Annotated in this window: 53 protein-coding genes; 15 read left to right on the top strand and 38 right to left on the bottom strand. The window is 64.8% G+C overall.

Annotation, left to right across the window (positions count from 1 at the left end):
- Window positions 1–545 precede the first annotated feature (545 nt).
- The 20 genes from AC3WJM_RS17650 to dacB form a co-directional block, all read right to left on the bottom strand.
- The gene (locus AC3WJM_RS17650) at window positions 546–1994 is read right to left on the bottom strand and encodes a DHA2 family efflux MFS transporter permease subunit (RefSeq protein ID WP_476910126.1); all 1449 of its coding nucleotides are present in this window, start codon (window positions 1992–1994) and stop codon (window positions 546–548) included.
- 138 nt (window positions 1995–2132) lie between these two features.
- On the bottom strand, window positions 2133–3035 hold the full coding sequence (panC, locus tag AC3WJM_RS17645; protein ID WP_492272511.1) for a pantoate--beta-alanine ligase: 903 nt from the start codon (window positions 3033–3035) through the stop codon (window positions 2133–2135).
- 2 nt (window positions 3036–3037) lie between these two features.
- The gene (locus AC3WJM_RS17640; RefSeq protein ID WP_492272510.1) at window positions 3038–3988 is read right to left on the bottom strand and encodes a Rossmann-like and DUF2520 domain-containing protein; all 951 of its coding nucleotides are present in this window, start codon (window positions 3986–3988) and stop codon (window positions 3038–3040) included.
- Window positions 3981–5474, bottom strand: a complete 1494-nt coding sequence (locus AC3WJM_RS17635; protein ID WP_492272509.1) for a PH domain-containing protein — start codon at window positions 5472–5474, stop codon at window positions 3981–3983. Before AC3WJM_RS17635 ends, AC3WJM_RS17640 begins: the two co-directional genes overlap by 8 nt.
- Complete coding sequence (locus tag AC3WJM_RS17630; protein ID WP_284990226.1) at window positions 5471–5983, bottom strand: PH domain-containing protein; 513 nt, start codon at window positions 5981–5983, stop codon at window positions 5471–5473. Before AC3WJM_RS17630 ends, AC3WJM_RS17635 begins: the two co-directional genes overlap by 4 nt.
- Window positions 5964–6485 (bottom strand): DUF3180 domain-containing protein, encoded by a 522-nt coding sequence (locus AC3WJM_RS17625; protein WP_059388929.1) that lies wholly within the window; start codon window positions 6483–6485, stop codon window positions 5964–5966. Before AC3WJM_RS17625 ends, AC3WJM_RS17630 begins: the two co-directional genes overlap by 20 nt.
- Before the next feature lie 3 nt (window positions 6486–6488).
- Window positions 6489–7028 (bottom strand): 2-amino-4-hydroxy-6-hydroxymethyldihydropteridine diphosphokinase, encoded by a 540-nt coding sequence (folK, locus tag AC3WJM_RS17620; protein ID WP_492272508.1) that lies wholly within the window; start codon window positions 7026–7028, stop codon window positions 6489–6491.
- A complete protein-coding gene (gene folB / locus AC3WJM_RS17615) occupies window positions 7025–7384 on the bottom strand; it encodes a dihydroneopterin aldolase (protein ID WP_059388928.1) in 360 nt (119 codons plus the stop codon). Before folB ends, folK begins: the two co-directional genes overlap by 4 nt.
- A gap of 29 nt (window positions 7385–7413) precedes the next feature.
- Window positions 7414–8319: a dihydropteroate synthase gene (folP, locus tag AC3WJM_RS17610; RefSeq protein ID WP_284990224.1), complete on the bottom strand. Its 906-nt coding sequence runs from the start codon at window positions 8317–8319 to the stop codon at window positions 7414–7416.
- Between the two features lie 8 nt (window positions 8320–8327).
- Window positions 8328–8996 carry a GTP cyclohydrolase I FolE gene (gene folE, locus AC3WJM_RS17605; RefSeq protein ID WP_284990223.1) on the bottom strand — a complete coding sequence of 223 codons (669 nt, stop codon included), beginning with the start codon at window positions 8994–8996 and terminating at the stop codon, window positions 8328–8330.
- A 10-nt stretch (window positions 8997–9006) separates the two neighbouring features.
- Complete coding sequence (gene ftsH, locus AC3WJM_RS17600) at window positions 9007–11076, bottom strand: ATP-dependent zinc metalloprotease FtsH (protein WP_284990222.1); 2070 nt, start codon at window positions 11074–11076, stop codon at window positions 9007–9009.
- A 238-nt stretch (window positions 11077–11314) separates the two neighbouring features.
- Window positions 11315–11845: a hypothetical protein gene (locus AC3WJM_RS17595; protein WP_492259909.1), complete on the bottom strand. Its 531-nt coding sequence runs from the start codon at window positions 11843–11845 to the stop codon at window positions 11315–11317.
- The gene (locus AC3WJM_RS17590) at window positions 11845–12546 is read right to left on the bottom strand and encodes a hypothetical protein (protein ID WP_492272507.1); all 702 of its coding nucleotides are present in this window, start codon (window positions 12544–12546) and stop codon (window positions 11845–11847) included. Before AC3WJM_RS17590 ends, AC3WJM_RS17595 begins: the two co-directional genes overlap by 1 nt.
- Window positions 12543–13112 carry a signal peptidase I gene (locus AC3WJM_RS17585; RefSeq protein ID WP_492272506.1) on the bottom strand — a complete coding sequence of 190 codons (570 nt, stop codon included), beginning with the start codon at window positions 13110–13112 and terminating at the stop codon, window positions 12543–12545. Before AC3WJM_RS17585 ends, AC3WJM_RS17590 begins: the two co-directional genes overlap by 4 nt.
- Window positions 13109–13684: a SipW-dependent-type signal peptide-containing protein gene (locus AC3WJM_RS17580; protein WP_492272505.1), complete on the bottom strand. Its 576-nt coding sequence runs from the start codon at window positions 13682–13684 to the stop codon at window positions 13109–13111. The genes AC3WJM_RS17585 and AC3WJM_RS17580 overlap by 4 nt, the downstream gene beginning before the upstream one ends.
- Window positions 13685–13750: 66 nt before the next feature.
- The gene (locus AC3WJM_RS17575; RefSeq protein ID WP_059388925.1) at window positions 13751–14335 is read right to left on the bottom strand and encodes a SipW-dependent-type signal peptide-containing protein; all 585 of its coding nucleotides are present in this window, start codon (window positions 14333–14335) and stop codon (window positions 13751–13753) included.
- 187 nt (window positions 14336–14522) lie between these two features.
- Window positions 14523–15074: a hypoxanthine phosphoribosyltransferase gene (gene hpt / locus AC3WJM_RS17570; protein WP_059388924.1), complete on the bottom strand. Its 552-nt coding sequence runs from the start codon at window positions 15072–15074 to the stop codon at window positions 14523–14525.
- A 31-nt stretch (window positions 15075–15105) separates the two neighbouring features.
- Window positions 15106–16143 carry a tRNA lysidine(34) synthetase TilS gene (gene tilS, locus AC3WJM_RS17565; protein ID WP_492272504.1) on the bottom strand — a complete coding sequence of 346 codons (1038 nt, stop codon included), beginning with the start codon at window positions 16141–16143 and terminating at the stop codon, window positions 15106–15108.
- Between the two features lie 122 nt (window positions 16144–16265).
- Window positions 16266–17369 (bottom strand): zinc-dependent metalloprotease, encoded by a 1104-nt coding sequence (locus AC3WJM_RS17560; protein ID WP_253257327.1) that lies wholly within the window; start codon window positions 17367–17369, stop codon window positions 16266–16268.
- 77 nt (window positions 17370–17446) lie between these two features.
- Window positions 17447–18811 (bottom strand): D-alanyl-D-alanine carboxypeptidase/D-alanyl-D-alanine endopeptidase, encoded by a 1365-nt coding sequence (gene dacB / locus AC3WJM_RS17555; protein ID WP_492272513.1) that lies wholly within the window; start codon window positions 18809–18811, stop codon window positions 17447–17449.
- Between the two features lie 313 nt (window positions 18812–19124).
- Here dacB and AC3WJM_RS17550 point away from each other — a divergent pair, with 313 nt between their 5' ends.
- The 3 genes from AC3WJM_RS17550 to AC3WJM_RS17540 all read left to right on the top strand — a co-directional run bounded on the left by AC3WJM_RS17550 (window position 19125) and on the right by AC3WJM_RS17540 (window position 21444).
- Window positions 19125–19652, top strand: a complete 528-nt coding sequence (locus AC3WJM_RS17550) for an inorganic diphosphatase (RefSeq protein ID WP_492272503.1) — start codon at window positions 19125–19127, stop codon at window positions 19650–19652.
- Between the two features lie 42 nt (window positions 19653–19694).
- Window positions 19695–20294, top strand: a complete 600-nt coding sequence (locus AC3WJM_RS17545; RefSeq protein ID WP_441432797.1) for a hypothetical protein — start codon at window positions 19695–19697, stop codon at window positions 20292–20294.
- A gap of 67 nt (window positions 20295–20361) precedes the next feature.
- The gene (locus tag AC3WJM_RS17540) at window positions 20362–21444 is read left to right on the top strand and encodes an FUSC family protein (protein WP_284990217.1); all 1083 of its coding nucleotides are present in this window, start codon (window positions 20362–20364) and stop codon (window positions 21442–21444) included.
- A gap of 77 nt (window positions 21445–21521) precedes the next feature.
- Here AC3WJM_RS17540 and AC3WJM_RS17535 read toward each other — a convergent pair whose 3' ends face one another.
- Both AC3WJM_RS17535 and serS read right to left on the bottom strand, forming a co-directional pair.
- Entirely contained in the window at window positions 21522–22367 is an 846-nt protein-coding gene (locus AC3WJM_RS17535) for an HAD family hydrolase (RefSeq protein WP_059388920.1), read from the bottom strand.
- A 302-nt stretch (window positions 22368–22669) separates the two neighbouring features.
- Window positions 22670–23950, bottom strand: coding sequence for a serine--tRNA ligase (gene serS / locus AC3WJM_RS17530; protein WP_492272502.1), 1281 nt, complete (start codon window positions 23948–23950; stop codon window positions 22670–22672).
- A 111-nt stretch (window positions 23951–24061) separates the two neighbouring features.
- Here serS and AC3WJM_RS17525 point away from each other — a divergent pair, with 111 nt between their 5' ends.
- Complete coding sequence (locus tag AC3WJM_RS17525; protein WP_059388918.1) at window positions 24062–25108, top strand: diacylglycerol/lipid kinase family protein; 1047 nt, start codon at window positions 24062–24064, stop codon at window positions 25106–25108.
- Between the two features lie 45 nt (window positions 25109–25153).
- Here AC3WJM_RS17525 and AC3WJM_RS17520 read toward each other — a convergent pair whose 3' ends face one another.
- The 3 genes from AC3WJM_RS17520 to AC3WJM_RS17510 form a co-directional block, all read right to left on the bottom strand.
- Window positions 25154–25372: a hypothetical protein gene (locus tag AC3WJM_RS17520; RefSeq protein WP_078107002.1), complete on the bottom strand. Its 219-nt coding sequence runs from the start codon at window positions 25370–25372 to the stop codon at window positions 25154–25156.
- Between the two features lie 129 nt (window positions 25373–25501).
- Complete coding sequence (gene pheA / locus AC3WJM_RS17515; protein WP_306964385.1) at window positions 25502–26449, bottom strand: prephenate dehydratase; 948 nt, start codon at window positions 26447–26449, stop codon at window positions 25502–25504.
- 31 nt (window positions 26450–26480) lie between these two features.
- Window positions 26481–26807 (bottom strand): rhodanese-like domain-containing protein, encoded by a 327-nt coding sequence (locus AC3WJM_RS17510; RefSeq protein ID WP_492272501.1) that lies wholly within the window; start codon window positions 26805–26807, stop codon window positions 26481–26483.
- A gap of 83 nt (window positions 26808–26890) precedes the next feature.
- Between AC3WJM_RS17510 and AC3WJM_RS17505 the strand changes: the two genes are divergently transcribed.
- From AC3WJM_RS17505 to AC3WJM_RS17495, 3 genes are read left to right on the top strand one after another with little or no spacing between them, the layout of a single operon-like run.
- Window positions 26891–27634, top strand: a complete 744-nt coding sequence (locus AC3WJM_RS17505; protein ID WP_284990213.1) for a Type 1 glutamine amidotransferase-like domain-containing protein — start codon at window positions 26891–26893, stop codon at window positions 27632–27634.
- Entirely contained in the window at window positions 27627–29084 is a 1458-nt protein-coding gene (locus AC3WJM_RS17500) for an amidase (protein ID WP_492272500.1), read from the top strand. Before AC3WJM_RS17505 ends, AC3WJM_RS17500 begins: the two co-directional genes overlap by 8 nt.
- A 50-nt stretch (window positions 29085–29134) precedes the next feature.
- Window positions 29135–30613 (top strand): peptide MFS transporter, encoded by a 1479-nt coding sequence (locus AC3WJM_RS17495; protein ID WP_492272512.1) that lies wholly within the window; start codon window positions 29135–29137, stop codon window positions 30611–30613.
- An 80-nt stretch (window positions 30614–30693) separates the two neighbouring features.
- On the opposite strand, the gene AC3WJM_RS17490 is transcribed toward AC3WJM_RS17495, so the two are convergent.
- Window positions 30694–31290 (bottom strand): DUF4190 domain-containing protein, encoded by a 597-nt coding sequence (locus AC3WJM_RS17490; RefSeq protein ID WP_307054125.1) that lies wholly within the window; start codon window positions 31288–31290, stop codon window positions 30694–30696.
- Window positions 31291–31498: 208 nt separating this feature from the next.
- Here AC3WJM_RS17490 and pgm point away from each other — a divergent pair, with 208 nt between their 5' ends.
- Window positions 31499–33163: a phosphoglucomutase (alpha-D-glucose-1,6-bisphosphate-dependent) gene (gene pgm / locus AC3WJM_RS17485; RefSeq protein ID WP_284990210.1), complete on the top strand. Its 1665-nt coding sequence runs from the start codon at window positions 31499–31501 to the stop codon at window positions 33161–33163.
- 6 nt (window positions 33164–33169) lie between these two features.
- Here pgm and AC3WJM_RS17480 read toward each other — a convergent pair whose 3' ends face one another.
- The gene (locus tag AC3WJM_RS17480; RefSeq protein ID WP_059388912.1) at window positions 33170–33670 is read right to left on the bottom strand and encodes a 2'-5' RNA ligase family protein; all 501 of its coding nucleotides are present in this window, start codon (window positions 33668–33670) and stop codon (window positions 33170–33172) included.
- 168 nt (window positions 33671–33838) lie between these two features.
- Window positions 33839–34444 (bottom strand): malonic semialdehyde reductase, encoded by a 606-nt coding sequence (locus tag AC3WJM_RS17475; RefSeq protein ID WP_059388911.1) that lies wholly within the window; start codon window positions 34442–34444, stop codon window positions 33839–33841.
- 188 nt (window positions 34445–34632) lie between these two features.
- On the opposite strand from AC3WJM_RS17475, the gene AC3WJM_RS17470 reads away from it, so the two are divergent.
- Window positions 34633–35985 carry a uracil-xanthine permease family protein gene (locus AC3WJM_RS17470; RefSeq protein WP_492272499.1) on the top strand — a complete coding sequence of 451 codons (1353 nt, stop codon included), beginning with the start codon at window positions 34633–34635 and terminating at the stop codon, window positions 35983–35985.
- 83 nt (window positions 35986–36068) lie between these two features.
- Here the strand turns inward: AC3WJM_RS17470 and AC3WJM_RS17465 are convergent, their stop codons facing one another.
- Window positions 36069–36533, bottom strand: a complete 465-nt coding sequence (locus tag AC3WJM_RS17465; protein ID WP_284990207.1) for a GatB/YqeY domain-containing protein — start codon at window positions 36531–36533, stop codon at window positions 36069–36071.
- A gap of 187 nt (window positions 36534–36720) precedes the next feature.
- Window positions 36721–37863: a glycerate kinase gene (locus tag AC3WJM_RS17460; RefSeq protein ID WP_492272498.1), complete on the bottom strand. Its 1143-nt coding sequence runs from the start codon at window positions 37861–37863 to the stop codon at window positions 36721–36723.
- Window positions 37864–37995: 132 nt separating this feature from the next.
- On the opposite strand from AC3WJM_RS17460, the gene AC3WJM_RS17455 reads away from it, so the two are divergent.
- Together AC3WJM_RS17455 and AC3WJM_RS17450 are read left to right on the top strand one after the other, a co-directional pair.
- Window positions 37996–38346, top strand: coding sequence for a YciI family protein (locus tag AC3WJM_RS17455; protein ID WP_492272497.1), 351 nt, complete (start codon window positions 37996–37998; stop codon window positions 38344–38346).
- A gap of 7 nt (window positions 38347–38353) precedes the next feature.
- On the top strand, window positions 38354–39625 hold the full coding sequence (locus tag AC3WJM_RS17450; RefSeq protein WP_492272496.1) for an RNA polymerase sigma factor: 1272 nt from the start codon (window positions 38354–38356) through the stop codon (window positions 39623–39625).
- Here the strand turns inward: AC3WJM_RS17450 and AC3WJM_RS17445 are convergent.
- The 4 genes from AC3WJM_RS17445 to hxlB all read right to left on the bottom strand — a co-directional run bounded on the left by AC3WJM_RS17445 (window position 39567) and on the right by hxlB (window position 42231).
- The gene (locus tag AC3WJM_RS17445) at window positions 39567–40352 is read right to left on the bottom strand and encodes a glycerophosphodiester phosphodiesterase family protein (RefSeq protein ID WP_492272495.1); all 786 of its coding nucleotides are present in this window, start codon (window positions 40350–40352) and stop codon (window positions 39567–39569) included. The two genes, AC3WJM_RS17450 and AC3WJM_RS17445, sit on opposite strands and share 59 nt — an antisense overlap.
- 38 nt (window positions 40353–40390) lie before the next feature.
- On the bottom strand, window positions 40391–40639 hold the full coding sequence (locus AC3WJM_RS17440; RefSeq protein ID WP_284990232.1) for a hypothetical protein: 249 nt from the start codon (window positions 40637–40639) through the stop codon (window positions 40391–40393).
- Between the two features lie 293 nt (window positions 40640–40932).
- Window positions 40933–41556 carry a 3-hexulose-6-phosphate synthase gene (gene hxlA, locus AC3WJM_RS17435; RefSeq protein ID WP_059388908.1) on the bottom strand — a complete coding sequence of 208 codons (624 nt, stop codon included), beginning with the start codon at window positions 41554–41556 and terminating at the stop codon, window positions 40933–40935.
- A gap of 54 nt (window positions 41557–41610) precedes the next feature.
- Window positions 41611–42231, bottom strand: a complete 621-nt coding sequence (hxlB, locus tag AC3WJM_RS17430) for a 6-phospho-3-hexuloisomerase (RefSeq protein WP_307054132.1) — start codon at window positions 42229–42231, stop codon at window positions 41611–41613.
- A 139-nt stretch (window positions 42232–42370) separates the two neighbouring features.
- Between hxlB and AC3WJM_RS17425 the strand changes: the two genes are divergently transcribed.
- Window positions 42371–43645, top strand: a complete 1275-nt coding sequence (locus tag AC3WJM_RS17425; RefSeq protein ID WP_492272494.1) for a helix-turn-helix transcriptional regulator — start codon at window positions 42371–42373, stop codon at window positions 43643–43645.
- Between the two features lie 29 nt (window positions 43646–43674).
- On the opposite strand, the gene AC3WJM_RS17420 is transcribed toward AC3WJM_RS17425, so the two are convergent.
- From AC3WJM_RS17420 to AC3WJM_RS17405, 4 genes are all read right to left on the bottom strand, one after another.
- Window positions 43675–44484, bottom strand: a complete 810-nt coding sequence (locus AC3WJM_RS17420) for an HAD family hydrolase (protein ID WP_307054134.1) — start codon at window positions 44482–44484, stop codon at window positions 43675–43677.
- 48 nt (window positions 44485–44532) lie between these two features.
- Window positions 44533–45057 (bottom strand): YbhB/YbcL family Raf kinase inhibitor-like protein, encoded by a 525-nt coding sequence (locus AC3WJM_RS17415; RefSeq protein ID WP_492272493.1) that lies wholly within the window; start codon window positions 45055–45057, stop codon window positions 44533–44535.
- On the bottom strand, window positions 45054–46022 hold the full coding sequence (locus tag AC3WJM_RS17410; RefSeq protein ID WP_492272492.1) for a carbohydrate kinase family protein: 969 nt from the start codon (window positions 46020–46022) through the stop codon (window positions 45054–45056). Before AC3WJM_RS17410 ends, AC3WJM_RS17415 begins: the two co-directional genes overlap by 4 nt.
- A 69-nt stretch (window positions 46023–46091) precedes the next feature.
- Window positions 46092–46901, bottom strand: a complete 810-nt coding sequence (locus tag AC3WJM_RS17405) for an alpha/beta hydrolase (protein WP_059388903.1) — start codon at window positions 46899–46901, stop codon at window positions 46092–46094.
- Window positions 46902–47083: 182 nt separating this feature from the next.
- Between AC3WJM_RS17405 and AC3WJM_RS17400 the strand changes: the two genes are divergently transcribed.
- From AC3WJM_RS17400 to AC3WJM_RS17390, 3 genes are read left to right on the top strand one after another with little or no spacing between them, the layout of a single operon-like run.
- Window positions 47084–47359 (top strand): hypothetical protein, encoded by a 276-nt coding sequence (locus tag AC3WJM_RS17400; RefSeq protein WP_148667558.1) that lies wholly within the window; start codon window positions 47084–47086, stop codon window positions 47357–47359.
- A gap of 54 nt (window positions 47360–47413) precedes the next feature.
- Window positions 47414–48517 carry a GTP pyrophosphokinase gene (locus AC3WJM_RS17395; RefSeq protein ID WP_059388901.1) on the top strand — a complete coding sequence of 368 codons (1104 nt, stop codon included), beginning with the start codon at window positions 47414–47416 and terminating at the stop codon, window positions 48515–48517.
- Between the two features lie 6 nt (window positions 48518–48523).
- Entirely contained in the window at window positions 48524–50023 is a 1500-nt protein-coding gene (locus AC3WJM_RS17390) for a SulP family inorganic anion transporter (protein ID WP_492272491.1), read from the top strand.
- Window positions 50024–50071: the final 48 nt, after the last annotated feature.

The following is a 50071-nucleotide window of genomic DNA, read 5'->3' as shown; positions in this document are numbered from 1 at the left end:
AAATTTGAAACCAGCTGAAAACCAGACCCCACCCACAGGGGCGGACAAGGCCCGGCAAAATCAACCAATTCATAAAAACAAATCGGTATCAACAAACTTGGCACACTATTGAGTTCTCAAACAACAGACACACCCGGCACCACCCACACCCACCAAAGGGCCCAGACTCGCTCCGGAGCAACTTTCCAAACTTACCAGACCCGCCCTCTCCGCACAACTCCCGAATCCGGGAACCGCATCGGACAAAACACCATCCGTGACACCCGGAAACCACACCGGAACGCAAGAAAGCGAACCAAGAATTTGGTTTCCATTTGAAAGGGGGTCGGTCGCAATTTTTCCGCATCAGCGGCGGCGACTCGATCTACTTTACACACCCCCAAGACCCCACGCAAATCACCCCCACAGCACCATCCTGCGCTTCAAAACCCGCTACAACACGGCAATTCCGCGCCCAGTGCCACCTGAGTGAAAGCCTTTAGGGCCGCCAGCCAAAAACATGCCGTGCGTCACAGACAACGCGCCGCACCAGCAAACAAAGCGGACTAGTGCGCGGCTGCGCCCTCGGTTTTGCGCATCATGGTGGACAGCACTACGGCAACCACCGCAATCAAAGTGGCCGTCAGGAATGCGGCCTGCATCCCGGCAACAAAGCCGGACGCAGCCGAGACCACCGCGAAGATCGAAACCAGGAGCGCAGTCCCCGCGGCACCCGCCACCTGCTGCAGTGTGCTCATGATGGCCGAGCCGTGCGAATAGAGGTGCGGCGGAAGCGGGTTGAGGCCAGTGGTGAACGCCGGCGTGAACAGCAAAGCCAACCCCAGGCTAAGCACTGCGTAAAGGACCACGACCCACCACAGGGGGCTGCTCGCGTTGAGCATTGAGAACTGCCACAGCGTGAGCACCAGCAGGATGGAACCCGTGACAGTCAGTGGAAGCGGGCCTATCCTGTCGAACAACCTGCCGACCACCGGACCGAGCAGGCCCATCGCCAAGCCGCCCGGAAGGAGCGCAAGGCCGGTCTCCATTGGCTGCAGGTGGAGAACGTTTTGCAGGTAGAGCGGTAGCAGGATCACTCCGCCGAACAGGGCCATCATGGCAACCACCATGAGCAGGACCGAGACCGTGAACATGCGGAAGTTGAATGCCCTGAGGTCCAGCAGGGGCGCGTCGGACTTCTGCAATTTGAGCTGGCGGAAGACGAACGCCACCATGCACAGGACGCCGATCACGAGTGCAGCGATCGGAACGGCGGTTGCTCCGGAGTGGCCGCCGATCTGGCTCAGTCCATAGACCAGCCCGCCGAAGGCAGGAACGGTCAGGACCACCGAGACGAAGTCCAACCTGACGTTGCCGCGTTCACCGACGTTGGTCAGGAACTTGGCGCCAATGCCCATCGCCAACAAGGCCACCGGCAGTACGAAGACGAACATGAATCGCCACGAGAAGTGGTCGAGGATGATCCCGGAAACCGTGGGGCCCAAGGCCGGCGCAACCGAGATGGCAATGGTCACGTTGCCCATCACGGCACCGCGTCGGGACAGAGGCACCAAGGTCAAGATGGTCGTCATCAGCAGCGGCAGCATAATTGCCGTGCCTCCCGCTTGGACGATGCGCGCCAACAAGAGCACTCCAAAACCCGGGGCCAGCGCCGCGAGCAGGGTACCGCCGCTGAACAGTCCGATGGCCAGAAGGAACGCAGCTCGAGTGGTGAGCCTCTGGAGGATGAAGCCGGTGGTGGGGATGACCACGGCCATGGTCAGCATGAATCCAGTGGAGAGCCACTGGACAGTAGGCGCGTCGACATTGAGGTCCGTCATGAGCCGCTGCAAGGCGACGTTCATGATGGTCTCGTTGAGGATCACTACGAAGGTGGCCACAAGGAGCGTGACGATGACGGTGACAGACTCGCGCGACATCCTGTCGCTGGCTTGCTGTGTCCCTGTTTCCGGCATGGGGTTGCCGTGCGCGTCGGATGTGACGTCGGTAGACATGAGGATCCCTCAGCTTTGGGTGCGATGGTTTCCGGCGCTCGTCACCGGTGAAGATTGCAACAGTCTAAGCCTCAACGGCATTCCCGTCAGCAGCTTAATCCAAACGTTTGCGTACTGGCATCCGGAAGTTAAGAGAGTTCAGGAACTCAGCGGCACGTTGTCGATCAAGCGCACGGGCCCGACCTTCGCCGCAATGAGTGCAAGCCCTTCGCCCCGGAAGGGAGTTTCCCTGCAGTTTTCGGCGAGCGGTTCCAGCGTGCGGGGATCGACGACGTCGAAATAGTCCAGCTTCACGAGGGGCTGCGATTCAACGAGCGCGACGGCGGAGTCCAGCTCGAGCGGCTCGTTCGCCAGGGCGCGGGACTCGAGCAGGCGGAGGGCGCGGGACAGAACCAGCGCCGCTTCCCGCTCTTCATCGGAAAGGAAACGATTCCTGCTGGAAAGGGCCAGCCCGTCCGCGTCGCGCACAGTAGGTACGGCCACGATGTCCACCGGAAAGCTGAGATCTGCCACCATCCGCTTCACGAGCGCCAACTGCTGGGCATCCTTCTGGCCGAAGTACGCGCGGTACGCGGCAGCACCGCCGTCGGCTGCTGGACCGCCCGGCAGTCCGTAGTGCAACAGTTTGGCGACCACCGTTAGGGCGCCGTCGAAGTGGCCGGGGCGCGAGGCGCCCTCCCATTTCTCGCCCAACGGTCCCGAAGTCACCCGGACCAGCGGCTCCCCACCGGGGTAAACCTCTTCTACGGAAGGGGCGAAGACGAGATCCACGCCCTCGGCGTCCAGGAGGGCCATATCGGCATCAAGCGTGCGCGGGTAGCGTTCGAGGTCCGCGGCCTCGCCGAATTGCAGAGGGTTCACGAAGATGGAGGCCACCACTACGTCGTTCTGTTCGACGGCGGTGCGGGCCAGCGTCGCGTGACCCGTGTGCAGCGCTCCCATCGTCGGGACGAGGCCCTGCGAGCTCCCGCGCTTTTCCGCGAGCAACCGCGTGCTTTCTGCCCGCAATTCCGCTGCAGTGGTCACAAGTTTGATGGCCATTCTCAGTTTCCTTCCTGCGTCCCGGCAGCGTCGTTGCCTGGACGGTCTTCACCGTTGTCCGGCGTACCCGAGGTGTCCAAGGCGTTGTTGATGTCGCCAAGCTGGCCCTCTTTGAGCAGTCCGCGATTGACAGCCCGGCGGGCCGTGGCGCGGGCCATGGCCCGGTAGGCGGCGAGGACATCGCCGCCGGCACCGCCGTCGTACTCCTTGAGGGCCTCCGCGTGGGCGGCGACGGTCCCCACATCCCCGCGGGCCACGGGCCCGGTCAGTGCCGATTCGCCTGAGGCCAGGGCGTTCTCCAAGGTGGCGCGGAGCAAGGGGCCGAGCATGCGTTCCGGCGCGTCGACGCCGATATCCCGGAGCAATTGGGAGGACTGGGCCACAAGGGTGACCATATGGTTCGAGCTGTGCGCGAGGGCCGCGTGGTAAAGCGTGCGATCGGCCTCGGCAATGGCCACCGGTTCAGCGCCCATCTCCACCACGAGGGCTTGGGCGATGGGCAGCATCGCGGCGTCGGCAGTGACCCCGAACGTGCAGTCCATGAGCCGGGTGAGGTCCAGGCTCATGCCCGTGAACGTCATGGCCGGGTGGAGGGCGAGCGGAATGGCGCCTGCGGCGCGGACCGGTTTCAGTATTCCGACGCCGAAGCGGCCGGACGTGTGCGCCACGAGCTGTCCTGGCTGCCATGCGCCGAACTTGGCCAGTCCTGAGACGAGTTCGCCGAGCGCATCGTCCGGAACGGCAAGGAGCACCAACTCGGACCGCTCCACGATCTCCTGGATTTCGAGGATCGGGACCCCCGGCAGCAGCGACTCCGCCCGCTCCCGGCTCGCCTCCGACACTGCGGAAACCCCGACGACGGCGTGCTCGGCCCCGCGCAGGGCCGCACCCAGTACGGCACCCACCTTGCCGGCGCCAATGATTCCTACGCCGAGTCGTCCTGGCCTAGCCATGGTCGGGTTCCTCCTGGGTTGATGCACGCCGCATGGCAGGCGTGGCGGGCGGGGCCGGCATGGCGGCGGACGGAAGTTGTGCCAGCCATTGCTCGGAACTCTGCAGTTTGCGGGCTTTGCGGGCCCGGGCCGCCTGCTGGTCGAACAAGCCGACTGCTTCCTCGGTGGCTGCCTGGATGAGCCGGGGCGCTACCGGTCCCGGAGTCGTATGCAACACGAGGTCGGCGACGCCGAAGAGCCGGGCCAACGGACCTTGGTGGAGGGCGATCGACTGCGTTCGTTGATGCGGGACCATCACCAACTTCCGCCACAAGCGGCCGGAGCGCAGCAGCAGGGCCGTGTCCGTTGAAAGGAAGCCGTTGCGTCGCCAGCCCAACGGGGAAAGAATCCAGGCACGCTTGGGGGTAGTGACAAAGCCGGCGCCTGAATCCAGTCCGGTCAACCCGGCGGTGAACACCCGTTCAGGATCGGCGGTACCAGGATCGGGCAAGACGAGCGAGAGCATCATCATCACTTCAGGCTTCCGGCCGACCGGAAGCAACAGGGTCCGGTGCTCGCCTTCGCTGCGGTGGTGTTCACCGTAGCCGGCAACGTTCACATGGATCCTGTACCAGCCGAGAATCCGCCACAGCGGCGGCTGCGTGACCTTGAGGGCCTGGATGCGGCCGGGAGGCACGGTTTGGGCCCGGGTGTCCAGGAGCCCGTAGCGCAGGCGGATGCCGTCCGGGGAAACTGCCGCCGTAAAGTTGTAGCCCGTGTTGAACGATCGCCAGTAGGCGGTTCCCAAGCCGAGGATTGCCGGAATCAAGTAGAGGATGAAGGCCCGGGACTCGGTCAGCACTGACACCAACACGGACGCGATGGCGCTGAGCACAATGAAGAGGCTCTGCTCGCTCAGGATCAGCGAACCGACAAGCCGTCCAGGCGGCACGTAGAGCACCACCTGCTCGGGGGCCTCGGGCACGTCGACCGTTTCGCTCCCGTCAGCAATGCCGGCGGCCCGGCCCAGGATCGTGGCACGGAGCTGTTTGGCCTGGGCGAGCCTGAGGTAAGAGAGCCGCACGGCCGAATGGCCGGCGTCGGCCACCTCGAACTTCAGCTCCGCGAGCCCGAAAATACGGGCAAGCAGGGGCTGCACGATGTCGATGGCCTGGACCCGGTCAAGCCGCGCCTGGCGCTGCTGCTTGAACAGGAAGCCGGTGTTGACCCTTACGTAGCCTTCGGCAAGCTGGTACCTGGTGAAGTACCAGCTGAGGACGAAAGAACCCAAAGCCAGTAACAGCACGACGCCGCCCCCGGCCAGGAGCCAGAGCGTCCGTTCGTTGAAGTTGTCGCCTATGGTCCCGCGGCCTTGGAGGGCCCGTTCGAAGGTATCGCGGCCGAAGAAATAGACGATCGCCGCCAGTGCCACCCATCCCCGCACGAAGGGCGACGCCGGGTGGACGCGGTGCCAGTCGCCGTCGACGACGGTGTGTTCCTGGGTCACAGCCCGGCCAGCCTCGCTTCGCCGCGGGCCGAAAGCTGCTCGCGCAGCCGTGCGCCTTCCGCGGCGGGAAGTCCGGGAAGGTGGGCGTTGGTTCCGGCTGAAGCGGTGTGGAGTTTGAGGGTGCACAGCCCGAGGACCCGCTCGACAGGTCCAACCGCAACGTCGACGTATTGCATCCGGCCGTAGGGAACCACCATGGTCCGCTGGAAGAAGATGCCGCGGCGGATCAGCAGGTCGTCGTCACGTTCCGCATAGCCGATGGCCCTCACTTGCCTCGGAATCAACACAAGCCGCCACAGGCCAACCAGCAGAAAGGCCGCGGGAACGGAGACGGCGAGCCACAGCGGCGGCCACTTCCACCATCCCAGTTCCACGAAAAGCAAGGGCAAGCTGAACAGGCCGATCGTGATCACGTTGCCAATGGCCCACTCGACAACCCGCACGGTCACGTATTTCCGCGAAACGCGCAGCCACTGGATGCCAGGAGGATCAATCGCCGCGGTATGCATATTCGCCTTCGCCCTTGGCCTCGCCACGACGTGGATCCCTGACGCCGGGGCCGCCTTCCAGGTCTTCCGGAGGGATTCGGCAGAACCGCTCCACCACGAGGCCCACGATGGCCATGATGAGCCCGCCGCCGCCCATGATGAGCGCGAGCCACAAGATGCCTTGGTCGCTCCGGAAGCTCCAGAGCCGGAGTTGCTCAATCACGATTCCCACATGCCAGCCCAGCAGCACCGCGCCGGCATAGGCGCAGGCCTGGGCCAGGATCAGGGTTCGCGCCGCCAAGATGGGGTTGAGCATGGTCTTTTTCTTGCCGTTGCGCCACCGCAGGACGCGGATGCCCATGATCAAGGTCAGCACGGCGATGAAGCCCATGGTTATCAACGCGGAAGGAGGAAGAACCGGCGTCGCCATGCTGTAGCGCGTAGTGAGCACGGTGGTCAGCCAGCCGATGGCGGCAAGAACGACGGCGATGATCGCCAACAAGAGCGGTCGCATGGCCTTCATGGACTATTCCACCGCTCCCGCGGCAGCGACGCTGCCGGATCCATCGAAACCGTCGAAAGGCCGAAGCCCGGGAAAGTCCTCGGCTTTGGCGGCCAGCTCGGCGACGCTCTCACCGTTGAGCCGCGCAGCAGGGTCCAGGAGGGCCCACGGATAGAGCACGAAGGCGCGCTCCGCAGCCCGCGGATGCGGCAGGGTCAGTGTTTCGTCGTCGCTTCTGAACTCGCCATAGACGATGATGTCCACGTCCAATGTGCGGGGGCCCCAGCGGACCTCGCGGACCCGGTGGTGCATTTGTTCGACGTCGTGGCAGTGTTGTAACAGTTCCAGCGGCGTAAGCGTGGTCTCAATGGCGATCACCATGTTGAGGAAATCCGGTTGCCCCACAGGCCCGCCCACGGCTTTCGTCTGTACCACCGGGGAGACTCCGAGCAGGCGGATTTCCGGGCGGTCAACGATGTCGGCGACCGCGGTGGAGAGGGTGTCGTTCCGCTCACCCAGGTTGCTGCCCAAGGCCAGGATGGCTTTCGTGAAACGGGAGGTCATGCACGCTCCCTGTGGACACTGACGGTGACGTCACCGAAGGGTACCTCGATGGGGGCCTTGGGTTTGTGGACCGTGACATCGACGGCGGCAACGTTGAAGCCAGCCAGGATCCCCTCGGCGATCCGTACGGCGAGGGCCTCGATCAGGTTGAGGGGTTCGCCCGTAATGAGGGATGTGATGTACTCGGCCACTTCGCCGTAGTGCGCCGTGAACTGCAGGTCATCGGTTTCCGCTGCCTTGCTGAAATCGGTGTACAGCACCGCGTCGACGACGAACGGCTGTCCGTCCCGGCGCTCGAAGTCGAAGACGCCGTGATGCCCGACGGCGGTCACGCCGGTCAGTGTGATCCTGTCCAAACCGGTTCCTCCCCCTTTGTCCACGAAGCTTAGTGTCTGATGCGTGCGGCAACCTTGACGGCGTCAAGGCTGGGGCCGACGTCGTGGACGCGCACGGCCCAGGCGCCGTTCGCGGCACTGATAGCCGTGATGGCAGCGGTTGCATGATCGCGCTCCTCCGGTGCCGCCGCCTTGCCGGCCACCGTCAGGAGCGTCCCGAGGAAACGCTTGCGGGAAGCTCCAATCAGGACCTTGTGGCCAAGTTCATCCAGCTTGCCGATGTACTTGAGGAGTTGCCAGTTCTGGTCCTCGTCCTTGGAGAAGCCCAGGCCTGGATCCACAATGATTTGCTCCGGTGTGACGCCTGCCGCGTAGAGCTTGTCGCGGACGCCCTTGAGCTCTTCGATGACTTCCTCAACCACATTGCCGTAGTCGGCAAGGCTGTTCATGGTCTCGGCGTCGCCCCGGCGATGGGTCAGGACATAGGGCACTTTGGTGCGTGCAACGAGTTCGGCCATCTCAGGTTCGAGGCTCAGCCCTGAGACATCGTTGATGATCGCGGCTCCTGCCTCCACGGCCGCGGCGGCCGTCGACGCGTGCGTCGTGTCGATGCTGACGAGCGCTCCCGCCTTCACGAGTGCCTGAATCACCGGCAAGACCCGGCGCTGTTCTTCTTCCGGGGAGACGGGCTCGGCGCCCGGGCGGGTCGATTCGCCGCCGACGTCGATGATGTCCGCTCCCGCGTACAACATGCGCAATGCGTGGGCGATGGCGGTGTCCGCCGTGGGGTGCTTTCCGCCGTCGCTGAATGAATCCGGCGTGACGTTCAGAATTCCCATGACGAGCGTGCGGTCGGCCGGCAGGTCCGCGAAGCGGGCAGCTGGACGGGGTTTGCGGAGAATGGGCAGGGGGCTGGTAGCCGGGCCCGTTCCTGGTGCTGCTGCGAGGGAATCCATGGTCTTTGTTACCTTCCGAGTATGAGGCTCATGGCTTCGGCGCGGGTGGCCGGGTCATGAAGTTGCCCGCGCACTGCGCTGGTGACGGTCTTGGCGCCGGGCTTGCGGATGCCACGCATGGACATGCACATGTGTTCGCATTCGACGACGACGATCGCGCCCCTGGGCTTGAGGTGGGTCACGAGCGCTTCGACGATCTGGGTGGTCAGGCGTTCCTGCACTTGGGGGCGGCGGGCATAAATGTCGACGAGGCGGGCCAGCTTGCTCAGCCCCGTCACTTTGCCGTCGTGGGAAGGGATGTATCCAACGTGCGCGACGCCGTGGAACGGCACCAAATGGTGCTCGCACGTGGAATAGAACGGGATGTCCTTGACCAGCACGAGTTCCTCATGGTCGAGGTCGAACGTGGTGGACAGGACATGTTCGGGATCCTGGTGCAGGCCCGCGAACACCTCGGCGTAAGCCTTGGCTACGCGCTTCGGCGTATCCACCAGTCCGCCACGGTCCGGGTCCTCGCCCACCGCAATGAGGATCTCGCGGACGGCCGCCTCGATGCGGGGGCGGTCGACCTTATATGAGTGGTGGCCGTGGCCGTGGCCACCTGATTTTCCCCCGGAGGCGTCGCCAAAGTCGTCACTGGCGGCACCGCTGAAGTCGTCGTCGTCGATGTGAGTCACAGCAGAAAGCTTAGCCTTGATGCGAAACGTCGGTGCCCGCGTCAGGTCCTTGACCAGTGAATGACTCCTGGCTGCCGACTCCCTGCGGGTGCGGGGGCTGGGCGTCCAAAGGCTCTTCGAGACGAGCTGCCTTGGCTTGTTCCTGGGCTTCGCGCTCGGCCTTCTCCGCACGGGATTCCACCGGAGGGATGGTCTGGACCGGACGGGACTCCTTGGAGAGCCATACCTCGCGGAAATCACGCTTGCGGATGTCGCGGAAGATGTGGGCGATCTCGGCCTGGTTCAGCGTTTCGCGCTCAAGCAGCTCAAGGGCCAACTGGTCCAGGACGTCGCGGTTCTCGGTCAGGATGGCATAGGCCTCGTCGTGGGCCTGATCGATCAGGCGGCGCACTTCCTCGTCAACGATGTACGCCACCGAGTCCGAGTAGTTGCGTTCCTGTGCCATGTCCCGGCCGAGGAACGGCTCGCCGCCGCCGGCGCCAAGCTTCACGGCGCCGATGCGCTCGCTCATGCCGAACTGGGTGACCATCTTGCGCGCAGTTCCAGTGGCCTTTTCGATATCGTTCGAGGCGCCCGTGGAGGGGTCGTGGAAGACGATCTCCTCTGCAACGCGGCCACCCATGGCATAGGCCATCTGGTCGAGGAGTTCGTTGCGCGTGATCGAATATTTGTCGTCCTCGGGAACGACCATCGTGTAGCCGAGTGCGCGGCCTCGGGGCAGGATGGTGATCTTCGTGACAGGGGCTGAATTGCGCAATGCCGCTGCCACCAGGGCGTGGCCGCCTTCGTGGTAGGCGGTGATCTTCCGCTCCATTTCCTTCATGACGCGGCTGCGCTTCTGCGGGCCGGCCATGACGCGGTCGATTGCCTCGTCCAGGGCGCGGTCGTCAATCAGGTTGGCATTGGACCTGGCCGTCAGGAGTGCGGCCTCGTTGAGCACGTTGGCAAGGTCGGCACCCGTGTAGCCCGGGGTCTTCTTCGCGACGCCTTTGAGGTCGACGCCGTGGGCCATCGGCTTGCCCTTGGCGTGGACATTCAGGATCTGTTCACGACCAATCAGGTCCGGTGCCTCAACAGTGATCTGGCGATCGAAGCGGCCCGGACGGAGCAGGGCAGGGTCCAGGACGTCCGGACGGTTGGTTGCCGCGATCAGGATGACGTTGGTCTTGACGTCGAAGCCGTCCATTTCGACGAGGAGCTGGTTAAGGGTCTGCTCGCGCTCGTCGTTGCCGCCGCCGATACCGGCGCCACGGTGGCGTCCGACGGCGTCGATCTCGTCAACGAAAATGATGGCGGGCGCATTGGACTTGGCTTGCTCGAAAAGGTCGCGGACGCGCGAAGCACCGACGCCTACGAACATTTCGACGAAGTCCGAGCCCGAGATGGAGAAGAACGGGACGCCGGCCTCGCCTGCGACGGCGCGGGCCAGGAGGGTCTTGCCGGTGCCCGGAGGGCCGTACAACAGCACGCCCTTGGGGATCTTCGCGCCGACGGCCTGGAACTTCGCCGGTTCTGCGAGGAATTCCTTGATCTCCTGGAGCTCTTCGACGGCTTCGTCCGCACCGGCAACGTCAGAGAAGGTAACCTGCGGCATGTCCTTGTTGACCAGCTTGGCCTTCGACTTCCCGAACTGCATCACCTTGGAACCGCCGCCTTGCATGCGGGAGAGCAGGAACCAGAAAAGCACACCCAGCAGGAGGACGGGGATGAGGAGGGAGAACAGTCCGGAGAACCAGTTGTTCTCGACGGGCTGGTCCGTGAAGCCACCGGACGGCTGGGCGTTGGTGACGGCCTTGACGACATCCCCGGCTCGCGCGGTGACGTAGAAGAACTGGACGTTCTTGCCTTTGTCCTGGCCATCGATGACGAGGTTGTCTTTCAGCGTCAGGTCAACGCGGTTCTCGGCATCGTAGATTTTGGCCTGGTCCACCTTGCCGCTCTGCGAGAGGATTGCGAGGCCCTTGTCGGTGTCGATACGAGTGGATCCGCCGGGGGCAAGGGTTGCAAATGCCACCAGGAGCAAGCCGACTACGACAACAATCCAGATGCCCGGGCCCTTGAAGAAACTCTTAGCTTTCATCTGTTCGGGGGCTCCGCCCCGTCCCTCCTGGTAGTGCTGCACGGCGCAGCTTCTGCGCGCGTGTGGTGCTGCGTCAGTTTCTAGCTTTACACCGTTCGGAGTGATTCACGCACAGTGAGAGGCAAAAGTTCCCTCTAGGCGTACATGAACACGGAATTCCGGAAGTTCCCGGGGGAAATCCACCGTTCTTTCAGGATCCCCGCGCAGCGGGTCGAACGCAATCGTCGAACGGTTGCAACTACTGCACGGTACAGGCCGGGTTGGCGCCCGCCAGTCCCATGGATGCGTTTGCCGTGGCCAAGGAGGAGACCCACCCCGAGCCGTCCTTCGTCTGCAGATAGACACCGTAGGAGCCCCCCAGCAAACCGCCGAGCACGCCCGACTTGAATTGCGTCGTGTACACGCCTCCGACAGGGCCCGTCGTGGAGAGGTTGGTTCCCAGCACCACGCCTGTCAGATTCGGGAGAAGTCCCCCGTTGGCTACGTAGTAGTTCACGTTGGCGGGCGCCGCATACGCGGTTCCCGCCGGGAATCGCCAGTTGACGGTGATCACGGGGCTGGTCCCGGCGACCCCGGGGCTGAGCGTACACGGGCCGATCATGACCGGCGGGGGAATCGTGAGCGCGTTCAATGTACCGGAGCCAACTTCGGAGGCGGACCAGCTCGCGTCCGTGGTCCCCGTTCCGCCCGGGACCACAAACAGTGCGGCCGCGACCCCGGCCACCGTGAGCAGCGATCGCAGGCGATGCGACTTCGAAGGTGTTGCCATCAGTCCCCACCCGGATCACGGGCGGGCGCGATTCCGTCGGCAGCCGCACGGGCGCCGGCGAGCTTGGACGCGAGAGCCCCGGCCAGGACAGTCCCAAGGCCCAGAAGGGCAAAGATGCCCAGGCGGAAGCCGGTATCCGCGAGAGCGGTGCCGGGAAAGTCGTGCGGCCCGGCTGGCTCGCCGGCGGCGTCCACCCTGGCCGTAATTCTGGTTGAAAGCCCCTGCACGCTGTTACCCGCCGACGGCGAAAGCGTCACCTCAAGCAGCAGTTCGACGCCGGCCGGAATTCCGCCGTCGGGATTTGCAAGACTGGTCGCACCACCCAAGGAGGAAAGCGTCGTTGTCGGGATGACGGTGTTTTCACCGGACGGGCAGACCGCCGCCGCCCAGGCGGTGGTGCAGCTGCGGACACCTACCGTGACGACTCGTGCCGACTCATCCGATGCGGCAAGCTCCATAAGTGGGCCGTCCGCAAGCAGCCGCATCCTCAAATCGTGCAGGGTCACGGCCCTGGCGGTCACCCCGATACTCCATCGGCTGGTAGATCCGGGCGCAAGGACGGCAGGCGGATTGCTCCCCCCGTGTGTCAGGATCAGGTCCGGCCCGTCTGTCGCCGCCGACGCCGGAGCGGAGCAGAGCAGACCCAGCGATACCAAGGCGACCGTCGCCGCGTAACGCCTGAGGCTCCCGTGTCCGATCATCGCCTCGCCTTGATTCGGGCCCGCGGGGCCCTCTCGGGGCGGGGCCACAGCGCCCAGGTCACCAACGCGGACACGGCAACCGTAGTGCCGCCAAGCACCCAGGGGCTCGATGCTCCCGCAACAACGTAGGCAATACCCGGCACCGAATAGAGCACCGTGCGGACTTTGGAGACGGTGTACGGTGCGGGATCCTCCACGGGATTGGCGTCGCCTTTGAGCGTGAGGACGGCCGCGGCGCCGTCGACCATCCGGGAGGATGTGACACGGTGGGTGACGGGCAATTGTCCTGGCCGGTCCACGGTGACAACGTCCCCTGTCCGCACTTCCGACGCCGGGACCTCGCGGACTATGGCCAAGGATCCAGCAGAGATCCCGGGAGACATCGAGCCGGTCTTGAACATGATGAGCGTGATGTGGAAAAAGACGGCGGCCAACGTCAGGAGGATGCAGATGGCGCCGCCGATCGCCGCGAGGTTAAGCAACGTCTCGCGCACGACGTCGGCGAGGCGCCTGCGGTTGTCGGCCGTCCGTCGTCGGGACCCCACCGGCTCAAGCACCGTCCTCATGAGTCGGACGTTCCCTTGATTTCCCAGGTTGCCGTCACGCTGGCCCCCTGCAGGGAGTTGTCCGCGGAGGCAAGCATCGTGACCTCGAAGCACATCTGGGTGGGGCTCAGCGAGTTCGCAGCCACCGCTGTGGCGGCACCGGCCGTGGTGAGTGGCACCGTCGACGCCGAGGTCCCGACAAGGTAGCTCGCCCCGGCCGTGAACTGGCTCGAGTCGCACGATCCGGACGAGTACCTGACCACGCGATAGGCCAGGGCAGCGGCCAGGGCGGCGTTGTTGTTGCTGGCTCCTTGGAGCGTCAAGGTTCCGGAAAGCGACCCCGCAGTAGTCCGGATCCAGATGGGAGCGTAGTTGACGGTGCTTGGTGACATTCCTGCAGCACTGAATGCCATGGTGGCAGCGGATCCCGACGTGGGATGTGCCAGCCATGCACCTCCTGAGTTGACGGAGGATTCGATCTGGAACGAGCTGGCGGTGAATGTTCCTGCCGCGAACTCGGAATCGTTCCAGGCAGCGAGGGTCAGCCTGCATCCGGCACCGAGGACAAGGCCCCCGGCCAAGATGGCGCGCACACGGAGGAAGCGCTGGCGGCCCCGCTCAGGCCGACGAGTCGCCCTGCGTCCGGTCATCGCGGCTGGTCAGGAGGTGGATGCCGCAGCGAACTGCCACGTGGCCGTGCCGTTTTGCCCTTGGACCAAGCCGGCGGCCGCAGTCACTTTGAAGCAGAGGAAGACCGCGTCACCGGGATCGCTCGCGGGGCTGCCGGGGCTGAGGGTGAACGTGACTCCGCTCAGCGCTCCATTGAGAGCGGTACCCGCCTGCACCAATTCGGTTCCCGTGGTGCTGCTGGAGCATCCGAAGGACGTGGGCTGGACAAGTTCATAACTCAGGTTCGCGACCGACCCGGTGGCGGTGGCTGTATTCACCGTGACAGTGGAGCCTGTAGTGGTGTTGGCCGCCAGCCGCACCGCGAAGGGCGCGTAGACGGTGTCCCCCGGCGCCAGATTGGTCGGGTTGAGGGTGAATGGCAAGGTGGCGCCAGGGGAGGCAGCGTGGTCCGTGTACGACGCGCCGTCTGTGCTTCCTTGAAGATTGAAAGTGCCCGCCGTGAATGTTCCGGTGGCGAACTCGGAATCGTTCCACGCGGCCAACACAACCGCCGCGCCGACCCCCAGGACCAATCCGCCGGCCAAAAGCGCCCGCATCTTTCCGCGCTTTGACATTGAAACTGAACTTGTACTCAAAATGCCCCCCACAGGTCAAGTCAAACGACTAATGAGCTGAACGCTAACACGCAAATCGCCCATTATCGGCAGCCCTCCCCTAATGAGTTAAAAAGAGAAGTCGGCCTCCCAATGGGGCGGCCGACTTCTCTGGCTTTCATTTGCGTCTAGGACGCGAAATGAAAGGCTATTCGTAAACGTGCGGGGCGAGGGTTCCCACAAAGTCCAGGTTGCGGTATTTCTCGGCGTAATCGAGACCGTATCCGACGACGAATTCGTTGGGAATGTCATAGCCGACGTACTTGACGTCGATCTCGACCTTGGCGGCCGTGGGCTTGCGGAAAGCGGTGCAGATTTCCACCGAGGCGGTGCCTCGCGATTCGAGGTTGGTCTTGAGCCAGGAGAGGGTCAGGCCGGAATCGATAATGTCTTCGACAATCAGGACATCCTTGCCCATGAGGTCGGTATCAAGGTCCTTGAGGATGCGCACGACGCCGGAGGACTGGGTACCGGAGCCGTACGAGGACACCGCCATCCAGTCCATGCTGACATGGCTGTGCAGCGCACGCGCGAGGTCTGCCATGACCATGACGGCACCCTTGAGCACGCCGACGATCAGCAGCTCGCGGCCCTCGTAGTCCTTGTCAATCTGTGCAGCAAGTTCGGCGATCCGTTGCTGGATCTGCTCCTTGGTGTAGAGAACGTGTTTGAGGTCTGCCTGGACGTCGTTTGAATCCACCAATGGCTCCTGTGTTGATGCGTGGGTGCGGCTACTTTTGGGGCGATCTTTGATGCCGGAATACTAGCTTCCCACAGCCGCCGCCTTCGCGGGGAACGGCAGTTCCTCCGGCTGCGGCCTCCCGCTCCAATTCGCTCAGGGATACGCGGTACACGCTGACGCTACCGGGAAGCTGCACGGGGCCCGCGGATCCCTGGCGACGCAGCAAGCCTTCGGCGGCCTGAAGCCGCCCGTAGCCGGGCTGTTGGCCCCCGACGTCGGCCGCCGCCTTGGCGATCACGCGGAACCTCAGCGCGGGGGACAATTCCCTCAAGCGGTCTTCCGGGAGCCAGACCCCGTCGTCGCTCCGGTTCACGAGGCCCGCATAGCTCTCAGCGGCAAGGTGCTCCAGGAAGTCGGCATCCTGTTGCAGGATCGCTGCGGTGCGGGCGAGTGATTCGGCCACCCCGGGCCCCAGCTTGTCCTCAAGCAAGGGCATCACCTCAACCCTGGTCCGCGAGCGGGCGAAGGCGGGGTCAGCGTTACTGGGATCGTGCCAGGTTTCGAGTTCCTCGACCTCGCAGATTTCGAGCGTTTCGGCGCGGCGAAGCCCGAGGAAGGGACGAAGGAGCTTGCCGCGGGCGGGCCGCATCCCGGCGAGGGAACGCGTTCCCGAGCCCCGGGCCAGGCCCAGCAGCACCTGTTCGGCCTGGTCGTCCAGCGTGTGCCCGAGCAGGATTGCTCCGCAATCAAGTTCGGTGGCGGCCGCTTCGAGGGCCGCGTGCCGGGCGTCCCGGGCTGCCGCCTCGGGACCGAACCCGGTAGCTGCCACTTCCACGGTCCGCAGCTGGACGGGCGAGAGTCCCAGCCCTTCAAGGATCGCCACGGTCCGTGCCGCGACCTCAGCCGAGCCTTCCTGCAGTTGATGGTCAACCACGACGGCGGCTACGCTCACGGGGCGGCCGTGAACGTGGCCACGCCGGGCAAAATAGGCTGCCACTGAGGCAAGCGCCAAGGAATCCGGCCCCCCGCTGCAAGCCACCAGGATTCGCTCGGGGTAGCCCGCGGAGGCCAGCGCGTCCTGCAACATATTCCGTGCTTTGCCGACGACCGGCGCCAAACGCCCGGGACGCCGTCGTCCACTGCTTGGAGCGCTTTCAGTGCTTGGCGGGTTTCTACTGCTTCCGCCCTGGCCCGATGTGGTGCCTGCGGTCACAGCCCCATCCGCTCAAGCCACAGCTTGGAGTCGTGGATCTCGGTCTCCGTAGGCAGTTTGTCGGCCGATTCCCAGACCCGGTTGAGGCCCTCCATGCCCGCCACCGCAACCACTTCGCGGACAAACTTGGCTCCGTCGCTGTACTGGCGCATCTTGGCATCCAGGCCGAGGATGTTGCGGATGAACTTCTCGATCACGCCCCGGTCCTTGCCCCGTGCGTTGAAGCGCTGCCTGATGGTCTTCACTGAAGGGACAAGGGTGGAATCGACGGCGTCCATCACCACGTTGGCGTGGCCTTCAAGCAAGCTCATGACAGCTGTGAGATGCGAGAGCGAGGCCTTTTCCTCAGGGTTCTGGAGCAGGTCCAAGATGGCCCCGCGGCCGGGTGTGGCGCCGGTGGAGCGATCGCGCAGGGAGCGCGCGGCGGCAGTAGCGCGATCCATGATGGAGTCCACATTGCCGATGAGATTGGCGCTGAGGCGCTCGATTTCCTCGAGCATGTGGGTCCGGAGCCAGGGAGCCGCGGCGAACTGCACCCGGTGGGTCTGCTCGTGAAGGCAGACCCAGAGCCGGAAATCGTCTGGATCGACGTTGAGCTCGCGCTCCACGGAGATGATGTTCGGAGCCACCAGCAGGAGCCGGCCCGCAGGCGGTGCTTTCGAGTCCGGGGCGAGCGCGGCGAAGGGATCGTATTGGCCCAGGACTTTGCTCGACAAGAAGGCAAGCACAGCCCCGAGCTGGCTGCCGGTGATGGCGCCGCTCGCGGCCGCCGCTGCCGGTGTCATCGCCGGACCCCGCCGGGAATCCAGCATTTGTTTAAGGGCCGGCTGGAGCATCACCGCAAAACTCTGGGTATTGGCCTTCGCCCACGACGCCCGGTCAACCACGAGCACATGGGAATCGCGGAGATCGCGCGCGGCTTCCAAACCGGTGATGTCATGCACATGCGGTACCGAAATGTCCGCACTGAAGCGCAGGCTGTCCACGGCTTTGCCGATCTGGGCCGGACTCAGTACGGGACCGGGGGGAGCGAGCCGGGCGGCCGTGGAGGCGGCCAGCTCCCAGTTGATGAGGGACTGGGCTTGCTGCTGAGACTCCATACGAACCATCAGAACACAACAGTCTGAATCTGCACCCTTAAGTTCGCTCAGCGGCGAACGCCAGGCAGCGGCAAAGGTCAGCCGGCGCGGCAACCGCATGACGCGAGGGCCGTCGCGGACCTGTCCAGCGCCACTTTGTTCCCCGCCGCGCCCGGCGTCAGCCCGTTGCCGATAAAGGAAAAGACCAGGAGGCGGCCGTTCGCGTCCACCACATAGCCGCTCAGAGCGATCACCGAATTCAAGGTGCCGGTCTTGGCCCGCACCAATCCAGCCCCTTGGGAGGTGGTGGCGTCTGCGTAGCGGTCGCCGAGCGTCCCGGTCAGCCCGGCAACGGGGAACCCGGCGAGGGCGGCACGGAGGCGAGTGTCCGGTCCGGAGGTAATCGCCCGCACCACATCCGCGAACTGCCGCGCGGACACCTGGTTGCCCAAGGCAAGGCCGGACACGTCCGCCAAGTGCATGGAGTCCGTCGCGATCCCCAGTTCCGCCACCTGGGCGCTCACGGCCGCCGTCGCGCCGTCGTTGGATCGCGGCTTTCCAGCGGACAGCGCGGCCATCCGGCCGAATACCTCGGCGAGGTAGTTGTCCGAGGTTTCCAGCATCAAGTCCACCTGCTCGCGGACGGTCGCAGAAGCCACGCTGGCAAGGACGTCCTGCTTCCCTGCCGGAGCGGCGGCGCGTTCCACACCGGGGACCACCGTGAATCCGGCAGCGGCGCCCGCGGCTTGGAGTTTCCCGGCGAAAGCCTGGGCGGCGGTGAGCGCGGCGTCCTGCGGACGCGGACCGGTGGTTGCCCCCGGGCTTGTCCGGGCCGAGTTCAGGGCGAGCGGAAAGATCGGCGCGGTTTCACCGGCAGCGACGTCGTCGAGGCTCCACGCCGGATTCAAAGCCGGACCGGTGAACAGTCCATCGTCCAACTGGACTGTGACCGGACCCTTCACACCGCGATCCTGAAGCGCTTTCGCCGCATCCGCCGCGAGGGTCTCCAGGCCGGCATGGCCAAGCACTTCGCTTGGCTGGGACGGGCCGTCGCCGAGCAGGACGTCACCCCCGGCGCTCAAGATGATCGTCGACGGCGAAGGTCCCGTCAGGACCCGCGTGTTGAAGCGGGTCTCCGGGCCGATCGCCCGCAGCGCCGCGACCGCCGTCAGCAGCTTCATGTTGGACGCCGGCACCCGGTTCTTGGCGCCGTCGCGATCGTAAAGCGGAAGTCCGGTCAACGCATCCTCAACGACGCCGGTGAAGTCTCCCCCGCCGTCGGGCGTCAGGAGGGCGTTGAGCTGGCTGGTGACATCGGCCGGCAGCGGGACCGGGGCGGAAGCGTCCAAGGGCGCAACGATCTGGGTGCGGCTCAGTTGCTTGGGGACCTGTTGCCAGGCCGGCACCTGGGGCGCGGGCGCAGCGGCTACCCCGAAGAAGCCGGGTGCGACTCCGAGGCCCATCGGCACGGCCAAGGCCGCGATGACCGCGGCCAACAAAACCAGTGGCAGAAAGCCGGCGACACCCTTCGGTTCCGGCCTCGCGGGCGTCCCGGGTCTGGGCTTCCGGGGCCTGAGAACGGGATTTTCCTGCTGTTCCGGAGAGTGGTTGTCAGCCCCCGCCTCGTTAACGCCCTTCATGCAGCTTTAGTCCTCAAAGTCTTGAATGTCCCCACCGTTTCAAGAAACTTGGGCCTCTCGCTATATCCTCAATAGTAGTCGGCGGCGTCGGCTGCTCTGTTGCCGCGCCCATGCCAATACCGTCAAGGAGCATTCCATGAAGCACGACGTCACGATCGAGATCCCCAAGGGGTCGCGCGTCAAGTACGAAGTTGACCACGAGACCGGCCGCGTCCGCCTGGACCGCGTCCTGTTCACCTCCATGCAGTACCCCACGCACTACGGGTTCTTCGAGAACACCCTTGGCGAGGACGGCGACCCGCTGGACGCACTGGTCCTCCTGCAGGACTTCGACCTTTACCCCGGCGTCATCGTTGAATCCCGCCCCATCGGCGTTTTCAACATGACCGACGACGGCGGCGGAGACGCAAAGGTCCTCTGCGTTCCGGCCGACCCGCGCTTCGACCACATCCAGGAAATCTCCGATGTCAGCGAATTCCTGATCAAGGAAATCGAGCACTTCTTCACCCGTTACAAGGACCTTGAGCCGGGTAAGTGGGTCAAGGCTGAAGGCTGGGCCGACCGCGCCGCCGCCGTCGTTAATGGGTGGGGACCCGACACGGAACGGATCGGCCCACAATCGCCGGGCACCCGCCGTCGTAACGAGAAGTTGGCTCTGGATTAACCGCTTGAAAGTCAGCTACCTGCCGGTAATGTTTGATCCACAATGTTCACCCTGACCATCAACCAACGCGACAGCCGCGGCGACGGAGACCTCGTACCGCAGCTGCTCAAAGACCTGCGCCACGTCCCGGCGTGCTTGGACTTTGACCGCTCGGTGGAGGACGAAGTCCAGGGCATCGTGGAACTCCCCCATCAGGCCGTGGATTCAGCGCTCATCGCCTTGAGGAGCGGACAGTGGTACGTGGGAATCGGCGTGGGACCGGTCAACGAACCCCTGCCGCAGCAAATCAAAGACGCCTCCGGACACGGCCTGGTCTACGCACGCCGCGCCGTGGACCGCTTGCGGAACGGCAAAGAGCGGGTCCCTGTGGCAGTCGAGGGACCGATCGCTGCCCTCGCTGCCGAATCGGAGGCCGTGCTGCGGCTCCTGGGGCACATTGTGCAGCATCGGAGCGTTGCCGAGTGGCGCGTCCTGGACCTGCTGACGCCCGGCGTGCGTGGGCAGCAGAAGGCCGTGGCCCAGGAACTGGGGATCAGCACCCAAGCCGTGAGCAAGGCCCTGGCACGCGCCCAATGGGTGGAGGAGCACGCCGCCCGGCCGGCCGCGGCGCGCTTGCTGCAGTTGATCCTCGACGTTTACTGATTGCGTCAGCCCGCGTTCATCCATATTGTCCTCGACACGTCCGTTCTTCCCGGCCTACCTTGAGTCCATGATCTCCAAGCCAAAGCTTGGGCGGCTTCTTCCCGCTCTCAGGCAGGCCGTCACAGGCCACCGACTCCTGTTTGCCGCAAAGACGGCCGTCGCGGCGGGGGTGGCTTGGTACCTCGCGCCGCTCATGCCTGGGACAGCCGCCGCCTATCCCTATTACGCTCCCTTGGGCGTCCTGGTCAGCATGCACCCCACTGTTGCGGCTTCCGCCAAGCATGGGCTGCAAAGCCTGCTGGGACTCGGATTGGGCATTGCCATGGCCTTCGCCGTGACCACGGTCACCACCCCAAACGCGCTGGCGGTGGCCGTCGTCGTCGGCCTGGGCGTGGTTATCGGCGGCCTGCCAAGGCTTGGAAGCGCCTCCGAATGGGTTCCCATGGCGGCGCTGTTCGTGCTGGTCCTGGGTTATTCGAATGCGCAGGGATTCTCTTTCGCGTACGTCCTGCAAATGGCTATGGGCGTGGCCGTCGGATTCGCGGTGAACTGGCTGGTCTTCCCTCCCCTTCATCTTGAAGGCATCGATCCCGCCATCGACGGACACCAACGGGCATTGTCCAAGCAACTCAAGGACATGGCCAGCGCCATGACGGAATCCTGGCCACCGGACCATGAGGAATGGGCGAGCCGCAGCGGCGAGCTCGCACGTACCGCGACCGACGTGCGGGCAGCTGTCCAAGCGGCGAAGTTGAGCGCAAAAGCGAACCCGCGGTCCCGCCGTCGAGCCCGCCGGCTGCCCGCCGACCTGGCCGGTTTGCGAACGCTGGAACGGCTGACCTTTCACGTACAGGACATCACGGACGTCCTGGCAAGCGTCATCTGGGAAGAGGACGCGGGAACGGTCATTCCGGAGGGTGTCCCGCCAAACCTGGCTGAGGCGCTCGACGACGTAGCAACAGCGATCCGGCAATGGAGGCACGGAGATTCCGGAGACTTCCGGGATGCCCTGGACGAAGCCCGGGACAGTGTGGCAGCACTAAGTGACACCGTTACGGAAGCAGCCGCCGGCCAGGAGTCCGTGAACGCCACCGCATCGGTCGCCATGAGCCTCCGCCGGATCATCACTGTGGTCTCCGACGACGCCTGAGCTAGCGATGGGGTGAACTGGCGTAGCCCCGCAGCGCGGGGCCACTTCAGTTGCGCAGGTTCAGTTGAGCAGGGCTATTACAGCAGGCGACGCAGGATGAGGGCCGCACCGTCGTCGTACACCGAAGCGGTGACCTCGTCCGCGACGGCGATGACTTCCTCAGGCGCCTGGCCCATGGCGACACCGCGCCCGGCCCAGCTGAGCATTTCGATATCATTGCGGCCGTCCCCCACTGCCACCGTGTGGCGCGGGTGCGTGCCAAGCCGCCGGCGCAACTGCTCCAAAGCGCTGGCCTTGGTGACCCCGGCGGCGGCGATATCCAGCCAGGCCGTCCAGCCCACCGAATAGGTGACCCCGGACAGCCCGATCTTGCGAATGGCTGTGGAAAATTCTTCGGCCGTGTTTTCGCTGCTGAACACCACGACACGCACCGCAGTGGCATCGAGCATGGTCTGGAAATCGACGCCGATGGCCTCAACGCCGAAGCTGGCGTCCTGGAACCGCTCCGTGGAGAGGAAGTTCCCGTCCTCGTCCTCAAGCGCGTATTTGGCGGACGGAAGCTGCTCGCGAAGAGCCATCAACGCCGGGGCGGGATCGAACGTGGCCTTGTGAATGATCTCGTAGCCTGCGTCCAGCTGGGGGTCGAGCCGCAATGTGACACCACCGTTGCAGCACACGGCATATCCCCGTTCCAGCCCTATCTGCTCAATAATGGGCAACGTGGCGTTCAACGAACGGCCCGTGGCGATCAGGACGTCGTGGCCGTGGGCTACAACCGCCCTTGCGGCGTCGCGGACACCAGGTGACATGTGCCCATCGTGATCCACGAGGGTTCCGTCGACGTCCAACGCCACCATGAGTTTGTGATTCACATTCCGCTGGTCATCGATGCCAGCGACTGAGGTACCAGTCAAAATAGTCATGCCTCCAGTGAAGCAGACCCCACCCACGCCAGCTAGGACGCAGGCCACAGCAAGGGATTAACACGCGGTGAATACTCCCACGTTGTCCACAGTGTGAATATTAACTTGAGGCCTTGCCGCGAGGCCGTAGTCCGGCGCGCAGGAGCTTCTGCCGAAGACGGCCCGGCTGTACGACTCCCCCACTGATTCGGCCTTCGTGTGGGCCAAGCTCGCGATGCGGAGTGCTCTGTGTTTGGTGGCATCAGCCACGATCCCGTCCAGTGCCCCCGGTTGTGGAGGACCGCTCCACCCCGCCCACTGAGCTACAGAACGGGCAGGACCTCAAGGCCTCCGATGTACTTCTGGAGGGCCTTGGGGACGTTGACCGAGCCATCCGGGTTCTGGTGGTGCTCCAGGATGGCCACGATCCAGCGGGTCGTGGCCAGCGTGCCGTTCAGGGTGGCCACGGCGCGCGTGCCCTTCACTACGCCGTCCTCGTTGACCGCGCGCTCACGGATGTTCAGGCGGCGGGCCTGGAAGGTGGTGCAGTTGGACGTCGACGTGAGCTCGCGGTACGCGTTCTGCGTGGGAACCCAGGCTTCGCAGTCGAACTTCCGGGCCGCGGACATGCCGAGATCGCCCGCCGCGGTGTCGATCACGCGGTACGGGAGCTCAACCTTGGCCAGCATTTCCTCTTCCCAAGCCAGGAGCCGCTCGTGCTCGGCGGCGGCCTCTTCAACCGTGGTGTAGATGAACATCTCCACTTTGTTGAACTGGTGGACGCGGATGATGCCGCGGGTGTCCTTGCCGTGCGAACCCGCTTCGCGGCGGTAGCAGGAACTCTGCCCCGCGTAGCGGATAGGCCCGGCCGACAGGTCCAGGATCTCGTCCGCGTGGTAACCCGCGAGGGCCACTTCCGAGGTTCCCACGAGGTAAAGGTCGTCTTCGGCGAGACGGTAGATCTCGGCGTCGTGCTTTACATCGAACCCGGTGCCCTGCATGGTCTCCGGACGCACCAAAGTGGGGGTGATCATCGGGACGAAGCCGGCCTCGATGGCTTGGTCCATGGCCATCTGCAGCAAGGCCATCTCCAAGCGGGCGCCGACGCCGCGGAGGAAGTAGAAGCGCGCGCCGGAGACCTTGGCGCCACGTTCCATGTCGATCGCGCCGATCAGTTCGCCGATTTCCAGGTGGTCCTTCGGCTCGAAGTCCGGAAATTCGCGCGGGGTGCCGACCGTCTTGACCACGACGAAGTCGTCCTCGCCGCCCTCAGGCACGCCGTCCGCAATCAAGTTGGGAATGACCCGCAGCAGCTCTTCCTGCTTGGCCTGGGCTGCGTCGGCTTCGGCGGAGGCAGCCTTGACCGAATTGGCCAGTTCCTTGACCTCGGCCAGCAGCGCCTGTTTTTCCTCGCCCTTGGCCTGTGCCACCTTCTTGCCGAAGGCGTTCTGCTCCGCACGGAGGTTTTCGTAGCGGATCAGGGCCGCGCGGCGGTCCGAATCGGCGGAAATGATCGCGTCCACCACGGACTCGTCGGCGCCGCGGGCGCGCTGGCTGGCACGGAACTTGTCCGGGTTTTCGCTGAGGTCTTTTACGTCGATCACCAGACAAGAGTATCGAATGAGCGCGCAGCTCCGCGGCCAATGCCCGACGGCGGCCGGCACCCCCTTCCGCCGTGCACCGCCGCGCCTGCAGCGGGATAGGGTTGAAGCACCATGAGCAACTGGATCCTGTACGTGATTCTGGCTGGGGGCGTGGTCTTCGCCGTCTCCAGTTGGTGGGGCGTGCGCCGGCTCAGGGCCAGGCATACCCGCAGCGCTGTGCATGAAGACGCACACAAGCCGGAAGCCGGCCTGCAAAGGGTGGCCGTGGTCCTTAACCCGGTCAAGGCGAAAGCCGAGGACGCGCGGAGGATCATCCGGGAAGCCTGCCATCTTGCGGGCTGGGACGAACCCCGTTTCTTCGAAACCACCGCAGACGATCCCGGCCATTCGCAAACCAAGGCGGCACTCGCGTATAAGCCCGACGTCATACTCGTCGGCGGCGGCGACGGCACCGTGCGCGTCGTGGCTGAGGCCCTCGCGCACACCAACGTCGCGATGGGCTTGATTCCCCTGGGAACCGGAAACCTGCTGGCACGCAACGTGAACCTGGATGTCAACGATCTGCGGGGCAGCGTCCACACAGCGCTCTTCGGCCACCAGCGCTACATCGACACCGCCCGAATGGCGATCCACAACGAGCTGACAGGCGCCTCTTCCGAGCATGCATTCCTGGTGATCGCCGGCATGGGACTCGATGCCGAGGTTGTGGGCGATACCAACGACGGGCTCAAGAAGGCAGTCGGCTGGCTGGCCTACACCGAGGCGGGCGTCCGCCACCTGCCCGGCCGGCGCAAAAAGGTCACCATTGCCATGGACGACGAGCCCGAGCAATCCCGGAAAATCCGAAGCGTCTTGTTCGCCAACTGCGGCCTGATTCCGGGCGGCATCGACTTCATCCCCGGTGCGATGATCGACGACGGCGTGCTGGACGTTGTGGTCATGAGCCCCCGTAGTGCCATCGGCTGGCTCGCGGTGTACGCCAAGATCCTGTTCAAGCACAACCGGAACCTGCCGGTCATGAATTACTACCGTTCGGGCAAAGTGGTCATCAGCAGCAGCGAACCGATGGCCACGCAACTTGACGGTGATCCCTCGGGCGAGGCCACGAAGGTCACCGTCAAGGTGGAGCCGCGTTCTCTCCTCGTGCGCGTCCAATAACCGGTACTCGTGCAACTACCGGTGCGCGCGCGACGGCGCAACGCGCTATTTGGCGTTCTTCGCCGCTTCCGTTGCTTTGTGTTCTGCCAAGGCTTTGGCGGCTGCGCGCGCTTCCGATTGCTCGCGAATCATCGCCTGTTCTTCCTCAAAGCGCAGCCGATCGGCCCGGTCGGCGTCGTCGCCGTCCCAGTCCTGGTTGTCCGCCTTGGGCTTGGGATTGACGATCATTCCCTGGCCGCTGGTGTCATTGCTATTTCCTGACATGGCCCGCTCCCTCCGTTAGGGGCATGCGTCCATCAATTGTGGATCAAGCAAGCATACGCACAGTTTTATCCACGCGATAGGGGTTGAAGAGTCAATTATCCAACGCTTTGCGAAGCGGATTCGGGCCGGTCAAGCGCCCGGTTCCCCACCCAAAATGGCCCGGACCCAGGCATGCGCGGATGCGAACGCGGCGTCGGAGGTATGCGGAGCCACGAAGGCTTTCTGCTCGTCCGCCCGCGCATAAGACCCCAGGAAGCGGGTGGCCGGGCTGATCCGGTGCAGGCCTGCCAAGGCGTCGGCTACCCGGGCGTCCGACGCGTGGCCGTCGGCGTCGATACTGAAGAAATAGTGACCCAGATACTGGCCTGTGGGCCGGGACTCGATACGGCTGAGGTTGACTCCGCGGGTGGCAAACTGGTCCAGGATTTCCATCAGGGCGCCCGGGCGGTCTTCGGGCAGGGGCACGACGACGGTGGTCTTGTCGGCACCCGTGCGCTCAGTCAGTGCGCCGGGACGGCTGACCAGGACGAAGCGCGTAACCGCGCCGGGGTTGTCTCCAATGTTCTCCGCAAGGATATTCAGTCCCGGCCGCTCGGCCGCGACAAGGGGTGCGCAGATGGCGGCGTCATAGTGCACATCACCCTCGAGAAGCCCGACGGCGGCCGCTGCCGTAGAGGATCCCGGCACATATTCCGCATTTGGGATATTTTCGTCGACCCACAGCCGGCACTGGGCCCAGGCATGGCCATGGGTGGAGACCCGGCGGATGTCCGAGATCTTCACGCCGGGCCGGGCAACCAGCACGAACGTGATGGGAACGAGGGCTTCGCGGATGATCCGCAGCTCGGTTCCGGTGGCAATAGCATCTAGGGTGGCGGTCACTCCACCTTCCACCGAGTTCTCGATCGGCACCATGGCCGCATCCGCCTCGCCTTGGCGAACCCTCTCCAAAGCCGTGTTCACATTGGTGCAAGGGACCCTGTTGGCATCGGCCGCTCCGGGGACCTGCAAGAGGGCAGCCTCGGTAAAGGTGCCTTCAGGACCGAGGAACGTGTAGGTGAGCACGGATCCCGACATGTATATATTCCTTAGGTGTTATGCGTTGGGGCTACAGGACGACCGGCTTGAGGCCGTTCTCAGATACCATCGGGCGGCCGGTCTCGAACCACATGTCCATGCCTCCGGCTATATTGGTGGCGGTGTAACCCTGCCCCACCAGCCACTGGACCGCCCGGTAGGACCGTCCGCCCGTACGGCAGATGACATACAAGTCATCGTCAGGATCAAGCTCGTCAAGGCGCGCCGGGATCTGGTCAAGCGGAATATGCAGCGCACCCTCGGCGTGGCCCGCTACCCATTCGTAATCCTCCCGGACATCCAGGATTATCGCGTCGGCCGGAACATGGCCGACAGGCACGGTCTCGAAATCGCTCACGTGGGTCCCTTCCAGTTGATTCAGATCTCCAATCCAGCCTACCGTTGCAGGGACCGAGACCGCTCAAGGCAAAAGGAGGCGCCATGGCTGCCGACGGGCCCACCATCCTGGCAACCTCCGGTGGCTATAAGTCCGGGCATCGCACCAGGATGGAGTTCGACCTCCTGGTTCACCACGCCGTCGAACTCTCCGGGGTCAGCGGACGCGCGCCGCGAGTGGCGCATATTGGGACGGCCTCCGGAGACCAGCGTTGGTTCGCCGCGGAATTGGACCAGGCCGCCCGGGTTTCGGGCTTCGATTTCAGCCACCTGAACCTTTTCACGATGCCCAACTACGGCGATCCCGAGGCCTACCTTTTGGAACAGGACGTGGTGTGGGTCAACGGTGGTTCCGTGGTCAATCTTCTGGCCGTATGGCGCGCCCACGGACTGGACAGCATCTTGAGGCGCGTCTGGGAACACGGTGTGGTGCTGGCAGGGGTGTCCGCGGGCTCGATTTGTTGGTTCCAGGGCGGCACTACGGATTCGTACGGCCCTGAATTGCGCGCTGTGACCAACGGACTGGACTTCCTCCCCTACGCCAACGGCGTCCATTATGACTCCGAGCCGGGCCGCCGCCCCCTGGTCCACCAGTTGGTGGCGGAGGGCGTGCTGGGCGAAACGCACTGCACCGACGACGGCGTCGGGCTCGTTTACAGGGGCACGGAACTTGTGGACGTGGTTGCCGAGGTCAGGGGCAAGGCTGCATATCGCGTCACCGCGACTTCCAGCGATCCGGCCGACAGCGTTGCCGTGGAAGAGCGCTTGGAGGCCCGCTTCCTTGGCTGACATCCACGAGCTCGGCGCGGCCGGGTTGCGCCAAGCCTTGGCCGCCGGCGAGCTCTCGGCAACCGAGGTGGCGGAGCACTTCCTCGCGAGGATTGGACAGCTGAACCATACGCTGGGCGCCTTCGTCACGGTGACGGCGGACCAGGCCATGCTCGACGCCGGGGCCGCGGACGCAGCCTACGTCCGCCGACGCAGCGGTGGCCCCGGGCTTCCCCTCCTGCACGGCGTGCCGCTGGCTTTCAAAGACCTCACGGATGTTGCCGGAGTAGTGACCACCCATGGCAGCGGTGCCCTGGACCGGAAGCCCGCCCCGGAGGACGGAGCCCTTGCCGCAACGCTCAAAGGCGCGGGTGCCATCTCGCTGGGCAAGACTCAGGTTCCGGAATTCGGACTTACGGCCTACAGCGAAAACCGCATCGCACCGCCGTCGCGCAATCCATATGCACTGAGCCGCAGCTCCGGCGGCTCTTCCGGAGGCAGTGCTGCCGCGGTTGCGGCGGGCTTGGTTCCCTTCGCGCCCGGGAGCGACGGCGGCGGCTCCATACGTATTCCCGCTGCGGCATGTGGACTCCTGGGGTTGAAGCCGGGCCGCGGCTTGGTGCCGGCCGGCGAGAGCGTCGGGGACGCGGCACGCCTGGTGGTGGCCGGTCCCTTGGCTCGCTCCGCGGAGGATGCCGCTCTCATGATGGATGCCCTGGTGCCACCCGGAATCCGTCCGGAAGGGGGCTACCTTGCGGGCCTCGAGGAGGCTCCCGGCGCATTGCGCATCGGCGCGAGCCTGGACAGCCCGTGGTCCACCACTTTCCCGTTCACCCCGGAGCGGGAAGCCCTTGATGCCTTCGCCAAAGGCATCGCACTGCTGACGGACGCGGGCCATTCAGTGCTGGATGCCGAGGTCCGTTATGACAATCGCTATCCGGAAGCGTTCACCACCGCCTGGACTGCCGGCGTTGGGAGCGCCCGGATCCTGCCGCAGCGCGAAGCCCTGCTGACCCCGCTGACCCGGACCTTCCGGCGAAGGGCGCAACAGCGGAGCGCAGCGAAGGTCAACGAGGCCATCGGCTTCCTGCGGCAGTTCACCCACGACACCATCGCCCAGTACGGGCAGTGGGACCTCGTCCTGACGCCGTCGCTGGCACAGACGCCACGGCCCGTGGGCTGGTTCACCGGCACAATGCCCGGAGGCGAGCAATGGCCGGCCCCCGACTGGCCAGGCGACGCGGACGACGACTACCGCAAGCAATGCGAGTTTGCGCCCTGGTCCTCCATGGTGAACGTGTGCGGCCTGCCGGCGATCACCGTACCCGTTCATTGGACCGGCCCGACGCCTGGAACGGGGCTTCCGATGGGCATCCAACTCATCGGAAAACCGGGATCCGAGCTGCTGCTCCTGCGGCTCGCGAGGCAGCTTGAGAGGCAGCAAAAAGTGGCGCCCCACCCCGGCAAATAGTTGCTCTAGGCATCTAAATGATGTGACAAATGCGCTCAGTCAATGTCACCATGGATCAGATGAGCACAACTCTAGACACGCGGACGCCCGCCAAAAACGCGGGCGATACGTCATTTTTCGGCCACCCAAAGATGCTGGCCAGCCTCTTCTCCGTAGAAATGTGGGAACGATTCTCCTTCTACGGCATGCAGGGCATCCTGCTTTACTACATGTACTTCACCGCGGACCATGGCGGACTCTCGATCGACAAATCGCTCGCCGCCGGACTGGTTGGCGCGTATGGCGGAGGCGTGTACCTCTCGACGATCCTGGGCGCCTGGTTGGCGGACCGGCTTTTCGGCTCCGAACGGGTACTTTTCGGTTCCGCCATCATGATCATGACCGGCCACATCGCACTTGCCCTCCTGCCCGGGATCCCGGGCCTGGTGGCGGGCCTCGTGCTGGTGGGTATCGGATCCGGCGGCCTCAAGGCGAACGCAACAGCGCTGGTCGGCACCCTCTATGGGGAGAAGGACGAACGCCGTGACGCCGGCTTCTCCATCTTCTACATGGGCATCAACCTCGGCGCCCTCATCGGACCGCTCGTGACCGGCTGGCTGCAGGAAAGCAACGGCTTCCACTGGGGCTTCGGCGCAGCCGCAATCGGCATGGCGATCGGCCTGGTCATCTACGCACTGGGCCGCAACAAGCTCCCGGAAGAAGCACACCGCGTTCCAAACGCCCTTCCGTCAGCACAGCGGAGCCGTTACGGGCTCATCTTCCTCAGCATCGCCGTCGTGATCGCCGTGCTGCTGATAACCGGCGTGGTGAATCCCGGCAACCTGGCCAAGAGCATGGCATACGCCGCCATTGTCGCCTCGGTCATCTATTTCACGCTGATCTTCAGAAGCAAGAAGGTCACGCCGTTTGAGCGCAAGCGTGTTGTCGCATTCATTCCGCTGTACATCGCGTCTGCAGCGTTCTGGGCACTCTTCCAGCAGCAGTTCACGTTCATTGCCGTGTACTCGGAGGAAAAACTGGACCGCAACCTCTTCGGATGGGAAATGCCGGCGGCCTGGGTACAGTCCATCAACCCTGTATTCATCATCGTCTTCGCAGGCGTCATGGCTGCCCTCTGGACAAAACTTGGTCCGAAGCAGCCGGGATCCCCCATCAAGTTCGCTGCCGGACTCTTCGTCATGGGACTGGCATTCCTGGCCTTCATCCCCTTGTCCGGCGCAGGAAAAACCCCGCTGCTTGCGCTCGTGGGAATCCTGTTCCTCTTCACCTTGGCGGAACTGTTCCTGTCCCCCATCGGCTTGTCCGTGAGCACCAAGCTGGCCCCCAAGGCCTTCCACACCCAGATGGTGGCCCTGTTCTTCCTCTCGGTGTCTCTCGGCACCGCGTTGGCGGGCATCCTGGCCGGCCTGTACAACCCTGACAACGAATTGCCGTACTTCCTGGGCGTCGGCGGCACGGCGGTTGTGATCGCTGCAGCCTTGGCGGCCGGCTCGCCCGCCATCAAGAAATTGATGGGCGGCGTGCGCTAGTCACGTAACCGAGCTGGACCGCGACGGGGGGGGGGGGGGGGGGGGTTTCCCGCCAGGCGCACCGCCCGCCGTCGTTGTAACTAGTAGTTGTAGTTGTAACGCGAAGCCGTAGCGGCAAAAATCGCGACAAAGACCCAGAAGATCGTCACGGCAACAATGCCCAGGTATCCCAGTACAAGGCCCGCGATGGCCATGCCCTTGCCGGCCGGTTCCTTCCTGAGGGCCATGTGGCCGAGGATCACCGCGGCAATCTGGGGCAGGACGAAGAAGCCAAGGCCCACGAAGACCGCGATCCCGCAGCACATGCTCGCAATGCTCAGGCCCTTCGGCTCGACCGGCATGCCGTAGTAGGCGGGCTGGCCATAGGGACTGGCCGGCTGCCCGTAGCCAGGCGGCCCTTGGGGAGGTTGTTGACCATACGGCGAAGCGGGCTGGCCGTAAGGGCTGGCCGGCTGCTGGCCATAGGGCGGCTGGACGTACTGAGCCGGACCACCCTGGGGCTGTTGCGGCTGCGGCTGGCCGTAGGGGCCGGAAGGGGCCGGCGAGGCAAACGGCTGCTCGCCGTACGGGATCTCACCGGCTTGCGGTGCAGGCGGAATGTACGACGGTGGCTCGTAGCCCTTGGGCGGTTCGTCACCCTCGGGAGCGTTCTCGGGTTTAGCTGGCTGGTCGGTCATGGAATATCCCCCTTGCGAGTCTTTGTGCCCAGCCTACCGCCGAGCGAAGGCGCACATAAGCTCGCAGAGCCCCGGCTCCGCAACGCCATGCCGCACTCGGGTAAACGGGCAGTGAATCTTCGTCGATCATGCGGAAATACGAAGTCACAGGCCCCGCAATAGTCGGTTTTCTCTTCTAGCGCACCGGGCGGTCTGGCATGCTGGGTCAATGGCTAGCCGTGCGGGCACTGTTGCCCTTCCCCAGGACCTTGTAGACATCACCGCTCTTCTTGACGCGTACTACGACGTGACGCCGGATCTTAGTGATCCCGCACAACGCGTTGCCTTCGGCACCTCCGGGCATCGGGGGTCGAGCCTCAAGGCCTCATTCAATGAAGGGCATATCCTCGCCATCACCCAGGCGATCGTGGAATACCGCGCCGGGCAAGGCATCACCGGCCCACTCTTCCTGGCCAAGGACACCCACGGGCTCAGCGAACCGGCGCAGAATTCCGCCCTTGAGGTCCTCGCCGCCAACGGTGTCAACGTACTGATCGACGCGCGCCACGGCTACACGCCCACCCCCGCCCTGAGCCACGCGATCCTGAAATACAACAACGAAGCCGGCCCCGGGCAGCCCCAGGCAGACGGCATCGTGGTCACCCCGAGCCACAACCCTCCGGCCGACGGCGGTTTCAAGTACAACCCACCGCACGGCGGCCCTGCAGACACCGACGCCACCGGCTGGATCGCCAACCGCGCCAACGAGCTCCTGGAAAACGGGCTGCGCGGCGTCAAGCGGATTCCGTTGAACGACGCCCTCAAAGCGGATGGCACGGGCAAGTTCGATTTCCTGAGCAGCTACGTGGACGATCTCCCTTCCGTCCTGGACCTCGATGCGATCCGCACCGCCGGCGTACGCATCGGCGCGGACCCCATGGGCGGCGCATCCGTGGACTACTGGGGTGAAATCGGCGAACGCCACCAGCTCGACCTGACCGTGGTCAACCCCACCGTGGACCCGCAGTGGGCTTTCATGACCCTCGACTGGGATGAGAAGATCCGCATGGACTGCTCCTCGCCGTCGGCCATGGCCTCACTCATCAAGCGCATGTCGGACAGTGCTTCGGCCGGAACGGGCGCCTTCGACGTTGCCACCGGAAACGACGCCGACGCCGACCGCCACGGCATCGTGACGCCCGACGGCGGCTTGATGAACCCGAACCACTACCTCGCCGTCGCGATCGACTACCTATACCGCAACCGCACAGGCTGGAACCCGGAGTCCGTCGTCGGCAAGACCCTTGTCTCCTCCTCCATCATCGATCGCGTTGCCGCGGGGCTGGGCCGCAAGCTCGTGGAAGTTCCCGTGGGCTTCAAGTGGTTCGTCCCCGGCCTGCTCTCGGGCGAGGGTGCCTTCGGCGGCGAAGAATCCGCGGGCGCCTCCTTCAACAAGCGCGACGGAAGCGTCTGGACCACCGACAAGGACGGCATCCTGTTGGCCCTCCTGGCATCGGAGATCACGGCCGTCACCGGCAAGTCGCCGTCGCAGCTCTACAAGGGCCTCACGGACCAGTTCGGCGCGCCCGTCTATGCCCGGATCGACGCCGCTGCGACGCGGGAGCAGAAGGCCAAGCTCGGCAAGCTCTCCGCCGCGGATGTCACAGCCACCACGCTGGCGGGCGAGGACATCACCGCCAAGTTGACCGAGGCTCCCGGCAACGGCGCCTCGATCGGCGGCCTCAAGGTTGTCACAGAGAACGCCTGGTTCGCGGCCCGTCCGTCGGGAACCGAGGACGTCTACAAGATCTACGCCGAGTCCTTCAAGGGAGCCGACCACCTCAAGCAGGTCCAAGAAGAGGCCAAGGCGCTCGTGGACGGCGTGATCTCCTAGACCTCGCTAGTTTGGCTCCGCCGGGAGGCGCCACACTTTCAGGATCCGCCGGATCGTGTGGTTGCCTTCCGGCGCCATGTCCACCAGTGCGATCTGATCGAGCACGACGGCGTCACCCGGCTTGGGGCGCTTGCCGTCGTGATGCGAAATGTGCGGACGGTAGTTCTCCATGACGTATCGCGGGGTCGCCGCGCGCCCGCCGACACTCTCCATGGCTTCGAACAGTTCCTCATGCAGACCCTGCAAAATGGGATGGTGTTCCACCAGGCTGACCGGGATGGACCCTTGGTGACCGAATCCGGCGTCGGGCCCCACCGTCAGTTCAGCCCCGAGGGCGCCCATCGCGGGGGCCGTCACAAGCTCGCTCAGGCGCGCGGCGACGTCGACACCATCGGAGGGCTCGACGTCGAACCTCAACAGGGTGATGTGCAGCGGCCAGTCACTGCGTGGGAAGACGAGCCCGTCAGCCACGGCTTCGACGAACGCCACGAGAATGAGGTTCCGCATAAGGAAATTTTGCCACCGCGACGCCCTCCCCCGGCGACGATCAATCCCAAAGGTGAGCGAGCGTCGCTCGAGGACAAACGCCCGCTCAGATATACCGCCTTAAGCGCGAACGCTCGCTCACAAGAGTGAGCGAGCGTCGGCGGAAAAGGCCCTAAAGGTGAGCGAGGGTTAGACGGTGCGGACGACGTCCTCGTACGCGAACTTCGGCTTGGCTTCACCAAAGGCGTCCGGACCCGGCTGGCCGATGTTGACCACGAGGAAGCTCTTCTGGTCACCGGCGGGGAAGAACTCGGCGTCGATGGCAGCGAAGTCGGCACCGGTCATGGGGCCGGCAGCGAAGCCGAGGGAGCGGACGGCGAGGATGAAGTAGCCGGCCTGCAGGTGGGCGTTGTTGTTGCCCGTAGTTGCGGTGAACTCGGGGTTGGCGTCGTACATGGCCTTCGGGGCAGAGTAGACCGGGAGGAACTTGTCCCACTGCTCGTGCCAGGCGGTGTCGTAGGAGAGCACGGCGACCAGCGGAGCAGAGGCGGTCTTTGCCTTGTTGCCCGGAGAGAGGGTCTCGACGAGCTTGGCGCGGGCCTCGTCCGAACGGACGTAGGTGACGCGCAGCGGCTGGGAGTTGAACGCTGTCGGGCCGAACTTGGTCAGTTCGTAGATGGCCTGTGCTTGCTCGTCCGAGACCTCACCGGCAAAGGAGTTGGCAGTGCGGGCTTCGGCAAAGATGGCGTCGACTGCTGCGGCGTCAATCACTGCTTCTTCGTGGGCGATCGTCATTCGCGTACCTTTCGCTGTGCCCGCAGCCATCGACGGCCGGGCGCTTATGCTTTCCATGGTTGCAACTTCAACTTCCCTCCGCCTCTTCCCGTGAAGCCACGTGACGTTCCACACAGCGGAATCGGCAGGCCGTACGGGCGGTAAGGTTGCACCCGAACAATCACAACTTTCAGGGAAGGCTCCCGCAGATGAGCATGCTCGGAACCAAATGGAAGCTGCACGGCAACGGCAAGACGATCCGGCCGGGACACGTGGTGGCACCCGAGGAGCGGCTGGCATGGCCGCTGACCATCGGCGTCGGCATGCAGCACGTCGTCGCGATGTTCGGAGCCACCTTCCTTGTGCCCATCATCACGGGCATGCCACCGGCCACCACACTGCTCTTTTCCGGCATCGGCACCCTGTTGTTCCTGGTCATCACCAAGGGGCGCGTACCGAGCTACCTCGGTTCGAGTTTTGCCTTCATTGCCCCCATCCTGGCGTCCCAGCAGCAGTTCGGCGTTCCCGGCGCGCTCGGCGGAGTGGTGCTTGCCGGCGTCGTACTGGCGCTCGTCGGCGCGGTGGTGCAGAAGTTCGGCGCTGAGTGGATCAACCGGACCATGCCACCTATTGTCACGGGCGCGATTGTCGCCCTGATCGGCCTCAACTTGGCGCCAGCCGCAAAAGCCAACTTCGATAAGGCCCCCGTCACCGCCCTCGTGACGCTGGTGACGATCATCCTCGTGAGCGTCCTCTTCCGCGGCATTCTGGGCCGCCTGAGCATCCTGGTGGGCGTGGTGGTGGGCTACCTCACCGCCATGACGCGCAGCGAAGTGGACTATTCCAAGATGGACGCGGCGTCGTGGATCGGCCTGCCGCACTTCCAAACTCCGGAGTTCCACCTCGGCGTCGTGGGCTTGTTCGTGCCGGTCGTCCTGGTGCTCGTGGCCGAGAACGTAGGGCACGTGAAGTCCGTGGCCGCGATGACGGGACGCAACCTCGACGACGTCTCCGGGCGAGCGTTGATGGCCGACGGCGTCGCGACCGTCCTCGCCGGCCTCGGCGGCGGCTCCGGCACCACCACCTACGCGGAGAACATCGGCGTCATGGCGGCGACGAAGGTCTATTCGACGGCGGCCTACTGGGTTGCCGGTGCCTTCGCCATCCTCTTGAGCTTCTCGCCCAAGTTCGGCGAACTCATTGCCACCGTCCCCCCCGGCGTGCTGGGCGGTGCCGCGACCATGCTCTACGGGATGATCGGCGTCCTGGGCGTGAAGATCTGGGTGCAGAACAAGGTCAACTTCTCCAACCCGATCAACCTGACCACAGCCGCCGTCGCACTGATTATCGGGATCGCGGACTATACGTGGACCATCGGCGAACTGAAGTTCACGGGCATCGCGCTGGGTTCGGCCGCTGCCCTGGCGGTCTACCACGGCATGAAGGGCCTGGCCCGTTGGCGCGGGACGGTTGCCGAGCCGGAGATGGAGACGGCGGGACTGCCGCCGGCGGCCAAAGCAGCGATGAACGCCGCGGCAAAGAGGAGTGGGAAGAAGCGGTAAGGGGCCGCCCAGCGCAATTCATGCATTCGGCGGGGAGGGCAACCCTCTCCGCCGAACACAGCTCTCTAGCCGAACACCGATAGCTATGAGAGGCGCCTACGCACAATATCGCTGACCGCCTTGCCGTCGAAGCGGCCGGCGACCTTTTCGGTGACCGGTTTCATGACATAGCCCATGTGCATCAGGGACAGCTCCACGCCTTCGGCCTTGAGTGAGGCGATGACCTCGTCAACGATGGACTCGACCTCGGCGGCGGTCAGTGGTTCCGGCAGGTAGGCCTCGATGACCTCGGCATCCGCAATCTCCGTGGCGGCCCGCTCGGACTCTCCGGCCTCCTCGTAGAGGCGGGCGACCTCGTGATATTGTGCGGCCTCTTTCTGCAACATGGCCGTGATCTGGGCGTCGTCCAGGTGGATCGGCGCCTGTCCGGCCTTCTCACGGGTATCGATCTCGCTCAGGACGTTGCGCGTGGCGTTCAGGGCTACGCGGTTGCCATCCTTCATATGGCTGACGACGTCTGCGTGCAGCCGCTCTTTCAAGGTGGACATGGTGTGCTCCTCGATTCGATGGTGCCGTGCTGGCCGGCTGCCAGCCCGGCAGGCGGTGACGGCGTCCCGGGCGGGGTCGTCGCATCGTGGATGCATGGCAGAAGTCAGAGCCATGCTTTGTAGGTTAATTATCTGCCCGGACGACGCCGAGTAACCCCGCTGGGCATGTCCCTGGGTGGACGGGAGCCTAGACCCCTTCCAGCACCTGGCTCGTGGCCCACGCGAGGTACTTGGCTGCGTTCGCCACGGCGTCGGCAACATCCGGCACGCCGTCCCGACGCTGTGCGACGTCGAGCAACTGCGCCGCGGCCACCACGCCGTGGCCGGCCAGTTCCTCCGGTGTCACCAGGATCCGGCCCGCCACCACAATCACCGGAATTCCATGCCCTTGGGCGGAATCCGCGAGAGCGATGGGTGCCTTGCCGGTCAGCGACTGCGAGTCCATGGATCCTTCGCCGGTGATCACCAGGTCAGAGCCGGCGAGCTGTTCGGGAAGCCCAGTCAGGCCCGCCACCAGGGCGAACCCGCCTTCCAACGTCGCTTGGGTGAAGACCAGGAACGACGCCGGGAATCCTCCAGCCGCTCCGGCCCCGGGAACGTTGACGTCGTGACCGCCCGCTTCCCGAAGCAGCGACGCCCAGTTGCGCAGGCCGGCGTCGAGCAGCTCCACCGCGTCCTCGTCCGCCCCCTTCTGCGGGCCGAAAACATGCGCGGCGCCGTCGCTGCCATAGAGCGGGTTCCGGACGTCGACGGCGATCCGGAACCTCACCGCGGTCAGCCGCGGATCCAGCCCGGAGACGTCGAGGGATACGACGTCGGCGAGCGAGCCTCCGCCGAGTGGAACCACGTTCCCGGCCGCGTCCAGGGGCTTCAGCCCGAGCGCACGCAAGGCGCCGCTGCCGCCGTCGGACATCGCGGAACCACCCACGCCGAGCACGATCTCGGTGGCTCCAGCGTCAAGGGCGGCGGCGATGAGCTGGCCGCAACCGTAGCTGTGGGCGCGCAGGGCGTTTTCCGGAGTCGGCTCCATGTGTGCCAGTCCAGAGGCTTGCGCCGTTTCGATCACTGCAGTGGCTCCGCCAAAGGCATTTTGCCGGATGGCCCACGCAGCGCCTACCGGCTTGAGGATGGGACCGACGACCGCATTGATCCGCTCTTCGTAGCCCGCCGCCACGGCTGCTTCCAGTGTTCCTTCGCCACCGTCGGCGATCGGAAACTGCGTCACCACGGCGTCCGGATAGACGCGCAATGCCCCCTCGGCCATCGCTGAGGCTGCTTCGGCGGCGGTGAGGGAGCCTTTGAACTTGTCCGGGGCAATCAGGATGCGCATGTTCCCATCCTGCCAGCGGGGCTAAGCTTTTCGCAGATTCGTGCGCGGAGATGTCGAAAACAGCCGGCGCCGTTCGTATAGAGGGTGAGACGCGGGCACGGTGCCGGCGCCACATCCCAAGGAGGAACAGTCATGCCACGTTATCTGCTCAGCATCTACCAGCCCGACGGCCCAGCCCCGGAGGCCGAAGTCCTCAACAAAATCATGGCCGATCTTGACGTCCTGAACCAGGAAATGCGCGACGCCGGCGCCTGGGTTTTCACGGGTGGCCTGCACCCCGCCAGTACCTCCACAGTGGTGCGTGTGAACGACGGCGAGGTTCTCACCACGGACGGCCCCTTCGCTGAGGCCAAGGAACACGTGGGCGGCCTGTGGGTGATCGAAGCCCCGGACCTGGACGTGGCACTTGGCTGGGGACGCAAAGCCGCCCAAGCCACCACGCTGCCTATCGAGGTCCGGCCGTTCGCGGGCTACCGGGAATAGTTTCCCCGTGGTCCATATTTCGGAGATCGCACGAATATTCCGTGAAGAGTATGGAAGATCCGTGGCGGTCCTGGTCCGCGTTCTGGGCAGCATCGACGCCGCCGAGGACGCGGTCCAGGACGCCTTCACCGAGGCCGTGGCGCGCTGGCCCGACGACGGCCTGCCGCCGAGCCCAGCCGGCTGGATCATCACCACCGCCCGCAACCGGGCCATCGACCGGTTCCGCCGCGAGGCCTCCGGTAGGGAGAAACTCGTCCAGGCCGCGATCCTGCACGGTCATGAACACAGCGATGAACCCGAAGAGGTGGATACCGTGGAGGACAACCAGCTCCGGCTGATCTTCACCTGTTGCCACCCCGCCATCAACCGGGCCGCGCAGGTGGCCCTGACCCTCAAGCTCCTGTGCGGGCTCACCACGGCGGAGATCGCCCACGCTTTCCTGGTCCCCGAGGCAACCATGGCCCAGCGCCTGGTGCGGGCGAAAGGGAAGATCCGCGACGCCCGCATCCCCTACCGGGTACCGAACGGCGCCGAGCTTCCTGAGCGCTTGAAGTCGGTGCTGGCCGTGGTCTACTTGGTCTTCAACGAGGGCTACGCTGCGAGTTCAGGGGCTGGGCTGGTGCGCGAACACCTCTGCCACGAGGCTGTTCGCCTCGGCCGGCTCATCATGGAACTCATGCCTGATGAGCCCGAAGCCAAAGGCCTGTTGGCCCTCATGCTTCTGCTCAATGCCCGCCGTGACGCCCGGACGACTCCCGACGGCGGCCTGGTGCTCCTCGCGGACCAGGACCGCAGCGTCTGGGACAAGGACCAAATTGCGGAAGGGCAATTATTGGTGCGGCAATGCCTGAAGCGGAACCAGCCCGGACCGTACCAATTGCAAGCCGCCATCAACGCGGTCCACAGCGACGCCGCACAGCCCGCAAGCACGGACTGGCGGCAGATCCTGGCATTGTACGGACAGCTCCTGGCCATGGAGCCGACGCCGGTGGTCGCCTTGAACAGGGCCGTTGCCCTCGCGGAGGTGGAGGGACCCGCCTCGGGTCTTGCCGCCGTCGACGTCCTTGAACTGGGCAACTACTATCTTTTCCACGCAGTGCGGGCGGATCTGCTCCGACGCCTGGGACGCAACAATGAAGCTGTCTCCGCCTACCGGGAAGCGCAGGAGCGCACGGACAACGACGCCGAGCGAGACTTCCTGGCGTCACGCATCCGGGCGCTCACCACCACTGCCCCCGGCCCTGCAGCACCGACTTCAGACCATCCGCACGGTCGGTGACGATCCCGTCCACGCCCATATCAAGCAACCTGGCCATCTCTGCGGGATCGTTGACGGTCCAGACGTGAACCTGCAGCCCAAGCCGGTGCGCCCTGCGCAGGAAACCGGGGGTCACAACGGCCAGGGGTCCGTAGCGGACCGGCACTTGGAGGGCATCGACGTCGTGCAGGATCTTCCGCAGCCAGCGCTCGGGAAGAAACGGTCCCAAGAGGGTGAAGGCGGCGTTGCAGGCGATGCCTGCCGAGGACGCCGTGCGACGGCGGAGCAGGCGCAGGACGGCCCGACGCCGGCGATCTGAGAAGCTCGCGATCAGCACCCGGTCATGGGCGTCGAGTTGTTCAATGACTCCAGCGAGGGGTTTGACGGTATGCCAATCCTTGACATCAATGTTCAGCCGCGCCTCGGGAAATTCCTTCAGGACATCTGCCAAGTGGGGAATTGCTTCGCGGCCACCGATCCAGGCCTTGGCGATCTCGGCGGCACTGAGACTGGAGATGGAGCCATGGGCATCCGTGACACGGTCAAGGGTGTCGTCGTGGAAAAGGAGCACCACGCCGTCGGCAGTGGCGCGGGCATCGGTTTCAAGATGCGTGAAGCCGAGCTCAAGCGCCGCCCTGAATGCCGCGGCCGAGTTCTCAAGGCCATCCGGCGAAAATCCGCGGTGCGCGAACGCAAGCGGAGCGGATTGTCCGTCCGGGCGGCTGAAGAAAGGCAAATTCGGGCTCACACGGGTAGCGTAACCCGGCTGCGCCTCCCGCGAGCCCGTCAGGATTCCTGCCGGACGATCTCCACGCCGTCGCCGCAGTGCACCAGCGTGCGGCCGCGGCCGCCGTCGAGGTTTACCCAGACCACGCTGTGGTCACTCGACACGGCGTCCACCTGGCCGGGGTTCTCAAACCCGGGCGCGAGCTTGACGCTCACGCGGTCTCCGCGGCGCAATTGCTTCCAATGTTCAGCCGGCACTGCGCGGCGAACGGGGGCCTCGGGCCACCCCGTCGTCTTTCTCTTGGCCATCATGTCCCCTGTGATCGGCATCGAATACGACAAGAGACTACGAGGAGTAGTTGAACGGCAGTTGGACTGAAGCTGTGTAATGGGTGAGCGGTCCCAACCAACTAGCAATTGTTGTCGTTTAGAGGCCTGAAAACGACGAAAATTGCGTGGGCCCACGCCGCCAGAGTTCCCTGGCCGTGGGGCCCCACTGGCGAGGGACCCTGCCTGAGCTTGCGAAGGCTGGGAGCCGGTGGGGACTTGCGAGGCGAGGGTGGCGGTGGGGACCAGTTGGGGCCGCCGGCTGGGAGGTGGGCCTAGATGATGGCGGCGCGCAGTTGCTTCGCGGCTAGTGCGGGGTCGTCGGCACCGTAGATGGAACCGCCGACGACGGCGACATCCGCTCCGGCGCGCTGGACGGCTCCGATCGTGGACAGGTTCACGCCACCGGCCACCGAGAACGGCACGCGGGCTTCCTCACCGGCGCTCAGGAGCACATCCAGGTTGTAGCCCGGCTTTGCCTGCTCGTCGAGGCCGGCGTGGAACTCGATGAACTTCGCACCGAGGGCCCTGGCTTCCTTGGCACGGGTTACTTTGTCCGCAACGCCGATCAGGTCAACCACGATGCCCTTGTTGTGGGCCTTGGCGGCCTTGACAGCACCCGCGATGGTGGAGTCGTCTGCGCCGCCAAGCACGGAGACCAAGTCTGCGCCCGCCTTGAATGCGATGTCGGCTTCAAGTTCACCGGCATCCATGGTCTTGAGGTCGGCAAACACGACCTTGTCCGGGTGGGCATCCTTGATGGCCGTCACCGCGGACAGGCCTTCGCTTTTCACGAGGGGGGTGCCGAGCTCGATGATGTCCACGTATTCGGCGACCTTGCCGGCGATCTCGAGGGCGGCTTCGGTGGTGAGGACGTCGATAGCGACTTGCAGCTTCATGGAGGGATCTCTTTCTGTCGTTTGTTGTGGTGTTGGTGCGGTGAAAATCAGGGGCTATTCGAGGTTGGCGTGGCGGAGCCAGAGTTCCTCGGCCGGGGTTGCATCGTTGTCCCACAGGGCCTGGAAGACGGCTTCGGCAGCGAGGAAGAGCACCTGCTCGAACAGGCTGCCGGAGTATTGACGCGACAGCGCGGAACCGTGGTCTGTCTTCTGCGCCGCCGGAATGATGACGACGACGTCGGCCAGTTCCGCGAGCGGGGACGCGGCATTGGTGGTGTACACGGCGATCCTGGCGCCGGCTTTGGAGGCAGTCTCGGCGGCGCGCACGACGCCGGAGGTCGTCCCGGAGCCCGAGGCGAGCAAGAGGAGGTCGCCCGAGCGGATGGCCGGTGTGGTGGTGTCCCCCGCGATGTGCACGTCAAAGCCGAGGTGCATCAGCCGCATCGCAGCCATCCGCAGGACGAGGCCGCTGCGGCCGGCTCCTGCAACGAAGATCCGGCCGGTGGCCGAGTTCCCGGCAGTCTGGACTTCCGTGGCCAGGCTGGACAATTGCCGAAGGTCCACTTCAGCTGCCGTTTCCGCGATCTCGCTGCCCACGAGGGCCAGGCTTAGCTCGACATCCGGGCTTGGGTCGACGTCCGATACGGCCTGGACGGCCTCTGCGGTGGTGGTCATACGTTGCCTCCTGCTCAGGTGAATGCTCCGTTTGAATCAATCCTTCAGGACTGAACGGGTAGGCGTAACGCTGAACAAGGGCGGTATTAGCTACCCGTTTGGGTAGTAGGCGGACGGCGCGAAGCGCTAAAGTGGCGGGATGACCTCAAGCCGATGGACCCTTCTCGAGGCAGTCGCTGAACTGGCCAACGCACCGCTCACGAACATCGCCGAGAGGCTCCGTGAAGCGACGCTTCCGTACGTAGGCAGCAGCGCGCTGGTGATCTTCACCGAAGATTGCACCGGCCGCCCCCAGAAGAAAGCCGGGACAGAGGGCATCATCAGCCGCGTCTCCATTCCCGAGTTGGATCAACTGCGGGCCCGGGTCACGGAAGGCGAGGTGTGGCACGGGGAAGCGGCCATCGCCGGCGAGCAACGGCCTGTTCTTGCATTGACGTCCGAGAGCAATGCGCTGCTGACCCTCACTGAGCCGGCCCTGCCCGAAGAACCGTTGGAGCGCGAGTCGGCCCTGCGGATGCTTGACTACCTATGGCAGCTCACAGCGCGGCGCATCCAGGAGAAGGTGGCGGACGCGCCGCCGTCGTACCTTTTGGAATCCCGCGCGGCGTCAGCCGAGCGGCTCCGCGTCACGGCCGAACTCGTGGACAGGCATTCGACCACCCTGGAGACACTTTTGGCGGCGTTGCGATCGAGCGCCCTGGACGATGCCACTGCCAGAAAAACCGTCACCGACCTGGCCGCTACCTCGCTGGTCAGTCTCCGGACGCTCAGCGACCGCACGACAGACCTCGTCGAAGAGCCGGTGGCCAAGGCGTTCGAACGGCTGCGGGAAGACCTGCGGCCGCTCATGCACTTCAGCGGGCTCGACATCCAGTTCATCGAGCCACCGGTCAACGGCCGTGCCTTGCCCGGCGAAGTTGCCCACGCCTCCAGGGCGATCGTGCGGGGACTGGTGCTGGCCATCGTGGAGCAGCCAGCGGTCAGGCGTGTGCGGGTGCAGTGGGACTGCGACGGCGTGAACCTCCTCATCAACGTGCGCGACGACGGCCTAGGCGAACTGACGTCGGATTCGCCCAACATTGCCCGGCTCAACAACAGGGTGGCAGCGCTGGACGGCCGAATGAACATCGAGGTCATGGCCGGCTGGGGAGCCGACGTGCAGGTGGTCCTGCCGCTGGACCCTCCATCAGCCCCGGCGGGCGATATCGGCGGATGGGGCCTGGCCGAGCGAGAAATGGAAGTTCTTCAACTGTTGGCGGCCGGGCAGCGCAACCGGGCCATCTCCGCCAAGCTGCACATCAGCGAAAACACCGTTAAATTCCATGTCAGGAATATCTTCAGGAAACTCGGCGTGGGTTCACGAACAGAGGCGATTGCCTTGGCGCACAGCCACGGACTGCGGGCGCCGAACTAGCCGTGCACGGCGGTCCGGTGCGGGGCCGACTAAACCCGCAGGGAAGCGAGCTTTGCCTCGAGGATCTGGGCCACGCCGTCGTCGTCGAAATGGGGCGCCTGCTGGCCGGCTGCGCTGATCGCCTCCGGATGGCCGCTGGCCATCGCGTACCCGTCGCCCGCCCAGCGCAGCATCTCGACGTCGTTGGGCATGTCACCGAATGCCACCACCTCGGCGGCCTCGATGCCTCGGGATGCCGCATATACGGCGAGTGTGACGGCTTTGTTGATACCGGGCGCCGACATTTCCAGGAGTGCGGTCCGCGGCGCCGAGTGGGTGGTCTCCACGAGATGCGCGACGGCGGGCTGCACCCTTGCGAGGAAATCATCCGGAGTGCCGCTGCGCGTTACGGCAAGGAACTTCACGACGGCGTCGTCCGCGGTCAGCGTTTCGTCCAGCCACGCGGGCGTGAACTCGGCCAGGAGCTCGCTGGTCTCGTTCTCGATGAACCCGGGCTCCAGGTGGAATCCCGTGAGTGTTTCGGCAGCGAACAAGGCGTCGGGCCGGAGCTGCTTGATGATCCGGCGGGCCTCCAGTACAGAGGCGATGCTCAAGGCATTGGCCGAAATCAGCTTGTCAGCTTCAAGGTCCCACACCACTGCCCCGTTGGAGCAAATAACGATGCCGCTATGGCCGATCTGTTCGCGGAGGGGGTAGAGCCAGCGCGGTGGCCGACCCGTCACGAACACCACCTCGATGCCCGCGTCGCGGCAGGCATGGAATGCGCGGATGGTGCGGCTGCTGATCTTGCCGTCATGCCCAAGGATGGTGCCGTCAATGTCACTTGCTACGAGCCGCATTATGTCAGTCTACGTGGGCGGCGGTCGCCATCGACTTAGACCCTGGGGCTAGCTCCGCTCGAAATGGCCCGTGATGACGGCCCGAGCCAGCGTGTGAGAAGCCAGTGTGCGGACGAGCGCTTCCGTGGAGGCACCGGCATCGAGCCCCAGTTCAGCGACGTCGACCGCGTGCACGGCCACGATGTACCGGTGCGGACCGTGCCCAGGCGGCGGCGCGGCACCCAGGTAACCGGGGAACCCGGCGTCGTTCTTGAGTTGAACCGCTCCGGCCGGCAAGTGCGCACCACCCGGAACGCCGGCACCGGCAGGCAACGAGTTCGTAGTGGCGGGGATGTTGACCACTGCCCAGTGCCAGTAGCCGCCCGCCCTCGGAGCATCGGGGTCGAAGACGGTGACGACGTAACCCTTGGTGCCCTCAGGGGCTCCGCTCCAGCCCAGTTGCGGGGATTCGTCCTTGCCGCCGGTCACGCCGAAGCGCTTGCTGGTCTGGGCCGGGCTGAGAGCGTCGCCGTCCTTCAGCGAGCCGCTGGTGACATCGAACGATGGGACTTGTGGAAGGTCGGCGTAGCTCATGGCTGCCTCTCGACGCTTGCGCCGGCTTCCGGGAGGCCCAAGGCGTTGAGTTCGGCACGCGTCGGCGGATTCGCGCCCGGCCGGGAGACCGTGATTGCCGCTGCGCGCGCGGCATGGCTGAGGAGTCCTTCGAGCACTTCGGCGGGCATGGCGTGCAGTTCGTCGCGGTTTTGGGCCCCTGCCAGCCCGTGGTCAACGATCCCGGAGAGCAGTGCGGCCATGAAGGAATCGCCCGCACCCACGGTATCCGCCACCTCTACCTTTGGGGCGTCCACCTGGGCCTCGCCCGCGGCTGTGACACCCCAGGGTCCGTCCGCGCCTCGCGTGACCACCACGACGGCGGGCCCCCCGCTGCCGCCGAGGCCCAGCCAGCGCCGGGCCGATTCCAAGACATCGACGCCCGGATAGAGCCACTCAAGGTCCTCGTCGGATGCCTTGACCACGTCGGCAAGCGCCACGAAACGCTCCACCTGGGCCCGCGCAAATTCTCGATCCTTGATGATGCTGGGCCGGCAGTTCGGATCGAAGCTAACAGTCACATTCGGATGGGCATGCTCGACGGCGGCAAGGACATCCGCTGCGCCCGGCTCCAACATCGTGGCAATCGAGCCGGTATGCAGGAGCGAGGTCCCCTGAAGCATGAACGGCAAGCGCGCGGCGAGGCCGGGAAGCTCCCAGGCGAGGTCGAAGGTGTAGCTTGCAGCGCCGTCGTCGTCGATCAAGGCGGTGGCCACGCTGGTAGGGCTCTCGTCCGGCGGCAGCGGAACCATGACGGAACTGGAGCGCAAGTGGGCTGCGATCGAGTCGCCGTAAGCATCCTTGCCGAAGCGGCCGATGAACTGGACAGCGTGGTCCAGCCTGGCCAGGCCCACGGCAACGTTGAGCGGACTTCCGCCCACGTGGGCATCGATTCCCGAGGAACGCTGGACGACATCAACCAGCGCTTCACCTATGACTGTCAGCATGGGACAACTCTGCCATGCGGATGTGGTGTGCGTCTCTCGATGACAGCCGGTGACTTTGCCGGCAAACCGTCACGCGAGCAGCCGCTGCACCAACTCCCGGCACTTCTTGTACGCAACCGCCCTTGGATCGATCAGGTCGAAATGGTCGCCGGGCACCTTGAGGAACTGGGCCGCTCCCCCGGAAGCGGTGGCTGCGGCAACATAAGCCTCGGACTGGCTGCACGGGACATCCTCGTCCGATGCAGCATGGACCGCGAAGACCGGTACGGGGATGGGCAGCGACCTCATGGGGTCCGCATAGATATGCCGTTTGGGGTATCTTACCGAGTCGCCACCCATGAGGTTGTCGACGGCGCCGTTGCTCAGGTTGAGCCGCTCGGCGTCGGCAAGGTTCAGCAGGCCAGACTGGCTCACGACGCCGGTGAGCCGCACTGCCGCACCGTTGTCATGCCGATGGAGCTGGCGGTCGGCGTCCGGGGCGCCGATTTTGGAGAGTTTTTCCCGCCCGGCCGCCCAAACCGCGAGATGGCCGCCTGCGGAGTGTCCCAGTGCCACCACTTTGTTCAGATTAAGTTCATGTTTGCCGGCAATCTCGCCCAAGTGGTCGATCCCATCGAGGACATCTTCGAACGTATGCGGCCAGCCGCCACCGTTTCCGGCCCTCCGGTATTCAAGGTTCCAGGCGGCAATTCCATGTGCAGCGAGATCCCGGGCAATCGGCTCACCGAGCTCGGCGCCGTATTGGGAGCGCCAATAGCCTCCGTGGATCACCACCACCACTCCATCGGGTTTGTTGCGGTGTGGTTGTAGCGAATCGGGTACGAACAGCTCGCCCCATTGGCTGGAGTGCTGGCCGTAGTAGTACTTGTGCCGCTTCATCGTGTCCTCCTTTGTGCCGAGCCTATCGCGGAGGAGCGCCGCGGAGCGGGAACGATGGCCTGAGGATCCACGCGGAGCCTTCCTGTAGCCACTGCCCGAGCGTACCCTCAGGGGTGAAGCGCTACCCTCGCTTCACTCCTGCGTTTTTGCGGGAAATGCTTCTTTACCCGGAGGTGATTTCAATGATCCGTCGTATCTCCGCGTCGGTTCTTGTGGCTTTGACCTTGAGCGTGCTGGCTGTGGCTGCGCCGGCTTCGGCGGCAAACCCGCCTGGAACTGGAAAGCCTAACCAGTCCTGCCAATCCCTCGAACCGAACACACCCGGCAATGCCGCCAACAGCCCAGGATCGCCATTTAACGAGCCGGGCATCAACAGCATCAACGGCGGAGTGGGTGGACAGAACTACTCCCCCACCTCCCAATACGATGTTGCATGCTTCCAGGTGGCGCACCGGTAGCGCCAGAGGGCCCGGCTCAGCTCCACTGTCGGCCCTCCCCCGTAAGCTGGAGCCATGGCTAGCAATTGGGACAGCTTGGATCCTCAGCTGCGCGAATCAGTACAGGCGAACGTGGAGCTTTACGAGCGCGTCCGGCCTGCCCTGAAACTTGTCACCCGCGATGTCCTGTTGACCTTGCGGGACATGCTCAAGAACAGCGAGTCCGTGCCCCTCTTCGTCACGGGACGCACCAAGACGGTCGAATCTTTCCGGGAGAAGATTTCCCGCACCGAGGTGCCCCTGGAGGGGGGTCCGCGGGTGCTGAAGTTCCCGGATCCCTTCCGGACCTTGAACGACATGGTGGGACTGCGCGTCATCACCAAGCTCCCGGCCGAGAACGCCGCGGTTGCGAACTTGATCAAGCGCCAGCGTCAGCTTTTCGATTGCCGCGGAGACCTGGAGAAGGACATCGGCTCCATCGAGTCCGGCACCTACGGATATTCCAGCCGCCACCTCATCCTCCGCACCATCCAAAACGAGTCCGTGAAGGCCTACCAACAGGTCTTCAATCCGGACATTCCGCCCAATGGCAGCTACTTCTTCGAATGCCAGATACGTACGGTTTTTGCACATGCCTGGAGCGAGATCGAACACGACATCCGCTTCAAGGCCGAGGATCCGCGCGCTTGGACACCGCATTTCGACCGCCAGTTCACTGCCACAGCGGCAATGCTGGAAACCGTGGAAAGCGCCTTCGCCGACCTCCACGAACGCTACGAGGAAGTCCGCGGCTACTGGGATCTCGACGGCGAAGGCTCCATGCCCCTCACGCCCAACCGGGTGCGTGACGTCTGGCGGACGCTGCTTCCCCACGTTGACCGTAAAGTTGATGACGACTGGGGTTGGGCTGCGGAGCTTCTCGCGGCCCACGGACTGAACAAGACCGTGGAACTCGCCGGTCTCCTCAGCGCCAACCGGATCACCGAGGTCCGCAAAGCCCTGGATCACCGTTACTCCCCTGGACCGGACCGCCTCCTGGATGACCTCCTGCTCTGGCAGTACGGCACTGAACACATCGACCTCACCGCCGAGGCGCCCGACGTCGTCCCCCACCCCCGGCGGGACAGCCTCCAGCGGCGTCTCAAGCAGATCGAGCGGTACCGCCTGACCAACAGCTAAGGACCCATGACACCCGAGCAGCTCCAGTCCCTCCGTTTCACACTGCGTTCGCCCCGCAGGCTCAAGACGGAAGCATTGGCCGGGTTGGTGGTGGCGCTTGCGCTCATTCCGGAGGCCATTGCGTTCTCCGTGATCGCCGGCGTGGATCCGCGCATCGGCCTCTTCGCGTCCTTCACGATGGGGGTCACCACGGCGATCGTGGGTGGCCGGCCGGCTATGATCTCGGCAGCCACCGGCGCCGTCGCCCTCGTGATCGCCCCCGTCATGAAGGATCACGGGCTGAACTACCTGATTGCCACGGTTATCCTGGCCGGGGTCTTCCAAATCGTCCTGGCGGTCCTGGGGGTCACGCGGCTCATGCGCTTCATTCCGCGCTCGGTGATGATCGGATTCGTGAATGCCTTGGCCATTCTGGTGTTCATGGCGCAGCTGCCTGAGCTCATCGGCGTCCCCTGGATGGTGTACCCGATTGTGGCCGTCGGGCTGCTGATAGTGTTCGGGCTGCCCAGAATAACGACAGCGGTGCCCGCGCCTTTGGTGGCCGTCGTCGCCCTCACGATCGTCACGACGCTGGCCGGCATCCGCGTCCCCACGGTGCACGACAAGGGCGAACTTCCCAATAGCCTTCCCGGTTTCTTTCTGCCCAACGTGCCTTTGACCTGGGAAACCTTCCAGACCATTGCCCCGTTCGCTTTGTCCATGGCGCTGGTGGGCCTCCTGGAGTCCCTCTTGACGGCCAAGCTCGTGGATGACATCACGGATACCCGCTCCAACAAGGCCCGGGTGTCCTGGGGCCAAGGCATCGCCAACATCGTCACCGGATTCCTGGGTGGCTTGGGCGGCTGCGCCGTGATTGGGCAGACCATGATCAACGTTAAGGGTTCGGGCGCCCGCAGCCGGCTCTCGACCTTCCTGGCCGGAGGGTTCCTGTTGGTCCTCGTGGTGGCGCTCGGGGACGTGGTGGGCATGATTCCCATGGCCGCTTTGGTGGCTGTGATGATCTTCGTTTCCCTCATCACCTTTGACTGGCATTCGATCCGGCCGGCGACCCTCACGCGACTCCCGAAGTCCGAGACCGGCGTCATGCTCGTGACGGTGGCCGTGGTGGTGGCGACGCACAACCTGGCTATCGGGGTGGGAGCCGGTGTCCTCACGGCCATGGTGCTGTTTGCCCGCCGAGTGGCCCATTTCGCCACGGTGGAGCGGAGTGAACTCGAGCTCAACGGCCGGACCGTAGCGAGCTACACGGTGGATGGCGAGTTGTTCTTCGCTTCCTCCAACGATCTCTACACGCAGTTCGACTATGCGAAGGATTCCTCGGAGGGAATCGACCACGTGGTCATCGATCTTCACGCCTCGCACATCTGGGACGCTTCCACCGTTGCCGTATTGGATTCCGTGACCGAGAAATACCGCAGGCACGGCCGCGAGGTGGAGCTGGTTGGCCTCAACGCGGCGAGCGTCCGGATGCGCGAACGGCTTGCAGGCAAGCTCAACGCAGGCTAACGTCCCCCGGCCCACCCAACGTACATGCCCCCAACTGATCCCCACCGC

The sequence above is a fragment of the Arthrobacter sp. FW306-1B-G06A genome, assembly GCF_058781765.1.
The sequence above is the reverse complement of the archived record's forward strand: the minus strand, read 5'-3'. Positions and strand labels throughout refer to the sequence as shown.

Excerpts from the sequence above, each read along its gene's own strand:
- AC3WJM_RS17525 (WP_059388918.1), top strand. The coding sequence starts at position 24,062 with ATGAGCAACTGGATCCTGTACGTGATTCTGGCTGGGGGCGTGGTCTTC.
- folP (WP_284990224.1), bottom strand. The coding sequence starts at position 8,319 with ATGGATTCCCTCGCAGCAGCACCAGGAACGGGCCCGGCTACCAGCCCC.
- AC3WJM_RS17455 (WP_492272497.1), top strand. The coding sequence starts at position 37,996 with ATGCCACGTTATCTGCTCAGCATCTACCAGCCCGACGGCCCAGCCCCG.
- AC3WJM_RS17520 (WP_078107002.1), bottom strand. The coding sequence starts at position 25,372 with ATGTCAGGAAATAGCAATGACACCAGCGGCCAGGGAATGATCGTCAAT.
- AC3WJM_RS17410 (WP_492272492.1), bottom strand. The coding sequence starts at position 46,022 with ATGCTGACAGTCATAGGTGAAGCGCTGGTTGATGTCGTCCAGCGTTCC.
- AC3WJM_RS17595 (WP_492259909.1), bottom strand. The coding sequence starts at position 11,845 with ATGGCAACACCTTCGAAGTCGCATCGCCTGCGATCGCTGCTCACGGTG.
- AC3WJM_RS17575 (WP_059388925.1), bottom strand. The coding sequence starts at position 14,335 with ATGTCAAAGCGCGGAAAGATGCGGGCGCTTTTGGCCGGCGGATTGGTC.
- AC3WJM_RS17640 (WP_492272510.1), bottom strand. The coding sequence starts at position 3,988 with ATGGCTAGGCCAGGACGACTCGGCGTAGGAATCATTGGCGCCGGCAAG.
- AC3WJM_RS17470 (WP_492272499.1), top strand. The coding sequence starts at position 34,633 with ATGAGCATGCTCGGAACCAAATGGAAGCTGCACGGCAACGGCAAGACG.
- AC3WJM_RS17585 (WP_492272506.1), bottom strand. The coding sequence starts at position 13,112 with ATGAGGACGGTGCTTGAGCCGGTGGGGTCCCGACGACGGACGGCCGAC.
- AC3WJM_RS17440 (WP_284990232.1), bottom strand. The coding sequence starts at position 40,639 with ATGGCCAAGAGAAAGACGACGGGGTGGCCCGAGGCCCCCGTTCGCCGC.
- dacB (WP_492272513.1), bottom strand. The coding sequence starts at position 18,811 with ATGGGCCTCGGAGTCGCACCCGGCTTCTTCGGGGTAGCCGCTGCGCCC.
- AC3WJM_RS17650 (WP_476910126.1), bottom strand. The coding sequence starts at position 1,994 with ATGTCTACCGACGTCACATCCGACGCGCACGGCAACCCCATGCCGGAA.
- AC3WJM_RS17505 (WP_284990213.1), top strand. The coding sequence starts at position 26,891 with ATGGCTGCCGACGGGCCCACCATCCTGGCAACCTCCGGTGGCTATAAG.
- hxlA (WP_059388908.1), bottom strand. The coding sequence starts at position 41,556 with ATGAAGCTGCAAGTCGCTATCGACGTCCTCACCACCGAAGCCGCCCTC.
- AC3WJM_RS17400 (WP_148667558.1), top strand. The coding sequence starts at position 47,084 with ATGATCCGTCGTATCTCCGCGTCGGTTCTTGTGGCTTTGACCTTGAGC.
- AC3WJM_RS17550 (WP_492272503.1), top strand. The coding sequence starts at position 19,125 with ATGAAGCACGACGTCACGATCGAGATCCCCAAGGGGTCGCGCGTCAAG.
- pgm (WP_284990210.1), top strand. The coding sequence starts at position 31,499 with ATGGCTAGCCGTGCGGGCACTGTTGCCCTTCCCCAGGACCTTGTAGAC.
- AC3WJM_RS17405 (WP_059388903.1), bottom strand. The coding sequence starts at position 46,901 with ATGAAGCGGCACAAGTACTACTACGGCCAGCACTCCAGCCAATGGGGC.
- AC3WJM_RS17475 (WP_059388911.1), bottom strand. The coding sequence starts at position 34,444 with ATGACGATCGCCCACGAAGAAGCAGTGATTGACGCCGCAGCAGTCGAC.
- AC3WJM_RS17590 (WP_492272507.1), bottom strand. The coding sequence starts at position 12,546 with ATGATCGGACACGGGAGCCTCAGGCGTTACGCGGCGACGGTCGCCTTG.
- AC3WJM_RS17540 (WP_284990217.1), top strand. The coding sequence starts at position 20,362 with ATGATCTCCAAGCCAAAGCTTGGGCGGCTTCTTCCCGCTCTCAGGCAG.
- AC3WJM_RS17465 (WP_284990207.1), bottom strand. The coding sequence starts at position 36,533 with ATGTCCACCTTGAAAGAGCGGCTGCACGCAGACGTCGTCAGCCATATG.
- AC3WJM_RS17490 (WP_307054125.1), bottom strand. The coding sequence starts at position 31,290 with ATGACCGACCAGCCAGCTAAACCCGAGAACGCTCCCGAGGGTGACGAA.
- AC3WJM_RS17390 (WP_492272491.1), top strand. The coding sequence starts at position 48,524 with ATGACACCCGAGCAGCTCCAGTCCCTCCGTTTCACACTGCGTTCGCCC.
- tilS (WP_492272504.1), bottom strand. The coding sequence starts at position 16,143 with ATGTTGCAGGACGCGCTGGCCTCCGCGGGCTACCCCGAGCGAATCCTG.
- panC (WP_492272511.1), bottom strand. The coding sequence starts at position 3,035 with ATGGCCATCAAACTTGTGACCACTGCAGCGGAATTGCGGGCAGAAAGC.
- AC3WJM_RS17545 (WP_441432797.1), top strand. The coding sequence starts at position 19,695 with ATGTTCACCCTGACCATCAACCAACGCGACAGCCGCGGCGACGGAGAC.
- hxlB (WP_307054132.1), bottom strand. The coding sequence starts at position 42,231 with ATGACCACCACCGCAGAGGCCGTCCAGGCCGTATCGGACGTCGACCCA.
- ftsH (WP_284990222.1), bottom strand. The coding sequence starts at position 11,076 with ATGAAAGCTAAGAGTTTCTTCAAGGGCCCGGGCATCTGGATTGTTGTC.
- AC3WJM_RS17395 (WP_059388901.1), top strand. The coding sequence starts at position 47,414 with ATGGCTAGCAATTGGGACAGCTTGGATCCTCAGCTGCGCGAATCAGTA.
- folK (WP_492272508.1), bottom strand. The coding sequence starts at position 7,028 with ATGACCTCCCGTTTCACGAAAGCCATCCTGGCCTTGGGCAGCAACCTG.
- AC3WJM_RS17425 (WP_492272494.1), top strand. The coding sequence starts at position 42,371 with ATGACCTCAAGCCGATGGACCCTTCTCGAGGCAGTCGCTGAACTGGCC.
- AC3WJM_RS17630 (WP_284990226.1), bottom strand. The coding sequence starts at position 5,983 with ATGCATACCGCGGCGATTGATCCTCCTGGCATCCAGTGGCTGCGCGTT.
- AC3WJM_RS17460 (WP_492272498.1), bottom strand. The coding sequence starts at position 37,863 with ATGCGCATCCTGATTGCCCCGGACAAGTTCAAAGGCTCCCTCACCGCC.
- AC3WJM_RS17495 (WP_492272512.1), top strand. The coding sequence starts at position 29,135 with ATGGATCAGATGAGCACAACTCTAGACACGCGGACGCCCGCCAAAAAC.
- AC3WJM_RS17535 (WP_059388920.1), bottom strand. The coding sequence starts at position 22,367 with ATGACTATTTTGACTGGTACCTCAGTCGCTGGCATCGATGACCAGCGG.
- AC3WJM_RS17420 (WP_307054134.1), bottom strand. The coding sequence starts at position 44,484 with ATGCGGCTCGTAGCAAGTGACATTGACGGCACCATCCTTGGGCATGAC.
- AC3WJM_RS17560 (WP_253257327.1), bottom strand. The coding sequence starts at position 17,369 with ATGGAGTCTCAGCAGCAAGCCCAGTCCCTCATCAACTGGGAGCTGGCC.
- AC3WJM_RS17415 (WP_492272493.1), bottom strand. The coding sequence starts at position 45,057 with ATGAGCTACGCCGACCTTCCACAAGTCCCATCGTTCGATGTCACCAGC.
- pheA (WP_306964385.1), bottom strand. The coding sequence starts at position 26,449 with ATGTCGGGATCCGTGCTCACCTACACGTTCCTCGGTCCTGAAGGCACC.
- AC3WJM_RS17480 (WP_059388912.1), bottom strand. The coding sequence starts at position 33,670 with ATGCGGAACCTCATTCTCGTGGCGTTCGTCGAAGCCGTGGCTGACGGG.
- AC3WJM_RS17625 (WP_059388929.1), bottom strand. The coding sequence starts at position 6,485 with ATGAAGGCCATGCGACCGCTCTTGTTGGCGATCATCGCCGTCGTTCTT.